Origin of the sequence: Nonomuraea sp. MG754425 (assembly GCF_021699195.1) — a bacterium.
Lineage (GTDB): Bacteria > Actinomycetota > Actinomycetes > Streptosporangiales > Streptosporangiaceae > Nonomuraea.
The window spans coordinates 1-55,703 of record NZ_SSXE01000042.1; the positions used below are offsets into that span (position 1 = coordinate 1).

General features: G+C 72.3%; 54 protein-coding genes. 18 read left to right on the forward strand and 36 right to left on the reverse strand.

The window, feature by feature from the left end; genetic code table 11:
* The 4 genes from FAF44_RS16815 to FAF44_RS16830 form a co-directional block, all read right to left on the reverse strand.
* Nucleotides 1-2,049, reverse strand: a 2,049-nt coding sequence (locus FAF44_RS16815) for an ABC transporter ATP-binding protein (RefSeq protein ID WP_237104106.1), incomplete at its 3' end; no start/stop codon positions are given.
* Between the two features lie 16 nt (nt 2,050-2,065).
* Nucleotides 2,066-2,944, reverse strand: coding sequence for an ABC transporter permease (locus FAF44_RS16820; RefSeq protein WP_237104107.1), 879 nt, complete (start codon nt 2,942-2,944; stop codon nt 2,066-2,068).
* Nucleotides 2,941-3,900: an ABC transporter permease gene (locus FAF44_RS16825; protein ID WP_237104108.1), complete on the reverse strand. Its 960-nt coding sequence runs from the start codon at nt 3,898-3,900 to the stop codon at nt 2,941-2,943. Before FAF44_RS16825 ends, FAF44_RS16820 begins: the two co-directional genes overlap by 4 nt.
* Nucleotides 3,901-3,903: 3 nt before the next feature.
* The gene (locus tag FAF44_RS16830; RefSeq protein WP_237104109.1) at nt 3,904-5,643 is read right to left on the reverse strand and encodes a peptide ABC transporter substrate-binding protein; all 1,740 of its coding nucleotides are present in this window, start codon (nt 5,641-5,643) and stop codon (nt 3,904-3,906) included.
* A 221-nt stretch (nt 5,644-5,864) separates the two neighbouring features.
* Between FAF44_RS16830 and FAF44_RS16835 the strand changes: the two genes are divergently transcribed.
* On the forward strand, nt 5,865-7,022 hold the full coding sequence (locus FAF44_RS16835; RefSeq protein ID WP_237104110.1) for an ROK family transcriptional regulator: 1,158 nt from the start codon (nt 5,865-5,867) through the stop codon (nt 7,020-7,022).
* A 33-nt stretch (nt 7,023-7,055) separates the two neighbouring features.
* Nucleotides 7,056-8,513: a M81 family metallopeptidase gene (locus FAF44_RS16840; RefSeq protein ID WP_237104111.1), complete on the forward strand. Its 1,458-nt coding sequence runs from the start codon at nt 7,056-7,058 to the stop codon at nt 8,511-8,513.
* A gap of 198 nt (nt 8,514-8,711) precedes the next feature.
* Here the strand turns inward: FAF44_RS16840 and FAF44_RS16845 are convergent, their stop codons facing one another.
* On the reverse strand, nt 8,712-9,002 hold the full coding sequence (locus tag FAF44_RS16845; protein ID WP_237104112.1) for a hypothetical protein: 291 nt from the start codon (nt 9,000-9,002) through the stop codon (nt 8,712-8,714).
* A 439-nt stretch (nt 9,003-9,441) separates the two neighbouring features.
* On the opposite strand from FAF44_RS16845, the gene FAF44_RS16850 reads away from it, so the two are divergent.
* Nucleotides 9,442-9,579 (forward strand): hypothetical protein, encoded by a 138-nt coding sequence (locus FAF44_RS16850; RefSeq protein WP_237104113.1) that lies wholly within the window; start codon nt 9,442-9,444, stop codon nt 9,577-9,579.
* 25 nt (nt 9,580-9,604) lie between these two features.
* Here FAF44_RS16850 and FAF44_RS16855 read toward each other — a convergent pair whose 3' ends face one another.
* The 8 genes from FAF44_RS16855 to FAF44_RS16890 form a co-directional block, all read right to left on the reverse strand.
* A complete protein-coding gene (locus FAF44_RS16855; RefSeq protein ID WP_237104114.1) occupies nt 9,605-10,066 on the reverse strand; it encodes a DUF1772 domain-containing protein in 462 nt (153 codons plus the stop codon).
* A gap of 45 nt (nt 10,067-10,111) precedes the next feature.
* Nucleotides 10,112-10,567 (reverse strand): SRPBCC family protein, encoded by a 456-nt coding sequence (locus tag FAF44_RS16860; protein WP_237104115.1) that lies wholly within the window; start codon nt 10,565-10,567, stop codon nt 10,112-10,114.
* A 1-nt stretch (nt 10,568) separates the two neighbouring features.
* Nucleotides 10,569-10,829, reverse strand: coding sequence for an acyl carrier protein (locus tag FAF44_RS16865; protein WP_237104116.1), 261 nt, complete (start codon nt 10,827-10,829; stop codon nt 10,569-10,571).
* Between the two features lie 118 nt (nt 10,830-10,947).
* On the reverse strand, nt 10,948-11,388 hold the full coding sequence (locus tag FAF44_RS16870) for a DUF1772 domain-containing protein (protein WP_237104117.1): 441 nt from the start codon (nt 11,386-11,388) through the stop codon (nt 10,948-10,950).
* A gap of 11 nt (nt 11,389-11,399) precedes the next feature.
* Nucleotides 11,400-12,296: an NAD(P)-dependent oxidoreductase gene (locus FAF44_RS16875; protein ID WP_237104118.1), complete on the reverse strand. Its 897-nt coding sequence runs from the start codon at nt 12,294-12,296 to the stop codon at nt 11,400-11,402.
* Complete coding sequence (locus FAF44_RS16880; protein ID WP_237104119.1) at nt 12,293-12,673, reverse strand: SchA/CurD-like domain-containing protein; 381 nt, start codon at nt 12,671-12,673, stop codon at nt 12,293-12,295. Before FAF44_RS16880 ends, FAF44_RS16875 begins: the two co-directional genes overlap by 4 nt.
* A 29-nt stretch (nt 12,674-12,702) precedes the next feature.
* Nucleotides 12,703-13,560, reverse strand: a complete 858-nt coding sequence (locus FAF44_RS16885; RefSeq protein WP_237104120.1) for an LLM class flavin-dependent oxidoreductase — start codon at nt 13,558-13,560, stop codon at nt 12,703-12,705.
* 26 nt (nt 13,561-13,586) lie between these two features.
* Nucleotides 13,587-14,324, reverse strand: coding sequence for an SDR family NAD(P)-dependent oxidoreductase (locus tag FAF44_RS16890; protein WP_237104121.1), 738 nt, complete (start codon nt 14,322-14,324; stop codon nt 13,587-13,589).
* Nucleotides 14,325-14,551: 227 nt separating this feature from the next.
* Here FAF44_RS16890 and FAF44_RS16895 point away from each other — a divergent pair, with 227 nt between their 5' ends.
* Complete coding sequence (locus FAF44_RS16895; protein WP_237104122.1) at nt 14,552-15,559, forward strand: acetylserotonin O-methyltransferase; 1,008 nt, start codon at nt 14,552-14,554, stop codon at nt 15,557-15,559.
* On the opposite strand, the gene FAF44_RS16900 is transcribed toward FAF44_RS16895, so the two are convergent.
* Complete coding sequence (locus tag FAF44_RS16900) at nt 15,536-15,934, reverse strand: SchA/CurD-like domain-containing protein (RefSeq protein WP_237104123.1); 399 nt, start codon at nt 15,932-15,934, stop codon at nt 15,536-15,538. The genes FAF44_RS16895 and FAF44_RS16900 overlap by 24 nt on opposite strands.
* Before the next feature lie 221 nt (nt 15,935-16,155).
* On the opposite strand from FAF44_RS16900, the gene FAF44_RS16905 reads away from it, so the two are divergent.
* The 3 genes from FAF44_RS16905 to FAF44_RS16915 are packed head-to-tail and all read left to right on the forward strand — an operon-like array spanning nt 16,156 to nt 18,659.
* Nucleotides 16,156-17,220 carry a methyltransferase gene (locus FAF44_RS16905; RefSeq protein ID WP_237104124.1) on the forward strand — a complete coding sequence of 355 codons (1,065 nt, stop codon included), beginning with the start codon at nt 16,156-16,158 and terminating at the stop codon, nt 17,218-17,220.
* Between the two features lie 42 nt (nt 17,221-17,262).
* Nucleotides 17,263-18,459, forward strand: a complete 1,197-nt coding sequence (locus FAF44_RS16910) for a cytochrome P450 (RefSeq protein WP_237104125.1) — start codon at nt 17,263-17,265, stop codon at nt 18,457-18,459.
* Between the two features lie 2 nt (nt 18,460-18,461).
* The gene (locus FAF44_RS16915; RefSeq protein ID WP_237104126.1) at nt 18,462-18,659 is read left to right on the forward strand and encodes a ferredoxin; all 198 of its coding nucleotides are present in this window, start codon (nt 18,462-18,464) and stop codon (nt 18,657-18,659) included.
* A gap of 70 nt (nt 18,660-18,729) precedes the next feature.
* Here FAF44_RS16915 and FAF44_RS16920 read toward each other — a convergent pair whose 3' ends face one another.
* The 5 genes from FAF44_RS16920 to FAF44_RS16940 all read right to left on the reverse strand — a co-directional run bounded on the left by FAF44_RS16920 (nt 18,730) and on the right by FAF44_RS16940 (nt 22,607).
* On the reverse strand, nt 18,730-19,737 hold the full coding sequence (locus tag FAF44_RS16920) for an NAD-dependent epimerase/dehydratase family protein (RefSeq protein ID WP_237104127.1): 1,008 nt from the start codon (nt 19,735-19,737) through the stop codon (nt 18,730-18,732).
* A gap of 32 nt (nt 19,738-19,769) precedes the next feature.
* Nucleotides 19,770-19,985, reverse strand: coding sequence for a ferredoxin (locus FAF44_RS16925; protein ID WP_237104128.1), 216 nt, complete (start codon nt 19,983-19,985; stop codon nt 19,770-19,772).
* Between the two features lie 13 nt (nt 19,986-19,998).
* Entirely contained in the window at nt 19,999-21,186 is a 1,188-nt protein-coding gene (locus tag FAF44_RS16930; protein WP_237104129.1) for a cytochrome P450, read from the reverse strand.
* A gap of 43 nt (nt 21,187-21,229) precedes the next feature.
* Entirely contained in the window at nt 21,230-22,027 is a 798-nt protein-coding gene (locus FAF44_RS16935) for an SDR family NAD(P)-dependent oxidoreductase (protein WP_237104130.1), read from the reverse strand.
* 103 nt (nt 22,028-22,130) lie between these two features.
* Entirely contained in the window at nt 22,131-22,607 is a 477-nt protein-coding gene (locus FAF44_RS16940; protein ID WP_237104131.1) for a hypothetical protein, read from the reverse strand.
* A 172-nt stretch (nt 22,608-22,779) separates the two neighbouring features.
* On the opposite strand from FAF44_RS16940, the gene FAF44_RS16945 reads away from it, so the two are divergent.
* Together FAF44_RS16945 and FAF44_RS16950 are read left to right on the forward strand one after the other, a co-directional pair.
* Nucleotides 22,780-23,808: an LLM class flavin-dependent oxidoreductase gene (locus FAF44_RS16945; protein WP_237104132.1), complete on the forward strand. Its 1,029-nt coding sequence runs from the start codon at nt 22,780-22,782 to the stop codon at nt 23,806-23,808.
* 5 nt (nt 23,809-23,813) lie between these two features.
* On the forward strand, nt 23,814-25,457 hold the full coding sequence (locus tag FAF44_RS16950; protein ID WP_237104133.1) for a DHA2 family efflux MFS transporter permease subunit: 1,644 nt from the start codon (nt 23,814-23,816) through the stop codon (nt 25,455-25,457).
* Here FAF44_RS16950 and FAF44_RS16955 read toward each other — a convergent pair.
* On the reverse strand, nt 25,405-26,412 hold the full coding sequence (locus tag FAF44_RS16955; protein ID WP_237104134.1) for an acetylserotonin O-methyltransferase: 1,008 nt from the start codon (nt 26,410-26,412) through the stop codon (nt 25,405-25,407). The genes FAF44_RS16950 and FAF44_RS16955 overlap by 53 nt on opposite strands.
* Nucleotides 26,413-26,666: 254 nt before the next feature.
* On the opposite strand from FAF44_RS16955, the gene FAF44_RS16960 reads away from it, so the two are divergent.
* Nucleotides 26,667-27,797 carry a cytochrome P450 gene (locus FAF44_RS16960; protein ID WP_237104135.1) on the forward strand — a complete coding sequence of 377 codons (1,131 nt, stop codon included), beginning with the start codon at nt 26,667-26,669 and terminating at the stop codon, nt 27,795-27,797.
* A 14-nt stretch (nt 27,798-27,811) separates the two neighbouring features.
* Nucleotides 27,812-29,815 carry a carbamoyltransferase C-terminal domain-containing protein gene (locus FAF44_RS16965; protein WP_237104136.1) on the forward strand — a complete coding sequence of 668 codons (2,004 nt, stop codon included), beginning with the start codon at nt 27,812-27,814 and terminating at the stop codon, nt 29,813-29,815.
* Between the two features lie 98 nt (nt 29,816-29,913).
* On the opposite strand, the gene FAF44_RS16970 is transcribed toward FAF44_RS16965, so the two are convergent.
* Nucleotides 29,914-31,131 carry a nucleotide disphospho-sugar-binding domain-containing protein gene (locus tag FAF44_RS16970; RefSeq protein ID WP_237104137.1) on the reverse strand — a complete coding sequence of 406 codons (1,218 nt, stop codon included), beginning with the start codon at nt 31,129-31,131 and terminating at the stop codon, nt 29,914-29,916.
* A gap of 185 nt (nt 31,132-31,316) precedes the next feature.
* Here FAF44_RS16970 and FAF44_RS16975 point away from each other — a divergent pair, with 185 nt between their 5' ends.
* The 5 genes from FAF44_RS16975 (at nt 31,317) to FAF44_RS16995 (ending at nt 36,605) form a co-directional block, all read left to right on the forward strand.
* On the forward strand, nt 31,317-32,000 hold the full coding sequence (locus FAF44_RS16975; RefSeq protein ID WP_237104138.1) for an SDR family NAD(P)-dependent oxidoreductase: 684 nt from the start codon (nt 31,317-31,319) through the stop codon (nt 31,998-32,000).
* A gap of 88 nt (nt 32,001-32,088) precedes the next feature.
* Nucleotides 32,089-32,427, forward strand: a complete 339-nt coding sequence (locus FAF44_RS16980) for a TcmI family type II polyketide cyclase (RefSeq protein ID WP_237104139.1) — start codon at nt 32,089-32,091, stop codon at nt 32,425-32,427.
* Nucleotides 32,424-32,888 (forward strand): cupin domain-containing protein, encoded by a 465-nt coding sequence (locus FAF44_RS16985; protein WP_237104140.1) that lies wholly within the window; start codon nt 32,424-32,426, stop codon nt 32,886-32,888. Before FAF44_RS16980 ends, FAF44_RS16985 begins: the two co-directional genes overlap by 4 nt.
* Nucleotides 32,885-34,141 carry a beta-ketoacyl synthase gene (locus tag FAF44_RS16990; RefSeq protein ID WP_237104141.1) on the forward strand — a complete coding sequence of 419 codons (1,257 nt, stop codon included), beginning with the start codon at nt 32,885-32,887 and terminating at the stop codon, nt 34,139-34,141. The genes FAF44_RS16985 and FAF44_RS16990 overlap by 4 nt, the downstream gene beginning before the upstream one ends.
* Before the next feature lie 553 nt (nt 34,142-34,694).
* Nucleotides 34,695-36,605, forward strand: coding sequence for an AfsR/SARP family transcriptional regulator (locus tag FAF44_RS16995; RefSeq protein WP_272894633.1), 1,911 nt, complete (start codon nt 34,695-34,697; stop codon nt 36,603-36,605).
* Nucleotides 36,606-36,684: 79 nt separating this feature from the next.
* Here FAF44_RS16995 and FAF44_RS17000 read toward each other — a convergent pair whose 3' ends face one another.
* The 10 genes from FAF44_RS17000 to FAF44_RS17045 form a co-directional block, all read right to left on the reverse strand.
* The gene (locus tag FAF44_RS17000) at nt 36,685-38,061 is read right to left on the reverse strand and encodes an acetyl/propionyl/methylcrotonyl-CoA carboxylase subunit alpha (RefSeq protein ID WP_237104143.1); all 1,377 of its coding nucleotides are present in this window, start codon (nt 38,059-38,061) and stop codon (nt 36,685-36,687) included.
* A complete protein-coding gene (locus tag FAF44_RS17005) occupies nt 38,058-38,546 on the reverse strand; it encodes a biotin/lipoyl-containing protein (protein ID WP_237104144.1) in 489 nt (162 codons plus the stop codon). The genes FAF44_RS17000 and FAF44_RS17005 overlap by 4 nt, the downstream gene beginning before the upstream one ends.
* Nucleotides 38,543-40,198 carry an acetyl-CoA carboxylase carboxyltransferase subunit alpha/beta gene (accA, locus tag FAF44_RS17010; protein ID WP_237104145.1) on the reverse strand — a complete coding sequence of 552 codons (1,656 nt, stop codon included), beginning with the start codon at nt 40,196-40,198 and terminating at the stop codon, nt 38,543-38,545. Before accA ends, FAF44_RS17005 begins: the two co-directional genes overlap by 4 nt.
* A 50-nt stretch (nt 40,199-40,248) precedes the next feature.
* Nucleotides 40,249-40,554, reverse strand: coding sequence for an antibiotic biosynthesis monooxygenase (locus FAF44_RS17015; protein WP_237104146.1), 306 nt, complete (start codon nt 40,552-40,554; stop codon nt 40,249-40,251).
* Entirely contained in the window at nt 40,551-40,916 is a 366-nt protein-coding gene (locus FAF44_RS17020) for an antibiotic biosynthesis monooxygenase (protein ID WP_237104147.1), read from the reverse strand. The genes FAF44_RS17015 and FAF44_RS17020 overlap by 4 nt, the downstream gene beginning before the upstream one ends.
* A complete protein-coding gene (locus tag FAF44_RS17025; RefSeq protein WP_237104148.1) occupies nt 40,913-41,668 on the reverse strand; it encodes an SDR family NAD(P)-dependent oxidoreductase in 756 nt (251 codons plus the stop codon). Before FAF44_RS17025 ends, FAF44_RS17020 begins: the two co-directional genes overlap by 4 nt.
* Nucleotides 41,669-41,722: 54 nt before the next feature.
* The gene (locus tag FAF44_RS17030; protein ID WP_272894623.1) at nt 41,723-42,949 is read right to left on the reverse strand and encodes a ketosynthase chain-length factor; all 1,227 of its coding nucleotides are present in this window, start codon (nt 42,947-42,949) and stop codon (nt 41,723-41,725) included.
* Nucleotides 42,946-44,457 (reverse strand): peptide MFS transporter, encoded by a 1,512-nt coding sequence (locus FAF44_RS17035; RefSeq protein WP_237104149.1) that lies wholly within the window; start codon nt 44,455-44,457, stop codon nt 42,946-42,948. The genes FAF44_RS17030 and FAF44_RS17035 overlap by 4 nt, the downstream gene beginning before the upstream one ends.
* A 269-nt stretch (nt 44,458-44,726) precedes the next feature.
* Nucleotides 44,727-46,775 carry a SpoIIE family protein phosphatase gene (locus FAF44_RS17040; RefSeq protein ID WP_237104150.1) on the reverse strand — a complete coding sequence of 683 codons (2,049 nt, stop codon included), beginning with the start codon at nt 46,773-46,775 and terminating at the stop codon, nt 44,727-44,729.
* Nucleotides 46,776-46,949: 174 nt separating this feature from the next.
* The gene (locus FAF44_RS17045; protein WP_237104151.1) at nt 46,950-47,948 is read right to left on the reverse strand and encodes a LacI family DNA-binding transcriptional regulator; all 999 of its coding nucleotides are present in this window, start codon (nt 47,946-47,948) and stop codon (nt 46,950-46,952) included.
* An 82-nt stretch (nt 47,949-48,030) separates the two neighbouring features.
* Between FAF44_RS17045 and FAF44_RS17050 the strand changes: the two genes are divergently transcribed.
* Nucleotides 48,031-48,984, forward strand: coding sequence for a nucleoside hydrolase (locus FAF44_RS17050; RefSeq protein WP_237104152.1), 954 nt, complete (start codon nt 48,031-48,033; stop codon nt 48,982-48,984).
* Nucleotides 48,981-49,934 (forward strand): adenosine deaminase, encoded by a 954-nt coding sequence (gene add / locus FAF44_RS17055; RefSeq protein WP_237104153.1) that lies wholly within the window; start codon nt 48,981-48,983, stop codon nt 49,932-49,934. Before FAF44_RS17050 ends, add begins: the two co-directional genes overlap by 4 nt.
* A 198-nt stretch (nt 49,935-50,132) precedes the next feature.
* Here add and FAF44_RS17060 read toward each other — a convergent pair whose 3' ends face one another.
* From FAF44_RS17060 to FAF44_RS17080, 5 genes are all read right to left on the reverse strand, one after another.
* Nucleotides 50,133-51,125, reverse strand: a complete 993-nt coding sequence (locus tag FAF44_RS17060; RefSeq protein ID WP_237104154.1) for a hypothetical protein — start codon at nt 51,123-51,125, stop codon at nt 50,133-50,135.
* Between the two features lie 166 nt (nt 51,126-51,291).
* Nucleotides 51,292-52,206, reverse strand: coding sequence for a hypothetical protein (locus FAF44_RS17065; protein WP_237104155.1), 915 nt, complete (start codon nt 52,204-52,206; stop codon nt 51,292-51,294).
* 232 nt (nt 52,207-52,438) lie between these two features.
* On the reverse strand, nt 52,439-53,482 hold the full coding sequence (locus tag FAF44_RS17070) for a hypothetical protein (RefSeq protein ID WP_237104156.1): 1,044 nt from the start codon (nt 53,480-53,482) through the stop codon (nt 52,439-52,441).
* Between the two features lie 51 nt (nt 53,483-53,533).
* Nucleotides 53,534-53,743 carry a hypothetical protein gene (locus FAF44_RS17075; RefSeq protein WP_237104157.1) on the reverse strand — a complete coding sequence of 70 codons (210 nt, stop codon included), beginning with the start codon at nt 53,741-53,743 and terminating at the stop codon, nt 53,534-53,536.
* A 4-nt stretch (nt 53,744-53,747) separates the two neighbouring features.
* Nucleotides 53,748-55,703 (reverse strand): WD40 repeat domain-containing protein (locus tag FAF44_RS17080; protein WP_368857762.1); only part of this gene is annotated, 1,956 nt, incomplete at its 5' end.

Sequence of the window (55,703 nt, forward strand, 5' to 3'; positions counted from 1 at the left end):
GGTCAGGCCGCCGGGGAGGCCCGGGGCCGGTCTGGCCGCCGGGGTCTCGCCGCGCAGCGGGAAGTGGCAGGCGACCTGGTGCGTCTCGCCCACCAGCGCGGGCTCTTGCGCGCAGGCGTCCACCGCCAGCGGGCAGCGGGTGCGGAAGCGGCAGCCGGTCGGCGGGTTCAGCGCGCTCGGCAGCTCGCCCTTGATGGTGGTGTCCGGGCTGGGCGCGCGGCCGGGGTCGGGCGAGGGCACGGCGTCGAGCAGCGCCCGCGTGTACGGGTGGCGCGGCGCGCGGACCACCTGGTGCGCGGGGCCGATTTCGACCAGCTTGCCCAGGTACATCACGCCGATGCGGTCGGCCATGTAGTCGACCACGGACAGGTCGTGGCTGATGAACACGTACGACAGGCCGAGCTCGCCCTGCAGGTCGCGCATGAGGTTGAGCACCTGCGCCTGCACCGACACGTCCAGCGCGCTGACCGGCTCGTCGGCCACGATCAGCCGGGGCCGCAGCGCCAGCGCCCTGGCCAGCCCGATGCGCTGCAACTGCCCGCCGGAGAACTCGTGCGGGTAACGTTCCAGCGCCCGCCGCGGCAGCCCGACCTGGTCGAGCAGTTCGCCCGCCCGTGCGCGGCGCGCGGCGGCGTCGCCGGCCTGCTGGATCTCCAGCGGCTCGGTGAGGATGGAGTCGACGCGCATGCGCGGGTTCATGGCCGCGTAGCTGTCCTGGAACATGAGCTGCACCTGCCGGTGCATGCGCCGGCGGGCGGGCCGGTCGAGGGTGGCGGCGTCGGCGCCGTCCACGACGATCCGGCCGCCGGTGGGCGCTTCGAGACCGGCGACGAGGCGGCCGACGGTGGACTTGCCGCAGCCGGACTCGCCCACGATGCCGAGCGTCTCGCCCTGGCCGACCTCGAAGGACACCCCGGCCACGGCGCTGACCCGCCCGGCGGCGTCGCGCAGGCCCGCGCCGCCGGCGTCGTACTCCTTGACCAGGTCGTGCACGGCCAGGATCGGCTCGGGGCTCTCGGACGCGGTCCTGGCCCGGCCGGACGAGGCCGCCGCCGCCGGGACAGGCTCGGTGACGGGGTGCAGGCAGGCGTACGCGTGGCCGTCCCCGATGAGCGGGATGTCGCCGGTGCGGCACTCGTCGGTGGCCTGGCCGCAGCGGGGCGCGAAACGGCAGCCGGTCAGCGGGCGCGACAGGTCCGGCGGCAGGCCGGGGATGCTGTAGAGGCGGCCGGCGCCGTCGGGGCCCGGCCGGGCGGACTCGGGCAGGGCACGCATGAGCGCCTCGGTGTAGCGGTGGCGCGGCGCGCGGAACAGCTCGGCGGTGGTGGCGGTCTCCACCACGCGGCCGGCGTACATGACGGCGACCCGGTCGGCGCGGCCGGCGATCACGCCGAGGTCGTGGGTGACCAGGATGACCGCCATCTTGAACTCCTCGCGCAGGTCGTCGATGAGTTCGAGGATCTGGCGCTGGGTGGTGACGTCCAGGGCGGTGGTGGGCTCGTCGGCGATGAGCAGGCGCGGGGAGCGGATGAGCGCCATCGCGATGACGACGCGCTGGCGCATGCCGCCGGAGAGCTGGTGCGGGTAGTCATCGACGATCCTGTCCGGACGGGGCATGCCGACCCGGCGCAGGATCTCCACGGCCCGCTCGCGCGCCTCCTTCCTGCCGACGCCCTGGTGGACGCGCAGGGGCTCGGCGACCTGGGCGCCGATGCGCATGGTGGGGTTGAGCGAGGTGAGCGGGTCCTGGAAGACCATGCCCATCTCGACGCCGCGCACCCTGCGCAGTTCCCGGGGGTCGAGCGTGCGCAGGTCGCGGCCGTCGAAGAGGATCTCCCCGCCGACGACCCGGCCGCCGGCGGGCAGCAGCCCCATGACCGACAGGACGGTCATGGTCTTGCCGCTGCCCGACTCCCCCACGACGCCGAGCGTCTCGCCCTGGTGGACCTCGAGGTTGACCTGGTCGAGCGCGTGCACGGCACCGCGCCGCAGCGCGATGTCGGTGCTGAGGTCACGCAGCCGCAGCAGCGGCCGGTTCGGAGCCTCCATGTGGTGAAACCTCCTGCTAACGCCGCCGGAGGCGGACCTCGAAGACGTCCCTCAGCCCGTCGCCGATGAAGTTGAAGGCGAGGACGATGAGGATGATGGCGATCCCCGGCGGGTACAGCAGCCACCAGTTGCCGCTGAAGGTGTCCGCCAGGCCGTCCGACAGCATGCCGCCCCAGTTGGCGGCGGGCGGCGGCACGCCCAGGCCGAGGAAGGACAGGTAGGCCACGTACAGGATCGCGTCGGCGACCTGGAAGGTGGCGTTGACGATCACCGTGCCGATGGCGTTGGGGATGATGTGCCGGCGCACGGCGCGCCCGCCGGTGCCGCCCATGCCGCGCATCGCCACGACGTACTCGCGGGTGCGCAGGGTGAGCGCCTCGCCGCGGACCAGCCGGGCGGGGCCGAGCCAGGCGAAGGCGCCGATGATGACGATGAGCATCGGCACCGTGGGCGTCACGATCGCGGCCATGAGCATGAACAGGAACAGCGCGGGGATCGACATCATGGCGTCGACCACCCGCATCATGATCGCGTCCACCCAGCTTCCCGCGAACCCGGCGACGGCCCCCCACACGGTGCCCACGACGGTGGCCAGCAGGCCGGCGGCGAGCCCGACCACGATGGAGGTCTGGCCGCCGAGCATCATGCGGCCGAGCTGGTCGTAGCCGACGCCGTCGGTGCCGAGCGGGTGCCCGTCCACGCCGGGGGCGAGGTAGACCTTGGTCAGGTCGGTGTGCACCTGGTCGGTCTGGTAGAACAGCGGGCCGAGGAAGGAGAAGGCCGCGAGCAGCACGAACAGGCCCACGCCGACCAGGGCGAGCCGGTTCTCGCGGAAGACCTCCAGGCCCTGACGCCACATCCCGCGGACGGGCGCGTCCTCGTGCTCGGTGGTCATGAGCGTCCCGCCCTGAGTCGTACGCGCGGATCGACCGCGGCGTACAGCACGTCGGCGACCAGCGCGCCGAGCACGGTCGCCACCGAGATCAGCAGGGTGACGCCGAGCAGGATCGGGTAGTCCCGCTTGAGCGCCGCCTGCCAGAACAGCAGCCCCATGCCCGGGTAGTTGAACAGCCGCTCGACCACGAGGGCGCCGCTGAACAGCGCGGGCAGGTACATGCCGAGCAGGGTGATGACGGGGAACAGGCCGTTGCGCAGCGTGTGCCCGACGATCACCCGGCTCTCCGGCAGGCCCTTGCTGCGGGCCGTGCGCACGTAGTTCTCGTTCAGGTTGTCCACCATGGACGAGCGGACGTAGCGGGAGTAGACCGCGACGGTGAGGATCGTCAGCGTGAGCGTGGGCAGCACCAGCCCGGCGGGGTCGGCCAGCACCTCCGCGAGGGTGAAGCCCTGCGGGGCCTCGGGCGGCAGCACCGGCCACACCTGGGAGAACAGAATGATCATCATGAGGCCCATGAAGAAGATCGGCGTCGCGTAGGCCAGCAGGGTCAGCCCGTTGATGGTGTAGTCGGGCCAGCGGTTGCGCCGCACGGCCTGCACGACGCCGAGCGGGACGGCCACGACGACCGCGAGCAGCGTCGAGGCCAGCGACAGCAGGGCGGTCTTGGGCAGCCGCTGCCCGATGGCCTCGGCCACCGACTGGTTGAGCTGGAAGGAGTAGCCCAGGTCACCCTGGACCAGCCGCCGCAGGTACAGCGCGTACTGTTCCCACAGCGGCCGGTCGTACCCCATCTCGTGGTCGAAGGCGGCGATCTGCTGGAGCGTCGCCTCCTTGCCCAGGATGGCCCGCGCCGCGCCTCCTGGCAGCAGGTGCAGGATCACGAACGTGATCAGTGTCACCAGGATCACGATGACCAGGGCCTGGCCCAGGCGCGTGAGGAGGTACCGGGTCAACGGTCAGCTCTTCCAGGACCAGTCTTGGAAGTACATGAGGTTCATCGGGTCCTGCGGCTCGACGCCTTCCAGGCCCGACTTGTACGCCGAGATCTGGTAGACGGGGTTGGGCATCCAGAGCACCGGCAGGTCCTTGGCCAGGAAGTCGTTGTACTCCTGCAGGGCCCCGGCGTCGGTGGAGAACTGCGCCTTGTCGATCAGCTCGTCCGCCTCGGGGTTGCTGTAGCTGCCGAGGTTGACGGGGGCGTCGGTCTGGAACAGGCGCTCGCCGGAGGCGAAGGCCGGGTAGTACCAGCTTCCCTGGGAGCCGAAGAACGACATGTCCCAGTCACACTTGGACTCCTGCGGCTTGCAGGCCGGGGTGACCGCGACGGAGTCGGGCACCTCCTTGATGGTGAGCTGCACGCCGAGCTTGGCCATCGCCGACTTGATCTCGGCGAACATCTTGGTGGTCGCGGCGAAGCCCGACTGACTGGTGACGGTGAAGCTGAGCGGGGTGTCCTTGGCGATGCCCGTGCCGCACAGCGCGGGGTCGGCGCAGGTGCTCTGCCCGTCGGGCGTCACCTTCCAGCCGTGGCTCTCCAGCAGTTGCCGGGCCTTTTCCGGGTCGAAGGGGTAGGCGCAGCCCTGGCCGCCGGGGGTGCCGGGCTTGGCCGGGACCGGGCCGCAGGTCGGCGAGGCCATGTCGGACCAGATGACCTTGCTGATGGTGGGCTGGTCGATGAGCATCTGCAGCGCCTGGCGCAGGTACGGCTGCTTGAACAGCACGCCGCTCTTCGGGTTGTTGAAGTTGAGCTGGAGGTAGGTGATCGACCAGCCGTACCAGGGGGAGACCCGGTAGTCCTTCGACTCCAGGTAGCTCTTCTGCGACAGGTTGGCCGGCGGGATGTAGCCGTAGTCGATCTGGCCGGCGCGCAGCACGTTGAACTCGGCGTCGTCGCCGGTGAACGGGCGCAGCACGATCTTGTTCAGCTTCGGCTTGTCCGGCCCGGAGTAGGCGTCCTGCTTGGCCAGGACGACCTCGCCGCTGGGCACGTAGCTGTCCAGCTTCCAGGGGCCGCTGGTGGTCTTCCACAGCGGGTTGGTGGCGTAGGACTTGGGGTCCTTGGAGGCGGCGGTCAGCTCGTCGAAGGTCTTCTCGGCGTCGCCGCCCTTGTCCCAGGCGTGCTGGGGCAGCGGCACGATGCGGTTGAGCTGGTTGCCGGTGAACCAGGCGGTGTTGTACGCCTTCTTGGTGGTCAGGGAGAAGGTCTTGTCGTCCTTGACCTCGAAGGCGGAGATGTTGTCGGGGAAGCCGCCGGGCCGGTAGGAGGCCCACTTGTCCTTGTTGGCGGTGACGAGGTCCCACCAGAACCGGACGTCCTTCGTGGTGATCGGCTTGCCGTCGGACCAGGTGTTGTCCTTGAGCGTGATGCTCAGCGTCCTGCCCTCGTCGCTGACGACGGGCGGCTCCGCCAGGGAGCGCTCGGGGTTGATGTTGTCGGTGCTGGTGCCGTCGAGCTGGTAGCTGTACAGCTTGCGGTACAGGGCGGTGCTGAAGATCTCGTTCTCGCCCTGGGTGAAGCCGGGGGCCGAGATCGGCAGGATCCAGTTCGGCGTGCGGAGGGCCACGGTCGCGGTGTCCTTGCCCTGCGCGCCACCGCCGCCGCCCTGCTGTGCGCCGCCGCCGGCGCCCGCGCTGCAGGCGGTCAGTCCGAGCCCGATGGCCACCACGCCGCACACGATGCGGGTTCTCGTCCCCATGTTTCTCCTCGTCGAGACGCGGGTGCGCCCGTTATGGGCCGTTCAGTCCGGAGAATGTATAGAGAAGCAAGTAGTAAGTCAATGCGAAAAATCGACTTTGTTCAGCCCACTTATTTCGCGGTAGAGTCCGCGGCGAAGGCGACTGGTCGGTGATCGTCTTCTTCGCCCATGATGGGCACCAGTCGTGTTCAGCCGGTTCGTGTTCTCACGGAGGGAGAGGCATGTCGGAGCCCGCCAATCTGCGCGAGCAGGCGCTCAGCCTGCTGGCCAGTGGCAAGGCCGTCTCCCGCGCCGACCTGGTGGAGATCCTTCAGGTGGCCCCCTCGACGGTCTCCAGCGTGGTGCGCCGCCTGCTGGAGGAGGGCACGATCCTGGAGGAGGGCGTCGGCGCCTCCACCGGCGGACGCCGCCCGCGGATCCTGCGCCTGCGCGAGGACGGCGGCGTCTACGCCGTCGCCGAACTCGGCGGCGGCCACGCCCGCGTCGGCCTGTGCTCGCCCTCCGGGGCGCTGCTGACGGCCGAGGAGTTCGCCGTCGACATAGGAGCCGGCCCCAAGGCGATCTTCGACGACGTCACCGAGGGCTTCGACCGCGTCCGGGCCGCCCACGCGCCCGGCCGGCGGCTGCTGGCCGTCGGCATGGCCCTGCCCGGCCCCGTGGACTTCCCGCACGGACGCCTCATCGGCCCGGCCCGCATGCCGGGCTGGAGCGGGTACGACGTCCAGAACGACCTGGCCGACCGCTTCGGGGTCACCGCCGTGGTCGACAACGACGCCAAGGCCGCCGCGATCGGCGAGCACGTCACCCGCCGCGAGAGCGGCGACATGATCTACGTCAAGGCCGGCACCGGCATCGGCGGCTGCCTGGTCAGCGGCTCCCAGATCTACCGCGGCGGGCGCGGCCTCAGCGGCGACCTCACCCACGTGCGCGTGGCCGACAGCGGCGAGCGCGAATGCTCCTGCGGCAGCCGCGGCTGCCTGGAGACCGCCGCCAGCGGGGCCGCGCTCGTCCGCGAGCTGGCCGGGCGCGGCCTGCCCGTGGCCAGCACGCGCGACGTCGTGGCCGCCACCGTCAACGCCGACCCGGCCGTGGTGACCCTGGTGCGCCACGCGGGCCGGCTGCTGGGCGTCGCGCTGTCGGGCCTGGTCAACTTCCTCAACCCCGACAGCGTCGTCATCGGCGGCGCCCTGTCCAGCCTCGACGTCTACGTGGCCGCCGTCAAAGGCGTGCTCTACGAGCGCTGCCTGCCGCCGCTGACCCAGTCGCTGATCATCGAGGCGAGTGTCGCCGGGCCCGACGCGGCCCTCGCCGGGCTCGGCCACCTCCTGCGCGAGACGGCCGGCGTCCACCCCGCACAACCCGCCCGTTGCCCCTCGTAACGCTCGTTCGCCGACCCCGGAGAAAGCACCAGCGTGTCCACCACTTCGTCTCTGCGCATCGCCGTCTGCGGCGTGCACATCGAGTCCAGCACCTTCTCGCCGCACCTGAGCGGCGCCGCCGACTTCGCGGTCACCCGCGGCCAGGCCCTGCTCGGCCGCTACGACTGGCTCGGCGAGCCGTGGGCGGCCGGCGTGGAGTGGGTGCCGCTCGTCCACGCCCGCGCGCTGCCCGGCGGAGCGGTCGAACCGGCCGCCTACGACGCCTGGCGGGACGAGATCGTCCGCGGCCTGGCCGACGGGCCGTTCGACGGGGTGCTGCTGGACATCCACGGCGCGATGAGCGTCGTCGGCCGCGAGGACGCCGAAGGCGACCTGGTCACCGCCGTCCGCGCCGCGATCGGCCCGCGGCCGCTGGTGTCGGCCGCGATGGACCTGCACGGCAACGTCTCCCCCACCCTGTTCGCCGGCTGCGACCTGCTGACCTGCTACCGCACCGCGCCCCACGTGGACGTCTGGGAGACGCGCGAGCGCGCCGCCCGCAACCTCGTCGAGGCCCTGCGCCGTGGCGGGCGTCCGCACAAGGCGCTGGTCCACGTGCCGATCCTGCTGCCCGGCGAGATGACCAGCACCCGCGTCGAGCCCGCCCGCGGCCTGTACGCCCGCATCCCCGCCGTCGAGGCCCGGCCGGGCGTGATCGACGCGGCGATCTGGATCGGCTTCGCCTGGGCCGACGAGCCGCGCTGCACCGGCGCGGTGGTGGCCACCGGCACCGACGCCGGCGCGACCGAGCGGGCCGCGCGGGAACTGGCCCAGGCGTTCTGGGACGCGCGCGACGACTTCGCCTTCGTGGCGCCCACCGGCTCCATGGACGAGTGCCTGGACGCGGCGCTCGCGCAGGGCGCGGCCCGGCCGTACTTCATCAGCGACTCCGGCGACAACCCGGGCGCGGGCGGCGCCGACGACGTCACCTACGCGCTGGAACGCATGCTGGCCAGGCCCGGGATCCGCGACGGCTCGGTGCGCGCCGTCTACGCCTCCCTGTTCGACCCGGAGACGGTGGCGCGCATCGGGCACCTGCCGATCGGCACGCCGGTCAGCGTGCGCGCCGGGGGCCGTCTCGACGCGCGTGCGCCGGGGCCGTTGCTGCTGGAGGGGACGCTGGAGGCGCTGGCCGACGACCCGGACGGCGGGCGGGTGGCCAGCGTGCGGATCGGCGGGCTGAGCGTCTTCCTGACCTCGCGCCGGATGCAGTACCGGCTGCTGGAGTCGTACCGGCGGCTGGGGGTGGAGGCCGGCGGGGCCGACGTGGTCACGGTCAAGATCGGGTATCTGGAGCCGGAGCTGTTCGAGGCGGCGGCCGGGTGGATGCTCGCGCTCACGCCGGGGGGCGTGGATCAGGACCTGCACCGGCTGCCGTACCGGAACCTGCGGCGGCCGATCTTCCCCCTGGACCCGGTCGCCGCCCTCGACCTCGCCCCGCGCCGTTCCTGAGCACCTGACCGTTCCTGAGCACCTGACCGTTCCTGAGCACCTGACGGGCACCCCCGCAATCACCAGGGCCGCCCCCGGAGCGCACACCTTCCTACCGGTGCGCGGTCCGCGGGGCGGCCCGTTCTTCGTGTTGCGAGGGGTTAGGTGTGGGGCGACGGGCGGCCTGGCACGCTAACGCGCCCCACCAGGCAGGACGGCTTACTGGTAGGCCAGCGCGTCCAGCCTGTCCGCCTCGAGGGTGTCGCCGAAGTACTCGCCGGCTTCCCGCATGTGGCGGTGTCGGTCAACATCGACCTTGACCTTGATGTCGCACTTGACGTCGACGCGGACGTGGGCTGACCTGTCGACCGGACCGGTGCTGCACACCGTGATCCTGTTGGTCGGCTGGTGGTGGTCATCGGCCAGCGCCGCACCGGAAGCCGTGATAGCTCCGGCCGCGAGCAGGGCGGCCGCGACCGCGCATGCCCCACCCATCTGACGTGCCTTCATGTTGCGCTCCTCTATTTCCCTGAGATCCGATCTGGTTCGATCGGAGTCACAGAGAGTCTTATTCCAGCTACTCTCGGTAGCTATGCAGCCTCATATCCCTGCATATCGGCAAGGTCCCTCCATGGGCTTATTTGATCCACTTCGCCGTTTCCAGCGCAGTTTTCACCGCGCCACGCCGGATGCCGACGCACGATTGTTATCGCTAACAGACAATGCTTGGCGATGCCCGGCTTTCGCCCGCCCAAGAGCAGCTCAGAGTGTCCGGTGATCAAAAACAGCGGGCCGCCACCGACTGTTAGCGTTATCAATTCTCGGGACGCGGACGGTGATTTCGAGGGGAGACCATGAGAGAGCAGGCGCAACCGATTCGCACAACGCAGCAGCGCACGGCGATGGCCGCAGCCGCCGCCGCACCACGGCCCGGCCCGGCCACAAAAGAATGGGCCGCCGCGCCGTCGAATCGCTGCTCGGGCTGATCGACGGCGACGGCGGCACGCTCGACGCCGGCCCGGAGGGCACGTCGCAGGTGGTCCCCGCGCTGGTGCGCCGGGCGGGCACCGCGCCGGCGCCGGACTGATCCCGGCCGGCCGCCGGCGGGGCCGTCACAGCGCGAGCCCGATGAGGCCGCAGTTGATGACCAGGGCCAGGGCCGACAGCGCGGTGCGCACCCGGTTCCAGGCGCCCCAGCGGCGGCGCGGGTCCTGCGCCGCGAAGTCCGCCGGCAGGTTGTCCGGGTCGAGGTCGCGCACCCACTTGTTCACCGGCACGTTCTGCGTCAGCGAGATCGCGATCGTGATCAGGCAGAGGGCGGCGGCCACCAGGTACAGGGCCCGCGCCGCCGCGCTCTGCGTGAGCAGGGCGAGCGCCACGTCACCCAGCGTGGTGATCAGGAAGCACGCGGGCATGAACGGGTCGTAACGGGTGGAGAAGAACGCGTGCGCATGCACGTAGCGGTCCGGCGGCAGGCTGGCCAGCAACGGCCAGCCGCCGAGCTGGGTGCCCAGGAGCACCCCGGCGGACAAGCCGTTGGCCAGTAGGACGAGCGAGACGACGATCTCCAGCACGGGCCCCTCCAGTCAGCCTGCCACGAACGCACGATCCGACACCGCCTAGCCACGGGCCGCGGCGGCCTCCACCTTCTCCTTGATCAACTGCATCTGGACGGGCGTGTTGCGGTTCAGCCGCGCCTGCATCGTCGCGTCGTCGACCGGCGCCGCCGCCTTCATCTCGAAGTCCTGCACCCAGCGCATCCGCACGCCGCCGTCCTCCTGCAGGTACTCCCAGTAGATCCACATGTACTTGAACGGCCCCGTCTCGACCCGCTGGGAGCGGACGGTCTTGGTGGGCTCGTCCGGACGCCGGGCCGAGACCCAGCTCCACACCTGGCCGTTCTCGTCGGGGTGCAGCGCGAGCCGGAACAGGATCGTGCCGTCCCGGTCCGAGATGATCTTGGCTTCCGAGTACTCGCTGAACAGCTCGGTCCACGACTCGATGTCGTTGGTCATGTCCCAGAGAAGCTGCATCGGCGCGGCGATGACGATCTCGTTGTCGGTGTGCCCGGCCATGTCACGCACCCGCCTTCGCCGTCAGCAGCGTGTTGATGTACTCGACCGCCCTGGCGGGCGTCGGCATGTCCACGACCGCGTCGTCGCTGATCTGGATGCCGTAGCGGCGCTCCACCTGGCTGCACAGCTCCAGCACGGCCAGCGAGTCGTAGCCGAGGTCCCCGAACCCCATCTGCGCGATGTCGCCGTTGAGGTCCGCCTCGTCGGTGTCTCCCATGCTGCGCAGGATGTCGCGTAGCTGGTCCAAGTCGAAGGCGCTCATTCCTCGTCTCTCCATTTCCTCGTCCGCGTCCGTCGTCCGGGCCTCGCGGTCCGATCCACCGGGACCGTCCCAGGTTCGCCCATCCGTCTGAAAACCTTCTCGAGCCGCGCTCGACGGCTCACGCGAGCACCACCGCGACGGCGTTGACCGTCACCCCGAGCAGCGCGAGCACGGTGCGCAGCAGATGCCAGCGCCGCCACAGCGGCCGGGGGTCGCGCCAGTCCGGCGGCACCTTGTCCGGGTCGAGGGACTTGACCACCCGGTTGATCGGGACGTTGCAGAAGTGCGAGACCACCGACACCCCGAGCAGCAGCACGGCCGCCGTGGCGAAGAGCAGGGCCGGCTGCGCCCTGGTCAGCACCGCCAGCACGATGTCGAGGGCCATCGACGTGAGCACGATGATCGGCATGGTCGGGTCCCAGCGCCGGCCGACCAGCTTGTGGGTGTAGACGTAGCGGTCGGCCGGCATGGCGAACAACGCGGGCAGCACGCTCAGCGCGACCGCGAACAGCACCCCGGCCACCACCCCGCTGCCCACCAGCGCCGCTATGGACAGCACGTCCGTCAGCATCACGACACGCCCGCCCCGCCCTCACCGCGCAGACGCGACTCGGCCACGATCGCGGCGTCGTCGTCGCCGTGACCGGCCGCCAGCACGGCGGCGTATGCCTCGATGGCGCGGGCGGTCAGGGGCAGGTCGGCCCCGTGCTCCCGCGCCTCCTCCCCGGCCAGACTGAGGTCCTTGTGCATGAGCGTGGCCCGGAAGGCCGCCGGCCGGTACCGCTGCCCCCGCATGAACTGCGCGCGGAAGGACAGCACCGGCGAGCGCCAGCCGCTGTTGTCGAAGACGTCCAGCAGCACCGAGCGGTCGATGCCCATCGCCTCGACGAACCTCACCGCCTCGGCCAGGCCCATGATGTGCACGCCCAGCATCAGGTTGAAGGCCAGCTTCAGCGCGCTGGCGTTGCCCGTCGGGCCGAGGTGGCGGACGTCCTGACCGATGGTGGCCAGCACCTCGCGGACCTCCTCGACCGCCGCCTCCTCGCCGGCGGCGAAGACGCGCAGCGCGCCCGTGGCGGCCATGGCGGGGTTGCCCATCACACACGCCTCGACGCGCCGCACCCCCACCTCGGCCAGCCGCTTGTCGGCGTGCACGGCGAACGTCGGCGTGACCGTCGAGGTGTCCACGACGATCGTGCCCGGCCGCAGCCGCCCGTCGAGCTCGCCGAACAGCACCTGCTCCACGGCGGCCTCGTCGGCCAGGCTGAGCAGCACCACGTCGGCGCCGGCCACGGCCTCCGCCGGCGTGGCGGCGATCGTGGCGCCCGCCTTGCCGACCGACACGGCCTTCTCCGGGCTGCGGTTCCAGGCGGTGACGTTCGCGCCGGCGTCCAGCAGGGCGCAGGCCATCCCGGCGCCCATGCCGCCCAGCCCGAGCACCGCGATCGGCTTCGCTCGCACGGTCACCTGCCCGCGGGGTGGGTCTGCACGGACAACTGGGAGATGCAGCGCATCGTGGCGTCGCGGAAGTAGCGGCCGAAGCCGGCCTCGTCGCCGGTGTCGCGCTGCTCCTGAAGGTAGGGGGCGAGCTGCTCCTCGATCAGGTGCACGCCGCGCTGCGCGGCCATGTGGCGGGCGATCGCGGAGAACTCGCCCTCGTAGTGGATGACGCGCACCATGATGTCGTCCTTGATGAAGACGGCGGTGCCGAGCAGGCGGCCGGCCGCAGCGCCGTCGTCGCCGGTGAACACCGGCGTGTCCACCCGCTGGAAGCCGCCGAAGATCTCGGCGATCTCGTCCTCGTGTCCGGGCTTGACTCGGTAGGTGATGGCCGCGAACGGCATGGCGTCTCCTTCGCTTCGGCCGGGTCCGCTCACCCGAAGGCCACTTTGGCCAGCAGGTCGAGCTGCTCGGCATCGGACGTGCAGGGCATCAGCATGAGCTCGTCGCACCCGGCCTCGGCATAGCCGTCGATCGTCTCGCGCAGCCGGGCGTCGTCGCTGATCACGCTGTCGGCCAGGAATCGTGCCTTCTGGCCGGTGTAGGCGTAGTAGTCGAGCAGGTAGCGGGCGCCGGCCTGCTTGCGGTCGGGGCCGGGGGCGACGTAGGCGAGGGCGCCCAGCCGGGGCGTGTCCGTCCGGCCCGCCGCCGTCCAGGCCCGGCGCACCGACTCGGCCACCTCCGCGTAGCGGTGCAGCGGGGTGCTGCCGGAGATCCAGCCCATCCCGTACGTCGCCGCCCGCCTCAGCGCGGCGTCCGAGTTGCCGCCGATCCACATCGGGATCCGGCCGCGCTCGGGCCTGGGGCCGATGCCGGGGACCGCGCCCTGGCCCGACCAGACGCGGCCCATCTCGTCCAGCAGGTCGTCGAGCCGGCGTCCGCGCTGCCGGTAGGGCACGCCGGTCGCGACGAAGTCGTCCTCCCGCCCGCCGGCGGCGATGCCCACCACCAGGCGGCCGGCGGCCAGCCGGTCCACGCTGGCCAGTTGCTTGGCCAGCAGCGCGGCGCTCGGGTGGTAGCCGGCCAGCAGGATCGTGGGGGCCAGCGTGATGCGCTCGGTCACGGCGGCGGACGCCGCGAGCGTCACCACGGTGTCGTAGCTGTCGTAGACCAGCCGGTCGAGCACGGCCAGCGTGCTGAAGCCGAGCCGGTCGGCCCGGCGGGCGAACTCGGGCAGTTCCCGGCCGTCCGTGCCGGGGACGGTGCTCGGCAGTCCCACTCCGATGTCCATGTGGCCTCCTGTCTGCCGGCGACGGCTCAGATCCCGCCGTCCACGTTGAGCGTCACGCCGCTGATGTACTGGGAGGTGTCACCGGCCAGGAACAGCACCGCGCCGGCCACGTCGTTGGGCCGGCACAGCCGCCCCAGCGCCGTGATGGCGACGATGCGCTCGACGACCTTCGGCGGCAGCCCCGCGCCCGGCTCGGTCTCGGTGAGCCCCGGCGCGACGAGGTTGACCCTGATCCCGCGCGGGCCCAGTTCCTTGCACAGCCCCCGGGTGAACCCGACCAGGGCCGCCTTCGAGGCGGAGTAGTGCACGCCGTTGACCCGGCCGCGCAGCGCCGCGGACGCGCCGATGTTGACCACCGAGGCTCCGTCGGCGAGCACGCCCAGCATCGCCTGCGTGACGAGGTAGGCGGAGGTCACGTTGTAGTCGAGCAGCCGCTGCCACTCCTCGCCCGAGATCTCCGAGAACGGGGCGGAGCCGTCCACCCCGACGTTGTTGACCAGGACGTCGAGCCGGCCGAACTCCTCCTCCACGGTGCCCGCCAGCCGGCGGTTGTCGGCGGAGTCGGTCACGTCCGCCCGTACCACCCGGTTGCGGTCGCCGAGTTCCTTCAGTTCCGTGGCGAGGGTGTCCGAATCCTCCCCCTCGGTGTGATGACAGGCCAGCACGTGTGCGCCGGCCTGCGCGAAGGCGAGGACCGTGGCACGTCCGATGCCCCTGGTCCCACCGGTCACCAGCACGCGCTTGCCGCGTAGCCCCTGATCCACCAGACCATTCCTCTCCTTGCGACGCGCGGCTCGGCTGAGCCGGCCACGGCCCATCGTGCGGGCAGCGGCTGGTCCGCTCCTCGAATCCCGGTCGAGAAGCGCCTTCGGGGGCGCGGCGGGGAGCGCGCCTCCAACCGGCTTCGAGCCCGTCTCCACCTCCCGATGGAAACGTCGCAGCGATCCGGCACGACCGTCGGCATCGCACGGTGCGAGAGAGGGAGTCACGAATGACGGGCATTGCTCCGGACGTCACCACACCGACCGGGCTCATCCGGCTGTGCAACGCCTTCTGCGAATCGAAGGCCCTGCTCACCGCGGTGGAGCTCGACCTGTTCACCGAGCTGCACGACAACCCGGCCACCGAGGAGGAGATCCGGACGCGGCTCGGGCTGCACGGCCGCGGGCTGAACGACTTCCTGCTCCTGCTGACCGCGCTCGGCCTGCTGGAGCGGCAGGGCGACACCTTCCGCAACGCGCCCGGAGCCGAGCAGTACCTGGTGCGGGAGCAGCCGACCTACATCGGCGGGTTCATGCGCCGGGCCAACGACAACCTCTACCCGGCCTACGGCAAGCTGTCGGACGCGCTGCGCACCGGCCTGCCGCAGGCGCAGGGCGACTTCGACGACGTGCTGGCCAACCCGAAGATCCTCGGCCGCTTCATCCAGATGATGGACGCGCTGACGCAGGTCCTCGGGCCGCAGCTCATCGAGGCGTACGACTTCTCGAGCCACGCCACGCTGCTCGACGTCGGCGGCTGCCGCGGCAACCTGGCCGGCCAGATCGTCAAGGCGCACCCGGACCTGACCGGCACCGTGTTCGACCTGCCGCAGATGGAGCCCTTCTTCACCGAGCACATGGCCGGCCTCGGCCTGAGCGAGAAGATGAGCTTCCGGCACGGCGACTTCTGGCAGGACCCGCTGCCGCAGGCCGATGTCGTGGTCATGGGCCACGTGCTGCACGACTACGACATCGACCGGCGCAGGTTCCTGGTGCAGAAGGCCGCCGCCGCCGTGCGGCCCGGCGGCGCGCTGGTGATCTACGACCGGATGCTGGACGAGGGCCCCGCCCAGGTGGAGAACCTGGTGATCAGCCTGGACATGCTGCTGGTCAGCGAGGGCGGTTCGGAGTACCCGGTCGAAGAGCTGCGCGAGCACGCCGCGCTGGCCGGCTTCACCTCGCTGGAGGAGAAGCAGCTCGGCGACTTCGACACCCTACTGATCTGCCGCAGAGGCTGAGGCGCCCGGTTGGCGGGGCACCGCGAACTGGGTGATGCAGCGCAACTGGCTGGCGCGGAAGGTCCGGAGGAATCCGTCGACCGTGCCGGTGTCGCGCGGGTTGTTCAGGTAGGGGGCGAGCTTGCGCTCGACCTCGGACACGCCGGGCTGGGCGGCCATGAAGCGGATCACCGCGTCGAGGTCGCCCTCGTACTCGATGAAGCGTACGAGGGTGCTGTCCCGGATGAAGACCGCGGTCGCGAGGATGCGGCCCGCCTGGGCTCCGTCGGTCCCGGGGACGACGTTCCCCGACGGCCGGCGGAAGTTGTCGAACACCTCCGCGACCTCGTCCTCGCAACCGCCCTTGATGTCATAAGTGATCGCGGTAAATGGCATGGCAACTCCTCGGGATCGCGAACGTCGCCCCAGGATGCGCAGCGGGGCTCGAAGCAACCTCGCGAACCACTCGGTGCCGTGGCCGCCGCCCGGCCGCGGCGTCCGCTCCATACCGACTTGACCCGCCCTTGAGCCGACGGTGGGAGCTTGCCAGAGATGGCAGGACCCCGACCGGTTCAGGGCGGCCGAAGCAAAACCTGTCACCCATAGGAGGATTCGGGATGACCACGACCTCGACCGACCGTGTCCCGGAGCAGGGGCCGCTCGATGACGACGGTGTGCAGCAGGAGCTGCTGCTGATGCTGGCCGGCAAGTGGGTGGCGGGCACGTTGAACGTGCTCGCCCGCGTCGGCGTCGCCGACCTGCTCGCCGACGGCCCCCGCGGCATCGACGACCTGGCGGAGGCGAGCGGCACCCACGCGCCGACGCTGCACCGTTTCATGCGCGCCGCCGCGTCCGTGGGCGTCTTCGCCGAGCGTGCGGACAAGACGTTCGAGCTGACGCCGAAGGCGCAGTACCTGCGCAGCGACGTGCCCGGCTCACTGCGTTACCTCGCCTACTTCTACGGCGAGACCACCGTCTGGAACTGCTGGGGCTCCGCGATCGACACCCTGCGCACGGGCGAGCCGAACGGCCGCAAGCTGCGCGACGGCAAGAACTTCTTCGAGTACCTGGAGCAGGAGGCGCCGGAGTTCGCCGCGGCCTTCCACAAGGCGATGTCGGAGCTGAACGAGAGCCGCGCGCCGAAGATCGCCGCGTCCTTCGACTTCGGGCGCTTCGCCACGATCGCCGACCTCGGCGGCGGCCAGGGCCGGTTCCTGTCGGCGATCCTGCGGCAGTACCCGCAGTCGCGCGGCATCCTGTTCGACATCGAGACCGCGATCGCCTCGGCGCCGCCGGTGCTGGCCGCGCAGGGGGTCGCCGACCGGGTGCGGCTCGTCAGCGGCAGCTTCTTCGACGAGGTGCCGAGCGGCGCGAACGCGTACACGATGAAGGCCATCATGCACGACTGGGCGGACGCCGAGTGCCGCAAGGTGCTCGGGCGGATCCGGCAGGCGATCGGCGACGACGCCGAGGCCCGCGTGCTGATCGTGGACGGCGTGGTCCCCGACGGCAACGACCCCTCCTACATCAAGCTGATGGACATCTCGATGGGGGTCACCAACGGCGGCCGGGAGCGGACCGTCGCCGACTGGACGAGCCTGGTGGAGGAGTCGGGCTTCGAGGTCGTCGCCATCCACCCGACCGAGCAGCCGCACAGCATCGTCGAGTGCCGTCCTGTGTGAGCCGGCCCGGATGAGCCAACAGCAGTGCAGGGAGGCGACTAGATGAGCACCGAACAGCCCATTCCGTACCCGTTCCCCCGCCCGTCGGCCCTGGAGGTGCCGGTCGAGCTGACGTCCTTGCGCGACCGTCCGGTGGTCCCGGTGGTGCTGCCGAGCGGGGACCGGGCGGTGCTGGTGACGCGCTACGAGGACGTGCGGTCCGTGCTGACGGACCCGAGGGTCAGCCGCAACCTCAACCGCCCGGACGCGGCCCGCATGACCTCCAACAACAAGATGTTCCAGGACGACAGGATGGACCCGGACCCGCCGGAGCACACCCGGGTCCGGCGGCTGGTGATGAAGGCGTTCACGGCCACGATGGTGGAGAACCTGCGCCCGAAGGTGCAGGAGATCGTGGACGAGCTGGTGACCAAGATGGAGAACGGGCCGTGCCCGGCGGACGTGTCGGAGTCGCTGGCGTTCCCGCTGTCCATCCGCGTCATCTGCGACCTGCTGGGCGTCCCGACGGAGGACCAGGACCGCTTCCGCGGCTGGACCGACCGGTTCCTGTCCACCGGCAAGTACTCCGGGCCGGAGATCGGCGCGGCGATGGCCGAGATCGGCGGCTACATGGGCCGGCTGATCGAGACCCGGCGGGCGCACCCCCGTGACGACCTGATCAGCGCGCTGACCCAGGTCCACGAGGACGACGACACCCGCCTGAGCGAGTACGAGCTGCACTGGTGGTGCCGGCTGCTCCTGCTGGTCGGCTACGAGACCACGGCCAGCCAGATCGGCTACCTGGTGGCGAAGGTGCTGGCGCATCCCGACCAGCTCGCCCGGCTCAGGGAGGACCCCTCCCTGGTGCCGGCGGCGGTCGAGGAGGTGCTGCGCTGGAAGCTGCTGAACGGCTCGCTGTCGATGCTGCGCTACGTCACCGAGGACATCGAGATCGGCGGCGTGACGGTGCCCAAGGGGACGAGCATCATCCCGGCCGTCGAGTCGGCCAACTGGGACGAGAGCGTCTTCTCCTGCCCGCACGAGTTCGACGTCAAGCGGGCCTACAACTACCACCTGACGTTCAGCGTGGGGCCGCACTTCTGCATCGGCGCCTCGCTGGCCCGGCTGGAGCTGCAGATCGTGCTGGACACCCTGCTGCGCAGGTTCCCCCGGCTGCGGCTGGCCGCTCCCGCGGACGGCATGGGACGCAGCGAGGGCACGCTGATCGGCGGGCTGCTCGAGATCCCGGTGGAGTGGTAGTCATGCGGGTGACGGTCGACCGGGACACCTGCTGCGGCAGCGGCCTGTGCGTCGTCGCGGTGCCGCAGGTGTTCGGCCACGACGACGAGACCGTCGTCGTGGTGAACGTGCCGGAGCCGCCGGCCGCCCTCGCGGACCTCGTCCGCGAGGCGGCCCGGCGCTGCCCCACCGGGACGATCCGGCTGCTCGACGACGAGTGAGCCGGCACCCGACACGAAGAAGCTGCCGGCGGTCCGACCGCCGGCAGCTTCTTCGTGTACGGCCGGCTGGTCAGCCCGCCAGGAGCTTGGCCTCCACGTCCGGGTCCAGGCCGACCAGCCCGTGGCCCGCGTGGTGGCGCGCGTAGGACGACTCCTGCGGGATGTCCTCGCCTTCCACCTCGCACAGCCAGGCCCAGGTGTCGGCCACCGTCTCGGCGACGGGACGGCAGCGCAGCCCGGCGGCCACCGCCTTGGACACGTCGGTCCGGTGCAGCAGCTCGTGCATCTCACCGGGCGGCAGCCAGGCCGGCAGGCCGTTCCAGGGCTTGACGCCCGCCTTCAGGATCGGCTCGGGGTCGATCCAGCGCAGCTCGGCGCCGGCGCCCGTGACCTCGACGCAGGCGTTGAGGAAGTCCTCCATCGTGGCGTGCTCCGGCGGGCACACCATGTTGTAGGCGCCGTGCAGGCGGCTGCGCGCGGCGTCCAGGATCCAGCTCGCCATGTCGCGGACGTCGATGTACTGCAGGGAGCCGGTCCGCGGCCCCGGCGCGAGCTGGGGGCCGCCGCGGGCGGCGCGGCGCAGCCACCACGGCACCCGCCCGGAGTTCTCGCGAGGGCCGAAGATCAGCCCCGGCCGGACGAGCAGCGCCCGGTCGCCGAACCCCTGCCTGGCCGCCACCTCGCCGCCCGCCTTGGCGTCGCGGTAGTCGGTGTCGCCGTCGTCCGGCGAGCCGGAGACCACCGGCCGGTCTTCGGTGAGCGGGGCGGGGACGGGGAAGTCGTAGATCCCGCGGGTGGAGACGTAGGTGTAGTGGCCGATGCGGCCCTCCAGCAGCCGCAGCGTGTCGCGGACCACCCGCGGCGCGCCGGACCACGTGTCCACCGCCACGTCCCACTCGCCCTGCGCGAGGGGCGCCATGCCGTCGGGGAGCGTGCGGTCGCCGTGCAGCGCCCGCACGCCGGGCGGCGGCGCCTGCCGTCCCCGGTGGAACACCGTCACCTCCCAGCCCCTGGCCAAAGCCTCCTCGGTCACGGCGCGGCCCACGAACTCCGTGCCACCGAGCATGAGAATGCGCATCTGATCCCTCATTTCCCGGCAATCGAACTGGTTCACCCGGAGGAGCGGCCGACGCGCACCGCCCCGGACGGGCACAGGCGCTCCGCGCGCAGCGCCTTGTCCCACGCCTCCCCGGAGGGCGCCTCGGTCAGCACCACGACCAGGCCGTCCTCGTTCTGGTCGAAGATGCCGGGCGCGGTCAGCGCGCACACGCCCGCGCCGATGCACACCCGCTGGTCTCCCTCTACGCTGGTCGTGTCCGCAGCCATCTCCCCCACCTCCTCACCAGGTCACCGGCAGCGCGTCGATGCCCTGGATCGCGCCCGGCGGGCGCGGGTTCAGCTCCCCGGCCGGCACCGCCATCCGCAGGTTCGGGATCCGCTGCCACAACGCCGTCAACGCGATCTGCAACTCCAGCCGGGCGAGGTTCTGCCCGAGGCACTGGTGACGGCCGTAGCCGAAGGCGATGTGGCCGCCGGCGTCGCGGTTGGCGTCGAACGTGTCCGGGCTCTCGAAGATCTCCGCGTCCCGGTTGGCGAGCGAGCCCGGGATGAGCAGGCCCTCCCCCGCCTTGATCAGCACCCCGTCGATCTCGATGTCGTCCGTGGCGACGCGCAGGTTGGCGCTGTCGGCGATCGACTGGAAGCGCAGCAGCTCCTCGACGGCGGGCACGATCGCCTCGGGGTTCGCCCGGATCGCGGCGAGCTGGGCCGGGTTCTCCATCAGCGTCACCGCGCCCAGGGAGATCATCGCCGCGGTGGTCTCGTGCCCCGCGATGAGCAGCGACATGGCCGCCAGCGCGAGGTCGTCGTCGGAGATGCGGCCGCTGCCGGACAGCCGTCCGATCAGGCCGGCGCCGTCGGGCGTCTTCTTGAAGTCGGTGACGAGCTGCTCGAAGTAGGTCAGCAGCTCGCGGCCCGCCTGCCGGCCCTCCTCGGTGTCGAAGGTGCGCACGAGGCGGCGGATGGCGTCCTGGAAGAACTCGTGGTCCTCCCACGGCGCGCCGAGCAGACGGCAGATGACCCGGAAGGGCACCGGCAGGGCGAACTCCGTGAACAGGTCGGCGGGCGGGCCGTGGTCGAGGATCTTGTCCAGTTCCTCGTTCACGATGCGCTCGATGTCGGCCCGCCGCTCGCGCACCTTCTTCAGCGTGAAGTCCGGCAGGAACATCCGCCGCTGGATGTCGTGCTCGGGCGGGTCCATCCCGATCAGCGCCTGGCGCTTGCGCTCGGTCAGCAGCGCGACCTGCACCGAGATGACCGGGAAGCCGGGACGCCTGCGGTCGGAGGACAGCCTCGGGTCCTTCAGCAGCGTCCTGGCCACGTGGTAGCGGGTCACCAGCCAGGCCGTCTGCCCGGCGTGGGTCGTCACCCGGCTCAGCGGCGGGCCCTGCCGCAGCTCCTCATAGGCCGGGGGTGGGAGGTGAGGGCAGACGCGGGCCTGGGGGAAGGCGGGCGGTGCTGTGGTCATCGCTTCTCCTGCTCGTGTCCTGTGAGACCGGCCGGCGGGCGCATCAGTGTCCCCCGGCCACGTAGATCACCTGGCCGCTGACGTTCCCGTTGGCCTCCGAGCTCAGGAACAGCACGGTGTTGGCGACGTCCGCGGGGGTCGAGACCTTGCCGACGGGGCGGTCCTGGTTCAGCAGCCGCTTGATCTGCACGTCGTCGAGCCCGGCGAACCTCGCCTGCTTCTCCTCCGGGAAGCGCCGCAGGAAGCCCCTGCTCACCGTGGCGCCGGGGGCCACCACGTTGACGAGGACGCCGTCGGGGGCCAGTTCGGTGGCCAGCGTGCGGCCGAGGCCGTGCAGCGCCATCTTGCTCGACACGAACGCCTCGTCGCCGGTGGCCCCGCGGGTGACGATGTTCGCCGAGATGAGGATGATGCGGCCCCACTGCTGGCTGCGCATCGCGGGCAGGGCGGCCTGCACGGTGTGGAAGGTGCCCTCGACGTCCGCCCGCAGCAGCGGCTGCCACTCCTCGGCGGAGATGTCCTCGAAGGGCACGGGGGTGGTGCGGGTGCCGTCCTGCGCGGAGGCGCTGAGCACGAGGACGTCGAGCCGTCCCCACTCCTCCAGCACGGCGCCCACGGCCGATCGGATGGCCGCCGGGTCCGCGAGGTCGTACTTGACGACCAGCGCCTGCCCGCCCCGCTCGCCGATGACGCGCGCCAGTTCCTCGGCACGTCCGGCGTTGTTGCGGAAGGTCACCGCGACGCGGGCGCCTTCGGCGGCGAACGCCTCGGCCATGGCGGCCCCGATCGATCCGCTGCCTCCTGTGACCAGTACGACCTTGCCGGCGAGTCCGAGTTCCATGGTGGCTCCCTTCGATGTACAGCGTTGCGGTCCTGCGTCGACATCGGCTCGAATCCGACTGAAGCCGGCAGGGCGGGCGAGACGGGCACAGACGGGCACGGCCTCAGAAGCGGGTGCCGGCCGTCGCGCTCTGCACCACCGCGATCTGGTTGCCGGCGGTGTCGTAGGCGGTGCCGGTGCCCGAGGCCGTCCAGGCGGTCGAGGACGTGAACGAGCCCTTCTGCTGCACCCGCACCTCCCCGATCCAGGTCTCGTCGTCGGTGTACATGTAGTGGCGGAAGCTGAACTCGAAACCGCTGGAGGTGATCCGCCACGAGCCGAGGTCGAGGTTGCCCGCGCCGGTCGTCGTCCCGAAGAAGATGCCGTCCGCGGCGAAGGCGAACAGGCCGGCCTCCGGCTCGCGGCCGGGGGCCTCGAAGGTCACCTTCACCGCCCAGGTGCCGAGCAGCGGGATGAGCTTCTTCTCCGTGCTGGTGTCGGCGCTTGCGGCCGTGGCCCCGCCCAGCAGGCCGAGACCCATCAGCGGCGCGAGGGTCCCGCCCCGGCTGAGCAGGCTGCGGCGGTTCAGGTCCGTTCTCATCTGGACTCCTTCCGAGCTTTCGCGGTCCTCCTTTATCCGGTGGTCTGCTCGAGCGGCGGTCCAACCTGGATCGGCCGTTGCCTGCTCGGTCTTCGAGGCGGACCTGTGAGCCTGAGCGTGCAGGCGTATCTCCGCCTCACAGATAGGGACCCACAGAAGGGACGGCCTTGACATGAAGCTCGGTGTCAACCTCTCCTACCTTGACGCGGTGCAGGTCTCACAGGAGGCCGAACGGCTCGGCTTCGACCTCGCGGTGGTGCCGGAGGGCTTCCGCGCGGACGGCGCGACCGTCCTCGGCGCCGTGGCCGCCGCCACCACCCGGATCGGCCTGGCCTCCGGCGTCTTCCAGTTGCCCGGCCGCACGCCGGCGATGACCGCCCTGACCGCCTCCACGCTCGACACCCTGTCCGGCGGCCGGTTCCGGCTCGGGCTCGGGGTGTCGAACCCGGACATCTCGGAGGGCTGGCACGGCGTCCCGTTCCGGCGTCCGCTCGCCCGGACCAGAGAGTACGTGGACATCGTGCGCCGCACGCTGGCCCGCGAGCCGGTCACCCACCAGGGCGAGCACTTCCGGCTGCCGCCCGAGGGGTGCACGGCCTCGCCGCTGCGCCTGTTCAGCGAGCCCGTGGCCGAGCGCCTCCCGATCTACCTGGCGGCCGTCGCGCCCGGCGGGCTGGAGTTGGCGGGCGAGATCGCCGACGGCTGGCTGGGCGCGTTCTCCCCGCCGGACGAGCTGCCGAAGACCATGGAGTCGCTGCGGGCCGGCCGGTTGCGCGCCGGGCTGCCGCTGTCCGGGTTCGAGGTGCTGTGCGGGATCCCCATGGCGCTGGGCTCCGACGTCGAGGCCGCCGCCGCGCCGATCAGGGGGTACCTGTCACACTTCCTCGGCATGGGCAACCGCGGGCGCAACATCTACGTCTCGCTGTTCGAGCGGCTGGGCTACGGCCCGGAGACCGGCGTGATCCACGAGCGGATGGCCGCGGGCGACCCGCACGGCGCGGCGGCCGCGGTGCCGGCCGGGCTGGTGGACCGCATCTCGCTGCTCGGCGACCAGGACCGGGTCGCCGCCCGGATGCGGGCGTACGCGGAGCAGGGCGTCAGCACCCTGGTGATCTCCCCGTTCGGCGGCACCACCGACGAGCGCATCCAGATCCTCCGGGTGGCCGCCGCGGCGCTCGGCCGAGCCGGCCTCGCGGCCTGAGCGCCGTGGACACCGTCACACGAGCGGGGTGGGGGGCGAGGCTGCGCGGCCTGCGCGGCAACCCCTGGGCGGTCATGACGACCACCTGCCTCGGGTACTTCATCACGATCCTCAACTCCACGTCGGTCAGCATCGCCGTCCCCGAGATCCAGACCGGTCTCGGGGCGAACCTCGGCCAGGTGCTGTGGGTCGTCGGCGGTTACACGCTGGCGCTCGCGGTGCTGACCGTCACCGCGGGCCGGCTCGGCGACGTGGCCGGCCCGCGCACCGTCTTCCTGGCGGGCATGGTGGTGTTCTCCATCGCCTCGGCGCTGTGCGGGTTCGCCGAGACGCCGTGGCAGCTCATCGCCTTCCGGCTGCTCCAGGGCGTCGGCGCGGCGCTGATCATCCCGCAGACGCTCACGATGATGACGATCGTCTTCCCGAAGGAGCGGCGGGGGGTGGCCAGCGCGGTGTGGGGCGTGACCGCCGGGCTGGCCGGCGTCGCGGGCCCGACGCTCGGCGGCCTCCTGGTCTCCACGGCCGGCTGGCGCTCGATCTTCGCCGTGAACCTGCCGATCGGCGTGCTGATCATCGTCCTGACCCTGCTGGTGGTGCCCGGCGGGCACGTCCGGCGGGCGCGGCGGCTGGACGTCCTGGGCGCGGCGCTGGCCGGGGCCGCGCTCGGCGCGATCACGTTCGGCCTGCTGGAGGGCCGGCACTACGGCTGGGGCGAGGTCACGCCGTTCCTGACCGTGCCGATGATCATCGGGGCGGGGTTCGTGCTCCTGGCCGTGTTCGCCGCGCACCAGCACCGGACGAGCGAGCCGCTGGTGCCGACCAGGTTGTTCGCCGACCGGACGTTCACGCTGATGACCGTCTCCATGGCGGCCGTGTCGATGTGCGTGATCACGCTCTCCCTGACGATGACGCTGTACCTGCAGTCGGTGCTCGGCATGTCGGCCGCGCAGGCCGGGCTCACGCTGGCCCCGTGGGCGCTGGGCATGACGTTCGGTTTCCCGATCACCGGGCGGCTGATCGACCGGTTCGGCGGCGAGCGGGTGCTGCTCGGCGGGCTGACGGTCTACGCCGCCGCGCTCGTCGCCGTCGCCCTGCTCAGCCGGCCGGACGTGAACGGGCACCTGCTCATGCTGCCGCTGGCGGTGGCCGGGCTGTCGCAGTCGGCGGCCTTCGGCCCGATCACCTCGCTGGCGATGCGGGACGTCAGCACCGACCTGGCGGGGGCGGCCTCCGGGGTCTTCAACACGATCCGCCAGACCGGCACGCTGGTCGGCATCTCCGTGCTGGGCGCGGTGCTCCAGGCCCGGCTCGACACCGGCATCGGGGCGGCGGCGCGCACGGTCGCGGGCGGGCTGCCGGAGAACTATCGCGGCCCGTTCACCGAGGCGGTGGCCGGGGCGAGCGCGCGCGGCGACGGGGCGGCCATCGCCGTGCCGCCCGGGACGCCGGCCGAGACGGCGGAGCGGATGCGGACGCTCGCCGAGGCCGCGTACGGGTCCGCGTTCGGCTCCGCGGTCACGTTCACACTGCTGCTGTGCGCCGCGAGCGTGGTGCTCGCGGCGCTCGGCAGCTACCTGAACGGGCGGACGCGCAGGGTCAGCCCGGAACCCGCGCCACGGCCAGATGCAAGTCGGTCCCCGTCGGCGTGATCCCGTCGAACTTCAGGCCGGAGCGCTCGAACAGGTCGGCGTAGTCCTGCTCGGTGCGCTCCTTGCCGCCCATGACCAGCAGCATGTGCAGATCCATCGACGGCACGAACTTGCTCTGCGGCGGGTCCTGGAGCAGCGGGTCGGCGATGATGATGCGCGCGCCCGGCCGCGCGGAGGCGGCCACGTTGCGCAGGATCCGCTCGGCGTCGTCGTCCTCGTACATGTGCAGGGTCAGCTTGAAGACGTACAGGTCGGCGGCGAAGGGCACCTCGTTGAAGTAGTCGCCGGTGACGAAGGCGCAGCGGTCGCCCACCGGGCCGGACAGCAGTTCGTCGTCCACGACGGCCAGGGTGGCCTCCGTGTCGAACCAGACGCCCGACAGGTGCGGGCCCTGCTCGAGGATCGCCCGCAGCAGCGTCCCCTCGCCGCCGCCCATGTCGGCGACCGTGCGGGCGTCCTCCAGGGGCAGCGCCTGCACGAGCTTGGGGTTCATGGCGTCCGACCACGAGGTCATCCCGCGGAACATCCTGGCCTGCGCCTCGGGATGCTCCTTCAGGTAGCCGAAGAAGTCGGTGCCGAAGTTGTCGGGGAACAGGGTCTTGCCGGCGCGTACGGCGTCGGCCAGCTTGGACCAGATCACCCACCCCCAGTCGGCCGGGGTGAGCAGGGTGTGGATCAGGCCGCCAGGCGCGTCCGAGCGCATGGTGCGGGACATGTCCGAATGCCGGTAGGAGTCCGGGGTCACCTGCTCGAAGATGTCGTACGCGACGAGCGCGCGCATCAGGCGGGCCAGCGTCTTCGGCTCGGCCCCGACCTGCTTGGCGATCTCGGCCACGGGCGTGGGCTCCTCGCCGACCGCGTCGGCCAGGCCCAGCTCGGCCGCCGCCCGCACGATGGCGGCGTCGTGCACCGAGTTGGACAGGCGACGCACCCTGGCCGCGGGAGACGGTTCCATATTGCTGCTCATTTCCGCTTCCTCTCACCACCCGGTGTGGATCTGCCGCCTCATGCTGTGCTCGCGCGCTCGAACACCGAGCGAAACCCGCACGAGAGTCAAGCGGCGCTTGCGGACGCCTTGAGCCGCGCGGCCCATCGTCATCCGTGACGACAGTCCAGTTCGCGTCCGTGACGACCGTCCCGATCGTCGGTGCGTGACGGCGATCCGGGCTCGTCGCGCCTGACGACATCTCGGAGAGCAGGAGAGCACCGATGACGCTGAACTTCCCGTTCGACTGGCCCCCCGGAATACAGCAGCCGGAGGAGCTCGCCAAACTCCGGGAGGAGCCGGTGGTGCGGGCGGTCATGCCGAGCGGCGACCCGGTCTGGCTGGTGACGCGCTACGCGGACGTCCGGGCGGTGCTGTCGGACCGGCGGCTGAGCCGCAACCGGGAGCGCCCGGGTGCGCCGCGCATGACGGCGGCGCCGCGGACCAAGATGTTCCAGAACCCGAAGATCGACCGAGACCCGCCCGAGCACACCCGCATGCGGCGGCTGATGACCAAGGCGTTCACCCCCACCCGGATCGAGCGGCTGGGCCCGTACGTGGACGAGGTGGTCGCGGAGCTGCTGGACCGCTGGCGCAAGCCGCCGGTGGACCTGGTCACCGAGTTCGCCCTGCCGCTGACGTTGCGGGTCATCTGCAAGCTGCTGGACGTGCCGGTGGCCGACCAGGGGCGCTTCCGCAACGGGGTCGGCCAGGCGTGGGAGTACATCGGCGAGCTGATCGAGCTCAAGCGGGCCGACCCGGGCGACGACCTGATCAGCGAGCTGATCGGGGTGCACGACGACCAGGACGGGCGGCTGAGCACGCACGAGCTGCACGTGTGGTGCACGGTGCTGCTGATGGCCGGGCACGAGACGACCGCGGCGCAGATCGGCAGCGGCGCGGTGCTGCTCATGCAGCACCCCGACCAGCTCGCCCTGCTGCGCGCCGAGCCGGAGCGGATCCCCGACGCCGTCGAGGAGATGCTGCGCTGCCAGGTGGCCGGCCACTCGCTGTCGATGCTGCGCTACGTCACCGAGGACATCGACGTCGGCGGGGTCACCATCCCCGCCGGGTCCGGCGTGGTGCCGGTGCTGGAGTCGGCCAACTTCGACGAGTCGGTCTTCCCCGACCCGCTGCGGTTCGACATCACCAGGGACGCCAGGGACCAGATCGCCTTCAGCGCCGGCCCGCACTTCTGCCTGGGCGCGGCGCTGGCCAGGCTCGAACTGCGGATCGCGTTCGCGGCGCTGATCGAGCGCTTCCCCGGCCTGCGGCTCGCGGTCGATGTCACCGAGCTCAGGCACCACGACAACCCACTCGAACTCGGCTTCGTCGAGGTACCCGTCACCTGGTGACCAGTGGAGGAAAAATGCGAGACGGCTACTACCTTTCGAGCTACCTGACCATCCCGGGGCTGCACCGGCTGGCCATGGTGTCCTACCGGCACGACAACAACGTATCGCTGTGGCGCAAGGAGGGGCCGCAGGTCCAGCTCCTCGGCCACTGGGAGTTCGAGCGGATGACCGGGCTGAAGCACCACCGGACGCCGTTCCTGAGCATGGACGAGCTGCGCGGGTTCGTGAACGGCCTCATCGGCGCCTTCGGGGTGTCGCTCGACGACATGGAGGAGGTGTGGGGCACCCCCGGCCTGGCCACCACGAACGACTACCACTTCGTCGAGGAGTTCCCCGACCTGTCCTTCCACAGCATCGCCCACCTCTACAGCGCGATGCTGCTGGACAGCGAGGCGTTCTTTGACGGCGACATCCTGTCGCTGGCCGTGGACGGCGGCCCGGACCGCCTGCTCGACCAGCGCTACAAGCGCTACTGGTTCACCGGCGCGGTCAGCCGCCGCGGCGTCGTGGAGACCTTCCCCGTCGCCTCGCCCGGCCTGCTGTACAGCACCGCCAAGGACCGGTTCAAGATGCGTGAGGGCACGCTGATGGCGCTGGCGACGGCCACCACGGCCACCGGCCGGTGCGACCGCGAGAGCATCCTCGACAAGTTCGACTTCACCGGCCTGGCCGCGCTGGAGGGCGCGCCGCTGGCGTTCGAGAAGATCGCCGCCGAGGTGCGCGCGACGGCCGGCACCGACCCGGACTTCACCGAGGAGGAGAGCTTCGTCAGCGCCGTCATGAAGGAGATCCAGGCGATCTCCGTGATGGCCATGGAGCGCAACATCGAGACGGCGCTGGAGCGCTTCGACCTCGACCCGGCGCAGACGCACCTCGCGCTGGCCGGCGGCTACGCCCTGAACTGCCCGACCAACAGCCACCTCATGGAGAAGTACGGCTTCCGCGGCTTCCTCGCGCCTCCGTGCGTGGACGACGGCGGTCAGGCCGTCGGCATCGGCCTGGCCGCCTTCCACAAGAAGACCGGCGGCGAGCGGTTCACCTTCCACTTCCCCGGCGCCTACCTCGGGCGCGCGGACGACGACCTCGACGGCGCGCTGGCCGAGTTCGCCGACTACGTGGCCGACGTGTCCGACCTCGACCACGACGTCGCGGTGCGGGACATCCTCGCCGAGCCCATCGCCTGGTTCCACGGCCGCTCGGAGATCGGGCCGCGGGCGCTGGGCAACCGCAGCCTGATCGGCGACCCGACGTCACGGGCCGCCAAGGACGCGCTCAACGGGTTCAAGCTGCGCGAGTGGTGGCGGCCGGTCGCGCCGGTGGTGCTGGAGGACCAGCTCGCGGACTGGTTCGAGGACAGCAGGCCCTCGCCGTTCATGCTGGAGACGTTCACGATCCGCGAGGAGCGCCGCGCCCAGATCCAGGCGGTCGCGCACCTCGACTACTCCGCGCGGGTCCAGTCGCTGAACGCCGAGCAGAACCCGGCGCTGCACGCGCTGCTGTCGGCCTTCCACCGGCAGACCGGCGTGCCGATGCTCTGCAACACCTCGCTGAACGACAAGGGCGAGCCGATCATCGACACCATCCGCGAGACGATCAACTTCTGCCTGCGCAGGAGGATCAGCGTGGCCTACTTCAACGGCCGCCGGGTCGCCTTCCGCAACTTCGACGCCTACCCGGCGCAGGGGCCGTACCCGCGTACGCGGGAGCTGTTCACCGACATCTCGCAGAGCCGGGCCCAGGCCGTGCACGCCGAGCTGAACCCGCACGGCCTGCCCGAGCTGTACCTGCACGTGCTCTTCCTCGACCTCGCGCTGAGCGGGAAGTACGACCTGCGCACGGAGGAGGGCGCGGCGGCGGCGTACGAGGCGGTGGACAGCCGGCTGCGGGCCGATCCCTCGCTGCGGCAGGCGGCCGAGCGCAGCATGCGGCGCGCCGAGCACCGCTTCACCACGTTCGGCCCGGACGCCCTGCTGAACCTGGAGCTGGGGGCCGTCCGCCAGATCACCGCACCGGAGTGATCCGGTGCCGATGATCCGGCGGGCCGGGCACGGCGCGCGCCACTGATCAGCCGCGCTGATCAGCAGGGCCGATCAGACGGGCCGATCAGACGCGCCGATCAGACGAGGGAGGGGCGCAGCTCGGCCAGCGCGCCGGCCACCTCGGCTGGCGTGGCCCGGCCGCGCATCTCCTCCCGCAGCTCACCGGCGGCCTTGCGGGGCTCGGGCTCGGCCAGCAGCCTGGCCACCTGGTCCCGCACGGCCTCCCCCGTCAGCTCGGCCAGGCTGAGCACCATCGCCGCGCCGCCGGCCGCGGCCCGGCCGGTGTGCCCGGCGTGGTCGGGCAACTGCGGCAGCAGCAGCATGGGCAGGCCGTGGGCGAGCGCGGTGAGGATGCCGCCCGCGCCGCCGTGCCCGATGAAGGCGTCGCAGTCGCGCAGCACGTCGCGCAGCGGGGTGTCGACCACGACGCTGACGTTGCCCGGCAGGTCGCCGGGGAGCGTGCGCGGCAGGTCGCAGGGCAGCGCCGCGTGGTCGCCGGGCCGGTCACGCCGCCCGGTGATCAGGTCCCGTTGCGCGGCGGAGACCGCCAGGACCACGTCCACGTCCGCGCCGGCGAGGGCGGCGGCGATCCGGTCGGCGACGAACCGCGACGGGTCCACCTTGGCGATGGTGTGGCCCCAGCTCACGCAGACGCGCGGACGCCGGCGCGGGGCGGGGGGCCGCCACGGCGTGTGCTCCGGGCCGTTGTAGGGCAGGTAGCGCATCGGCAGCACCCGGTGCCCGCCGGTGATCTGCACGCTGGCCGGCACGGGGTCCACACTCGCCGCGCCGTACGGGTCCACGCTCTCCGCGCCGAACCGCTCGGCCAGCGGCGCCATGGCGTCCGGCAGCACGCCGCGGGCACGTTGCAGCAGGTCGAAGCCGTAGAGCTGGCGCACGGCCGGGACGCCCGTCGCCGCGGCGGCCAGCGGGCCGGCCAGCGTCACCTGGTCGTAGACCACGAGGTCGGCCTGCCAGTCCCGGATCACGCCGATCAGGCCGGGTGTCATCGACTCGGCGTGCGCGAACAACATCCGCAGCACCCGGGGGCCCTTGCCGTCCCGCTGGGGCGCGGGCGCGCCGGGCACGGGGATCAGGTACTCCTGGACCATGCCGGCCGTGTCGACGTCCGTGCCCACCACCGCGGCCGGCAGGTCCGCCCGCAGGATGTCCCGGGTGAGGCCGGGCTCGCTGGCGAACAGCACCTCGTGCCCGGCGGCGCGGCAGGCCCGCGCCAGGGGGACCATGGAGTACAGATGTGAGGGCCAGGCCCAGGTCGTGAACAGCACACGCATGGGAGCGTCTCCTCCTCAGCTCGTCGGCACGCCCCCGTGACCCGTCGGGCGGGCTCACCGGGCGGCTCGCGGGGCCGCTCGCCTGCGTGCCTTCCTGGGCCGACGATGGCATCGCGTTCTGGAGGATCGCTGGAGCGCGACACCGTCTCCATCGCGCGTCGAGCGGGAGCGGCCATGGTGGCGGGGTGATCGAACCACGCACCGCCCTGATCACCGGGGCCAATCGAGGACTGGGGCACGCGACCGCCGCCGAGCTGCGCCGCAGGGGTCTGCGTGTCGTCGTGACCGCGCGCGACGGGGACGAGGCCGCCGACGCGGCGGCGCGGATCGGCCCGGACGTGCGCTCCCATCCGCTGGACACCACCGATCCCGGCAGCGTCGAACGGGCGGCGGCCCGGCTCGGGCCGGTGGACGTGCTCGTGTGCAACGCGGGTGTGCTGCTGGACGCCGGCGACGACCCGCTGTCGGTGCCGCTCGACCGGGTGGAGCAGACGCTGCGGGTCAACCTGCTCGGCGGGTGGCGGGTGGCGCAGGCGTTCGTCCCGGGGATGGTGTCGCGGGGGTGGGGCCGGGTGGTCTTCGTCTCCAGCGGAACCGGGTCGTTCAGCGTCGGGCTGTGGACCGGGGCGCCGGCGTACTCGGTGTCCAAGACCGCCGTCAACGGGCTGACCACCATGCTCGCCACCTGCACCAAGGGGAGCGGGGTCCTGGTCAACGCGGTCAACCCCGGCCAGACCAGGACCAGGATGATGCCCCACGCCAGCCGGGCGCCGGAGGAGGCCGCCGCCGACATCGCCGACGCCGCCACGCTGCCCGACGACGGGCCGTCGGGGGTGTTCCTGCGCGGCGACCGGCAGGTGGGCTGGTAGTGGCGCTGGAGCTGACTTCGAGCAGCCTTCCACTGCCCGCGGCAACCATCGGAAAGAGCCTTTCGACCCGTTCATAGGAGGCCAGAACGTGCACCGGACTCTGATCGTCGCCAAGCTGAGGAGCGCCGACAACACCGTGCCGATCGCCGACACGTTCGGCGAGTCCGACGCGACCGACCTGCCCCACATGGTGGGGGTGAGCCGGCGGACCCTGTTCCACTTCCACGACCTCTACTTCCACCTTGTCGAGGCGGACCAGGACATCTCGCCCAACCTGTACAAGGCGCGCAGCCACCCGCTGTACGAGGACATCAACGAGCGGCTGGCCAAGCTCGTCGCGCCGTACGACCCGAACTGGAAAGAGCCGAAGGACGCCATGGCCACGCCGTTCTACGTGTGGACCTCTGAGGAGGGAAGGGTTCAGTGACCGCGGAGACGACCGGCGCGAAGGCGCCCGCTGACAAGACCGTGAAGCCCGCCGTGGTCAAGGCCGCGGAGGTGGCGCCCAACCGCCGCCGCGGCGGTGACATCCGGGTCACGCTCAGCCCGAAGACGGCCGCCTGCACCTCGGGGTTCGGCGGCGTGCTGTACCTCAAGGCCGGCGAGCACGTCGCCGAGCACTACCACCCGTACTCCGAGGAGTTCCTGCACGTGGTCGTCGGCGAGCTGGAGATGGCTCTGGACGGCGAGAAGGTGCGGATCGGCCCCGGCGACTCGCTGCTGGTGCCGATCGGCGTGCGCCACCGCCTGGTGAACGTCGGGGACGTCGAGGCGCACATCGTCTTCCATCTCTCGCCGCTGGCTCCCCGCCCGGACCTCGGGCACGTGGACACCGAGCAGTTGCCGGCGCCGCACGAGCCCGGCCCGCAGGTCGGGGGACCGCGTTGAGCCGTGAGGCGGTGATCACCGGTATCGGCGTGGTCGCGCCCGGCGGCATCGGGCGCGAGGCGTTCTGGCAGTTGCTCACCGACGGGCGCACCGCCACCCGGCGGATCACGCTGTTCGATCCGACGGGGTTCCGCTCCCAGATCGCGGCCGAGGTGGACTTCGACCCGAAGGCGGCGGGGCTGTCGGCGCAGCAGATCCGGCGGATGGACCGGGCGGCGCAGTTCGCCGCGGTCTGCACGCGGGAGGCGATCTCCGACAGCGGCGTCGATCTGTCGGGCGTCGAGCCCGACCGGGTCGGCGTCGCGCTCGGCAGCGCCGTCGGCTGCACGATGGGCCTGGAGGAGGAGTACACCGTCCTGGCCGACGAGGGCCGCCGCTGGCTGGTGGACCACACCTACGGTGTGCCGCACCTGTACGGCTACATGGTGCCGAGCACGCTGGCCGTCGAAGTGGCCTGGGAGGCGGGCGCCGAGGGCCCGGCGGCGCTGATCTCGACGGGCTGCACGTCGGGGCTCGACGCGGTCGGCCACGGCGCGGTGCTCATCGAGGAGAACGCGGCCGACGTGGTGATCGCGGGGGCGACGGACGCGCCCCTGTCCCCCATCACCTCGGCGTGCTTCGACGCGATCCGGGCGACCTCGCCGAACAACGACGACCCCGGGCACGCCTCGCGGCCGTTCGACGCCAGGCGGGACGGTTTCGTGCTGGGCGAGGGCTCGGCCGTGATGGTGCTGGAGGAGGCGGAGGCCGCGCGGCGGCGCGGGGCGCGCATCTACGCCCGTGTCGCCGGTTTCGCCAGCCGCAGCAACGCCTTCCACATGACCGGCCTCAAGCCCGACGGGCGCGAGATGGCGGAGGCCATCAGGGTGGCGATGGACCAGGCGCGGCTCGACCCCGCCGACATCGACTACATCAACGCGCACGGCTCGGGCACCCGGCAGAACGACCGGCACGAGACGGCGGCGTTCAAGCGCAGTCTCGGTCAGCGCGCCTACGAGATCCCGGCCAGCTCGATCAAGTCGATGGTCGGCCACTCGCTCGGCGCGATCGGCTCGCTGGAGGTCGCGGCGTGCGCTCTGGCGCTGGAGCGGCAGGTCGTCCCGCCGACGGCGAATCTGCATCATCGCGACCCGGAATGCGACCTCGACTATGTGCCGCTCACGGCCCGGGATCACGCGATGGACGCGGTGCTGAGCGTCGGCAGCGGTTTCGGCGGGTTCCAGAGCGCGATGGTACTCGCCCGCCCTTCCTAGTGGAATATAGAATCCTGATTCACCACTCAGGATTTTGCGACGCTAAATATTCCACTTTCCGGATCCTGTCAAGATCACCAAGGGGAAGAACTGTGAAACCAGGGAGACCCCGCCCCCGCCCCGAGCCTCCCCGGCCCGGACGGGTGCGGGGTCTCCGCAGGTCATGGCGGCCCCGATGGGAATCGGTCACCACCTCGTCAAATATTTGACGACCAGCCACGCCAAAGTGTTTAGGGGAATGATTCAGGGTTATCCCGGAGGATCTTTGCGCATTGTGAAGTAGCATTGTCAGTCAAGACCCTGTCATAGCATCGTAGCTCAGCGATCTTCGAGTGATTTTCAAGATCACATTACATGCGTCTGCTAAGTTCTTTAAGAGAAGAGATCGTCCATTGTGGCCGCAGGCGACGCCGGGGTGACATCTCGTCGCCGCACATGGCCAAAAATCGCGGGCAAGCGGACGCATGGCGTGACCACGCCATGGTCAACGTGGACGAACGTGAGCTATGGACAGGGGACGGTGCGTGTGGTGGAAATCAACCTGCTCGGTCCGATGGAAGTGCTCAAGCATGGCGTCATACTGACGCCATCGGCCCCCAAACTGCGCACCGTGCTCAGTTTACTGGCGGTCCAGGCGAGCATTGTCGTTCGCACCGACAAGATCATCGAGGAGCTCTGGGAGGACAACCCGCCGGCGAGCGTCACCACCACGCTGCAGACCTACATCTACCAGTTACGCAAGCTGTTGCGTCTCGGCACGCCGCCGCACATGGGGACCGCCGGTGACACACCCGCCGACGCCTCCCTGCGAACCTCCCCCTACGGTTACGCGCTGCTCCTCGACACGGACATGCTCGACACCATGCGCTTCGAGCGGCTGTCCGACCAGGGCAGGCGGGAGCTGGAGGCGGGCGACATCAACGCCGCCGCCGAGACCCTCTCCCACGCCCTGCGGCTCTGGCGCGGACCGGCGCTGGTCGACGTGGGCCACGGGCCCGTGCTGCGCGCGGAGAGCCTGCGGCTGGAAGAGATGTACAAGAACGCCCTGGAGCGACGAATAGAGGCCGATCTGCATCTGGGCCGACATCATGAGCTGCTTGGCGAGCTCACCCGACTGGCCGCCGAGCAGCCCACTCACGAAGGTTTCCAGGCCAAGCTCATGCTGGCGCTGCACCGCGCCGGCCGCCGCTCAGAGGCGCTCAAGATCTACCAGCGCACCCGCAGCGCCCTGGCCACCGAGCTCGGCCTCGACCCGTCCAACGATCTGGAACAACTGCACCGCGCCGTGCTGGCCGCCGACGAGAGCCTCACGCTGCCGCGGCCCAGGACCCCGATGCGGCTCAGCCTCAGCCGCCCGCCGCGCCAGCTCCCTCCCGAGGGCACCGCGCTCGTGGGCCGGCAGCCGCAGGTCGGCACCCTGCTCGCGGCCCTGTCGGCGCGGCATCACCACGCGCCGCCGGTCGTCATCATCACCGGCCCGCCCGGCTCCGGGAAGTCGGCCCTGTGCGCGCAGGTCGGGCACCGGTCCAACGGCCCCTTTCCCGACGGGCAGCTCTACGCGCGCCTGATGGACACCCACGGCTGCCCGGCCGATCCGCGCGACGTCCTGGCCGAGTTCCTGCGCGCGCTCGACGTGCCTGAGGACCGCATCCCCGCCACGCTGAGCGAGCGTTCCCGGCTCTTCCGCACCTGGACGGCCGACCGGCACGTGCTGGTGACGCTCGACGACGTGGTCCACACCGACCAGTTGCTCCCCCTCGTGCCCGCCAGCCCCGACTGCGGCGTCCTGGTGACCGCCCGCAGGCAGCTCTCGGCGCCCGAGGTGACGGCGATCGTCGAGGTGGGCCCGCTCAGCGCCGAGGAGGGGCTGCGCCTGCTGACCAACGTGCTCGGCAAGGCCCGCATCGCCCAGGACGAGGCCGCCGCCCGCGAGCTCGTCCGGCTGTGCGACGGGCTGCCCGCGGCGCTCCAGGCGGCGGCGGCGCGGTTGCAACTGCGCCCGCACTGGCCGCTCAGCAAGCTGGTCAGGGGCATCAGCGGGGAGAGCGCCGCGCCGGGCACGCCCGGCCACCACGAGCTCACCCTGTACTCCAGCGTGGAGTTGAGCTACCGGCTCTGCTCGCCGGCCGTCCAGTCCGCCTTCCGCGTGCTCACCCGGCTCGACGCCGCGACGTTCACGCCGCGCCTGGCCGCGCGCCTGCTACGGCTGCCGGAACCCCAGGCCGAGGCGATGCTGGACGAGCTCGTCGAGCTCCAGCTCATGACGGCCGAGCCGGGCAGGGAGCCGGATCTGCTGCAGTACCGCTTCCTGCCCAGCGTGCGGACCGCCGGCCGCCGGTTGCCCCCCGATGAGGGGGACGCCCTGCTGAACTCGGTCTACCAGGCCGTTCCCGCGCCGTGCGGCGCCATGGACGACGACCCCCTCAGCGAGCTGGGGGCCGGACGGGCACCGGTGTCCTACTGAGAGAGCCGCCGGCTCTCTCCGGTCGATCGCGGCAGTCGGGGTGCCGCCGGCAGCGTGGCGCGGCCGCGCGGCACCCCGTTCAGCGAGAGATACCGGTGGAAAGCAGGGACGTGGTGTGCGTGCCCTCGCGGAAGACCGGATCGGCCAGCACGTCCCTGAGCAGTTCCTTGGTCGTGCGGATGCCGCGGCCCTCGATGCGGAACTCGGCCAGCGCCCGCTCCATCCTGGCGATCGCCTGCTCGCGGTCCGGCCCCCAGGCGATCACCTTGGCCAGCAGCGAGTCGTAGTCCGGCGGCACCCGGTAGCCCGTGTAGGCGTGGGTGTCCACCCGCAGGAACGGGCCACCGGGCGGCGTGAACTCCGTCAGCTCCCCCGCGCAGGGCGCGAAGTCGCGGCTGGGGTCCTCGGCGTTGATCCGGCACTCCACCGCCACGCCGCGCGGGCTCACGTCCTCCTGGCCGAAGGACAGCGGCCAGCCCGCGGCGACGCAGAGCTGCTCGCGTACGAGGTCGATCCCGGTCACCGCCTCGGTCACCGGATGCTCCACCTGGATGCGCGAGTTCACCTCGATGAAGGCGAACTCCTCGCCGCTGACCAGGAACTCGAACGTCCCCGCGCCGGTGAAGCCGGCCGCCTTCGCCCCGGCGACCGCCGCCTCGGCGAGCCGGTCGGCCAGCGCCGCCGACACGCCGGGTGCGGGGGTCTCCTCGATCAGCTTCTGGTGGCGCCGCTGCACCGAACAGTCACGGTTGCCCAGGGCCACGACCCTGCCGTGCTCGTCGGCGAGCACCTGGACCTCGACGTGCTTGGCCCGCTCCCAGTACCGCTCCAGGTAGACCCGGCCGTCGCCGAACACCGCGCGCGCGGCCAGGCTGGTCGAGCGGAAGGTGGCGGCCAGGTCCTCCATGCGGCGCACCACGGACATGCCGCGCCCGCCGCCGCCGGCCGAAGCCTTGATGATCAGCGGGAAGCCGATCCGCTCGCCGGCCGCGAGCACGTCGGCCGCGTTGCTCACCGGCTCGGGCGTGCCCGGCAGCACCGGCAGGCCGGCGTCCGCCATCATGCTCCTGGCCAGCGCCTTGTCGCCCAGGCTGGCCATGACCTCGGGCCGGGCGCCGACGAAGACGAGGCCGTTGGACGCGCAGATCTCCGCGAAGTCGGGGTCCTCGGACAGGAACCCGTACCCCGGGTGCACCGCCTGCGCGCCGGTGCGCAGGGCGGCCTCGATGATCGCCGGTGGGTAGAGGTAGCTGCGTTTGGCCGGGCCGGGGCCGATCTGCGTCGCGACGTCCGCGGCCCGTACGGCGGCCGAGTCGCCGTCCACCGAAGAGTGGACGACGACTGTCCTGATCCCCATCTCCCGGCAGGTGCGCACGATCCGCAGCGCGATCTCGCCGCGGTTGGCGACCAGCACGGTGTCGAACGGCCGGGACGGCCGGGGCGTTTTCCTGGTCATTCGTCCGCTCTCGGGTCGATGACGATCAGCGGCTGGTCGTACTCGACGCCCTCCGCGTCACTGACGAGGATCTTCTCCACCCGGCCGCCGACGTCGGCGACGACCGGGTTCATGAGCTTCATCGCCTCGACGATGGCGACCTGCTGGTTCGCCTCGACGAAGTCGCCGACCTCCACGAACGGCTTGGCGCCCGGCTCGGCCTGCCGGTAGAACGTGCCCACCAGCTCGGCCCGCACCAGGTGACCCACCTCCTCGGGGGCCGGCTCCTCGGCGATGAGCACCTGCACCGTCTCGCCCGCCACCGGCGGCGGCGGCCATTCGACCTCGATGCTCGCACTGCCCAGCCGCACGCAGGCCCGGCTCGGCGGCCTCGGCGAGGCGTGGACGGCGTCGGCCAGGCCCCGGCACAGGATCGCCACCGCGTCCCGCACGCCGAGTTCGGCCAGCGCTCCGTCCCACGCGCTCGACTGCTGCGCGTCCGTCATATCGCGACCTCTTCCCTGTAGGTGCCGAACCAGCGCAGCCGCCGGCGGCGGGCCTCACGCAGCGCGGCGCCGTCCTGCTCGCGCAGTTCGCGCAGCGCGCTCACCACGGCGTCGCGCACCAGTTCGCTGGCCACGGCCGGGTCCCGGTGGGCGCCGCCCGCCGGCTCCGGCACCACCCCGTCCACGATGCCGTTCGACAGCAGCGTGCCCGCGTCCACTCCCAGCGCGGCGGCCGCCGCGGGAGCGGCCTCCCCGGTGCGCCACAGGATCGCCGCGCAGCCCTCGGGGCTGATCACGGAGAAGATGGCGTTCTCGCACAACAGCAGGCGGTCGGCCACGGCCAGGGCCAGCGCCCCGCCGCTGCCGCCCTCGCCGGTGATCACGCTGACCACGGGGACGTCGAGGGAGCCCATCACGCGCAGGCACTCGGCGATCGCGTGCGACTGGCCGCGCTGCTCGGCCTCCAGGCCGGGGTGGGCGCCCGGAGTGTCGATGAGCGTGACCACCGGCACCCGCAGCTTCGCGGCCAGCCGCATCAGCCGCACCGCCTTGCGGTAACCGGCGGGCGACGGCATGCCGAAGTCGCGCCGTACCAGCTCGGAGGTGGTGTGGCCCTTCTGGTGGCCGATCAGCATGACCGGCAGCCCCTCCAGGTCCGCCAGCCCGCCGACGACGGCCGGGCAGTCGGCGCCGGCCCGGTCGCCGCGCAGCTCGACGAAGTCCGAGCCCCAGGCGGCGACGTGGTCCAGCGCGGTCGGCCGGCCCAGGTCGCGGGCGAGGCCGACCACCTGCTCGGCCGGCCGCTCGGGCAGCAGCTCCGGGAAGCGGATCACCGGGTCCGTCACGGCCGGGTTCCAGTCCGGCTCCGGCGGCGAGCCCAGCGCGAGCAGCGACTCCAGCACCTGCGACAGCTCCCCGCGCGGCACGACCCCGTCGAGCAGGCCGTGGTCGAGCAGGAACTCCGAGGTCTGGAAACCCTCCGGCAACTGCTGCCGGATGGTCTGCTGGATGACCCGCGGCCCCGCGAAGCCCATCCGGGCGCCGGGCTCGGCGAGGATCACGTCGGAGAGCGTCGAGAAGGACGCGGCCACCCCGCCGTAGGTGGGGTCGGTCACCAGCGTGATGGTCAGCAGGCCCGCCTCGTCGAGGGCCGCCATCGCGTTGCTCGTCCTGGCCATCTGCAGCAGGGAGAAGGCGCCCTCCTGCATGCGGGCCCCGCCCGACGCGGTGACGACCAGCAGCGGCAGCCGGTGCTTGAGCGCCTCCTCGGCCGCGGTCACGATCGCCTCGCCCTCGGCGGCGCCCATGCTGCCGCCGAGGAAGCGGAAGTCCATGGCCGCCACCACCACGCCACGGCCCCTGATGGTGCCGCGCGCCACGCGGACCGCGCAGTCCATGCCGGTCCGCGAGCGCGCCGTGTCCAGCCGGCCCGCGTACGGGATGAGGTCCTCGAACTGGAGCGGGTCGTGCACCGACGCCGCGGGCTCGACCGTCACGCCGGAACTCGCGTCGAGCAGCCGCTCCAGCCGCTGCTCGGCGGTGAGCTGCGCGTGCCGGCCGCAGTCGGGGCACACCATCGACAGGCGATCGAACCGCTTGCGGTAGATCAGCATCCCGCAACCCGAGCAGGACAGCCAATCTGTCAGATCCATCGTGCTCTTCATGGTTCCCTTCGGAACGGATATCACGGCCGATCTCCCGGCTAGTAGGACGCTGTTACCTGGTAGACGGCGAACGGCCGGCCCCTGCTGCCGTCACGGAACGGGCGCAGGGGCTCCGTCTGCCACTTGTGCTCGGTCCCCTGCTCCCATTTCTGGAAGTCGTCCATGCTGCGCCACACGCTCACCACCACGAAGTCGTCGTGGTCGGTGACCGATCGCAGGAGCTCGTTGGCCAGCAGGCCGGGCACGCCGGCCAGCCGGTTGCTCGCCTCGTGGTAGGCCGCCTCGATGGCGGCGGCGTCGGGCGTGGCGTGGTAAAGCAGGACCCGCACGCCGGCGTCCGTCATCGTGCGGCCTCCCACGCCTGGTGGGTGACGGTCTCGGCGGACGCGAGACCGGCCCCTTCCAGGTGGGCGACGATGTGCATCGTGCTCATGGTGCCGCCGGAGCGGTAGGGGTGGAGCTTCTGCCGGTGCTCCAGGTGCCGGTCGCTGGTCTCGAACTCGCGGAAGCGGGGCTCGTCCACCCAGTCGCTCATGATGAAGTAGATCCCCTCCTCCTCGCCGTCGCGGGCCAGCCACTGGCCGAGGTTGGCGGGGTGGGTGGTGACGGAGTCGCCGACCTCCAGCCACACCCGCTCGAACTCGCGCTCCATGCCCGGCTTGATCTGCATGCGGAGCATGACGCGGAACACGGTGGTCGCGCTCATGAGATCCCCCCGTCCACCCCGATGACGGAGCCGGTCACGTACCGCGACAGGTCGGAGGCCAGCCACATCACGGCGCCGGCGACCTCCTCGGGGGTGCCCAGGCGGCCCAGGCAGGTCTTGCCGGAGTAGCGCTCGATCATCAGCGCGCGCTGCTCCTCGGGCATGGCGTCCAGCGCCTCGGTGCTGATCACGCCGAGGGACAGCACGTTGAACCGGATGCCCTTGGAGCCGAACTCCCTGGCCAGGGTGCGCAGCAGGCCGTGCAGCGCGGCCTTGGTGGCGGTGTAGTGCGCGCGCGTCGGGATGCCGACCTCGATCGACTTCGAGCTGACGCCGATGACCGACGAGCCCTCGCCGAGCAGCGGCAGCGCGTTCTGGATGACCAGGTGCACGGCGGTGAGGTTGGTGTCGATGATGCGCTGCCACTCGGCCAGCTCGAGCTTCGGGTACGGCACGTGGCTGATCGCGGCGGCGTTGTTGACCACCAGGTCCAGCCGGCCGTCGAACCGGTCGCCGCACTGTTCGAGCAGGCCGGAGATCTGCTGCGGGTCGGTCAGGTCGGCGCGCAGCACCGCGTGCCGGCCGCCGATCTGCTTCAGCTCGTGCTCCAGGGAGACGACGTTCTCGCCCTCCTGCCGGTAGTTGGTGATCACGTCCACGCCCGCCTTCGCGAGTTCGAGGACGATGCCGCGGCCCACGCCGCGGGTGCCGCCGGTGACGAGCGCCCGCTTGCCTGTCAAGCCGAGATCCATGATGTTCCTTTCTTCACTTCACGGGAGCACAGAGTTCGGTTGCCGAAGTGGGGGTCACTTCTTCAGGACGAGCGCGGCGGTGAACCCGCCGTGCCCGCGGGCCAGCACCAGCGCGGTCCGCAGGGCGGCGTCGCGGGGCTGGCCGAGGACCAGGTCGATGTCGCAGCCCGGGGCGAGCCGGGCGGTGCCGACGGTCGCCGGGACGACGCCCTCGCGCAGCGCCAGCAGTGCCGTCGCGACGTCGAGCGCGGCGCCGCCGCCGTAGAGCCGGCCGGTCAGCGTCTTGGGCGCGGTGACCGGCACGCCGCCGGGCCCGAACACGGCGGTGATGGCCTGCGCCTCGGCGAGGTCCTCGTGCGGGATGCCGGAGGCGTCCGCGAAGACGACGTCCACCTCGGACGGGGCCGTGCCGGCGTCGGCCAGCGCGCGCTCGATCGTGCGGCGCAGCGCCGGCGGCCGGTCCGAGCCCGGAGCCGGGTCGAAGCCCGCCGCGTAGCCCGCGATCCGGCCGTAGACGGGGGCCCCGCGCTCGCGGGCGCTGTGCTCGCTCTCCACGATGAGCATGGAGCCGCCCTCACCGGGCAGGTAGCCGGCCGCCGCCTCGTCGAACGGCAGGTACGCCCGCTCGGGGTCGTCGACGGTCGACATCTTGCCGTTGGACAGTTGCGCGACCAGCCCGTACGGGCACAGCGAGGCGTCGGTGCCGCCGCTGACCACGACGCGGGAGCCGCGCCGGACGAGCCTGCGCGCCTGGCCGAGGGCGTCGAGGCCGCCGGCCTGCTCGCAGCAGATCACGCCGCACGGGCCGCGCATGCCGTGCCTGATCGACACCTGGCCGGTGGTGGCGGCGTAGAACCAGGCGATCGACTGGTAGGCGCCCACCCAGGACGAGCCGTTGAGGTAGAGGCGTTCCATCTCGTGCTGGCCGAACTCGGTGCCGCCCGACGAACTGGCGGTCACCACGGCCATCTCGAACTCGGGCAGTTCGGCGGGGACCACGCCGGCGTCCGCCAGCGCGGCCTCGGCCGCGACCAGGCCCATGTGCGTCCAGTGGTCGGTCTGCGGGATCAGCCGGGAGGGGAGTTTCTCCCCCGCGACGAAGCCGGGCACCTGCCCGGCCAACTGGACCGGGTATCCGGACGCGTCGAACCTGGTGATCCGGCCGATGCCCGACTTGCCGGCCAGCGTGGCCTGCCAGTGCGTCTCGACTCCGATCCCGGTCGGCGCGACGATTCCCAGGCCCGTCACCACCGGCATGCCCGTCATCTCGGCTCCGCTCATCGACTGCCCTCCCTGACGACGGTTTCACCGGCGGTCTGCGGAGCGGGAGCGTCGAGACCGGCCGTCAATCCGTTGACCAACGCTCTGCGGCCGAGCGCGAAGGCGAGCCCGCAGGCCGCCGCCACACTGCCGAGACCGAGGTAGTACAGCGGCTCCGGAACCACTTCCGCGAGCCGGACCACGCCGCTGCCCAGCCCGCCGCCGAGCCCGGCGAACAGCCACATCAGGCCGAGCGTGCGCCCCATGAAGCCGGGCGGGAGCACGTCCGCCGCCGCCGAGATGATCACCGCGGCGACGATGACCTCGCCGCACGCGTGGGTGAGGTAGACGACGACCAGCCACAGCGGCGACACCTTCTCACCCGAGGCGGCGAACACCGTGGTGAGTGACATGAGCAGGAAGCCGCCGCCGACGAGGATGAGCCCGATGGCGAGCTTCACCGGGACGTGGTGCCGCCCGGCCAGCGCCGGCAGCCCGACCGCGATCAGCGGTGCGAGCGCCAGGATGAACAGCGGCGTCGCGGCCTGCAGCCAGCTCGCCGGGATCTCCATGCCGAACACGACGCGGTCCACGTGGTCGCGGGCGAACAGGTTCAGCAACGACGCGGCGTGCGCGATGATCATCCAGAAGAGCGTGGAGCCCAGGAAGACGGCGAGGAACGAGCGCAGCCGCCGCCGGTCGTCCGGGCCGAGGCCCGGGTTGCGGTAGACCACGGTGTAGCACACGATCGGCACGATCACGCTGAACACGCCGACCAGCACGATCGCCAGGCTCACGCTGAGCAGGCCGGCCAGTCCCAGCGCGATCAGCGCCACGACGACCAGCGCGCCACCCAGCCCGCCGCGCCGGGCGACGGCCGTGCGCTCGCCGGACGTCAGCGGCCGCACCGGCCGGTTGCCCACGTCGCCGAACTGCCCGGCGCTCACCGCGATCTGCACCGCGGTGGCCATCATGACCAGCGCGGCCACCCCGAAGGCCAGGCTCCAGCTCACGCGCTCGCCCAGGTAGCCGACCAGCAGCGGGGCCGCCAGCGCGGAGACCTGCGTCGCGACGTACATGAGGGAGATGCCCGCCTCGCGGCCGCGGCTGCCGCCGAACATCAGGTTGATCATGGCCTGGTGGTTCGGCTTGTACACCGCGCCGCCGATCGCCACCAGCGGCAGGCCGATCACGGCGCCCCAGCCCGCGGGGACGGCCAGGAACAGGTAGCCCGCCATGCCCGTCACGCAGCCGGCCAGCAGCGCCCGCCGGTTGCCGAGCACCCGGTCGCCGAGCCAGCCGCCCGCGATCGACAGCATGAACATGAAGCCGATCCAGGCGCCGAACAACGTCGCGGCGTCGGTGATGGGCAGGCCGAGGCCGCCGCGCGCGGCGGGGGCCGCGGCGTACAGCACCAGGATGGCCTGCAGGCCGTAGAAGCCGAAACGCTCGAGAGCGTCGCTGGTGAACAAGGTCAGGTACCAGCGAGGCATCGCGCGCAGGGAGATGGCTCTGTCGGCGGTGCTCATCGCGCTCCGCCGTCCGGGGGTGCGTGGCCCGCCATCGCGTCGGCGAGCGCCGGTACTCTCACGTCGTTCATGCACGCCCTTCTTTCGGGTCGACCGAGCAACACACCCTCTTGCGTACGGGAGGCGACTCGAATCTCCCTTGCGTTGCGGGCAGCGAGCCCTTCAGCGGCGGCTCACCGTCCGCTGTGCGGGACGTGATGGCTCTCACGGGGACGCCTCGTCGGAAGCGTGACCGGGGGTGCTCGGCCGGCGGTGGCGGCGGGCTCGGGTCAGGCTCGAGGCGGCAGCCGCAGGGCGATCACGGCGATGTCGTCCAGCCCGGTCGTGGGCAGCCCGCTGAGCAGGTTGTCGCAGAAGGTGTCGATCGGCTCGCCCGCCAGCGTGCCCGCCAGCCGGCGCAGCCGTTCCAGCCCGAGGTCCAGGTGCTCACCCGGACGCTCGACGAGACCGTCGGTGTACAGCAGGAACGTGCTGCGCGGCGGCAGCGGGACGGTCTCCGACGGGCAGGTGCGGTCGTGGCGGAAGCCGAGCAGCGGGCTGGCCGCGCCGTCCAGGAAGAGGCTGACGCCGTCGGCGGTGACCAGCAGCGGCGGCGGGTGCCCGGCCACGGCGTAGTGCAGCAGGTGCCCGCCGTCGAGGCGTTCCAGCCGGGCGAGCGCGCAGGTGGCCGTCACCTCGCCGGACAGCGACTCCATCGCCAGGTTGAGCCGGGTGAGGATCTCGCCCGGGGGTTCGCAGCGGTCCATGGCGAGGGCGCGCAGCATGTTGCGGAGCTGGCTCATGGTGACCGCGGCGGCCAGGTCGTGCCCGGCCACGTCGCCGATGGCCACCACGGTCCCGCCGTCGGGCAGGACGAAGGAGTCGTACCAGTCGCCGCCCACCTCGGCCGCCGACGGGCTGGCCCGGTAGCGGGCCCTGATCTGCGCGTCCGGCAGCTCCGGGGGCTCGGCCAGCAGGCTGTGCTGGAGGGCCAGGGCCACCTGCTGGGCCCGCTGGAAGCGGATGGCGTTGCTCAGCGCGTCGTGCGCGTGGTCGAAGATCTCGTCGAGCAGCTCGATGTCGTCCCAGCCGATCGGCGGGCGGTCCCCGCAGGTCACCGCGCCGACGACGGCGGGCACCGCCCCGTCCACCACGACGGGCAGGGTCAGCAGGCTGTTGGCGTCGTTCGCCACCAGCCACGCCTGGAAGTCGCCGGAGGCGAGGTCGGCGGGCGGGCGGCCGGGCGGGAACCGGCGCAGTTGCGGGCGTCTCCGGCGCACGGCCTCGACCAGGGTGCTGTCGGCGGGCAGGCGTTCCTCGCCGTACGCGGGCAGCCGCCGCAGGCCGGGACGCACGGCGGTGGCCAGCCGCTCGACCACGAACGGGACGCCGCCCGGCCGGACGGTGGCCAGATCGGTGACGAGCTGGACGCCGCAGCCGTCGGCGAGCTCGGGCACGATCACGCCGGCCAGCGCGCCGAGCATCTCCCGCAGGCTCGTGAGGTCGGCCGTGGCCGCGCCGGCGCGGTCGAGCACCCTGCGGCGGCGCTGCTCCTGCCAGCGCCGCTCGACGTCGGTGCAGGTGCCCACCCACTCCACCACCAGGCCGTTCTCGCGGATCGGCACGGCGCGGGCCTGGAAGTGCCGGTACGAGCCGTCGGCGGTGCGCAGCCGGTAGATCTGCTCCCACTTGTCCGCCCCGCCGCGGACCGCCCGCCACCACGCCGCCATCGTGGCCTCGCGGTCGCCGGGATGGACCATGCGCTGCCAGCCCTGGCCGCGGAACTCCTCCCAGGGCTGGCCGGTGACCCGCTCCCAGCTCGGGCTGGGCTCGATGACCTCGCCCTCGGGGCCGGCCACCCAGAAGATCTCCACGCTGACCCGCATGAGGCTCTCGTAGCGGCGCAGGATGCGGCTGCGCTGGTCGGCGATCGCGCGGAACTCGCGGGTGGCGTTGATCTCCTCGGTGACCTCCATCGACACGATCAGCACCCCGTGGTCGCCGGGCCCGAAGGACACCCGTGACAGGCTGGAGGTAAAGAATCGCTCATCATCGGGGCGATCGCCGCCGGCCATGCGCGCCGGGGCCGCGGTCAGGACGATCGGCTCGCCCGTCCGGTAGACCTGGTCGAACAGCCGGCCGTAGGTGCGCCGTACGACGTCGGTGAACGCCTGCTTCAGCGGGATCCCCGCCGGTCGCTCGCCGAACTGGGCCCGGTACATGGCGTTGGTGTAGAGCACGCGGTGATCGGGGCCGCTGGTGACGGCCACCCCCACCGGCGCCGGATCGAGCACCTCGAACGCCAGGTCGCTGTGTGCGCCGTGCCCGGTTCTGCCCATGGTGACCTCCCCCCGATGGCCACGTCACGCCTGTGCTACCCCGTCGGCGGGCGCGAGAACGCGGCGGGGATCTTGGACGTGCCGGTTGACCGGCCGTTGCCCCGTTGTCTACCCGGGAGGTGCGCCGCCCGCGTGCTCGGGGTTCGAGAGGCGCTCGAGCCGGGCGGGATCCGCTCAGCTCTCCGCGCAGCCGCAACTCCGCCTCGTGACGAGGGTCGCGGGCGGGAGGGGCGCGGGCGCGGCGCGGCCGAGGAGCAGGTCCACCGCCTGCCGCGCCATCGCCTCGAGCGGCTGGCCGGTGACGGTGAGCGACGGGGCGGTGTGGGCGCTGTCGGGGGTGCCGTCCAGGCCGATGACGGCGATCCGGCCGGGCACGGGGATCCCGGCGGCGCACGCGCCGGACAGGACGCCGATGGCCTGCTCGTCGGTGGCGGCGATCAGCGCGCGCGGCACCGCGTCGCGGGCGGCCAGGCGGCGGATCAGGGCGTCCGCCTCGGCGCGCGAGTACGCGCAGCGCAGCGGGGCCGCGCCGGGCCCGGCCGCCGACTCCCAGACCTCCCTTCGCCGGCCCACGGGACCGGTGTCGCGCGGCCCGGCCAGGAACGCGATGTCGCGGTGGCCGTGGGCCCGCAGGTGGGCGAGCGCCGCCCGCACCGCGTGCTCGTTGTCGGCGGTGACCAGGGGGGTGTCGCCGGTGGCCGGCCCGTTGTGCAGGTAGACGGCGGGGACGCCGGGCGTCCGGGCGAGAGCGGCCACGTCGGCCGCGCCGTCCGCGTCGGCGGAGGCGATCACCAGGCCGTCCACCTGGGCGGCCAGGAAACGTTCGACGAGGTGGCGCTGGCGCTCGGCGGAGTAGCCGGCGTTGCCGATGAGCATGAGGCGGCCGTATCCCGCGAGCGACTGCTCGACATGCCTGGCCAGCGCGCCGAAGTACGGGTTGAGCGCGTCGGCCAGCACCAGGCCCACCACGCCGGTGGTGCGCGAGCGCAGCGCGCGGGCGATGCGGTTGGGGCGGTAGCCGAGTTCCTCGGCCGCGGCCAGCACCCGCGCGCGGGTCGCGGCGGCCACCGGGCGGGGGCCGTCGTTGATGACGTAGCTGACGACCGCCGTGGAGGTGCCGGCCCGGCGGGCCACGTCCGCCAGCGTGGCCGGCTTGCCTGCGGGTTCGCTCATGACGGTTTACATTCTCGCATCTAAACGATTAGATAATGCATCCGTTCATCTAAACGATTAGACCGATGAGACGAGGTTCGTGTTGCCGGGACTCCCCCTGCTCATCGACACCGACACCGGCTCCGACGACGCCGTGGCCCTGCTGCTCGCGGTCGCGGACGGCGACGTGCGTGCCGTGACCACCGTCGCGGGCAACGTGCCGCTCGCCACGGCCACCCGGAACGCGCTGATCACGCTGCAGCTCGCCGGGCACGCCCACGTCCCGGTGCACGAGGGCCGCGCCGAGCCGCTCACCCGGCCGCCGGCCACCGCCCAGCACGTGCACGGCCTCGACGGGATGGGCGACACCGCACTGCCCGACCCGGCACGGGGCCCGGCCGACGGCCACGCGGTGGACGTCCTGCTCGCCCTGCCCCGCCGCCACCCCGGCGAGCTGACGCTCGTCACCCTCGGCCCGCTCACCAACCTCGCCGCCGCGCTGCTGCGCGACCCCGGCCTGCTGGGCCGCTTCCGCCACGTCTACTGCATGGCGGGCGCCGCCGACCTGCGCGGCAACGTCTCGCCGACCGCCGAGTACAACGTGTGGGCCGACCCCGAGGCCGCCCGCGTGGTGCTGCGGGCGGCCACCCCCGGCCAGGTCACCTGGATCGGCTGGGACGTCTCGCGCCGGTACGCCGTGATGACCCCCGGCGACCAGCGCCGGCTGGCCGAGCTCGGCACCGAGCGGGCCGACTTCGCCCACCGGATCAACCGCTCCGTCGCCGACTGGGCGCGCGACGTCACCGGGCTGGCCGGCTACGACCTGCCCGACCCCGCCGCCATGGCGGTGGCCCTGCGACCCGGCCTGGTCCTCGACAGCGAACGCGCCCACGTGGACGTGGCCCTCGGCGACGAGACCCGCGGCCAGCTCATCATCGACCGCCGCCGCACCGCGCCCCCGCCCAACCTGACCCTGATCCGCCGCATCGACGAGCCGGGCTTCAAGCGGCTGCTCCTCGACGCCCTGGCCCGAACCCCCACGGAAGGACGCCCATGACCGCCGCCCGCTACGACCTGCACTGCCACCTCGACGGCTCCGTACGCCCCGGGACGGTCGCCGACCTGGCCCGCGAGCAGGGCGTCGTCGTGGACCGTCCCGTGACGGAGCTGGTCACCGCGCCACCCGACTGCGGCAGCCTGACCCGCTACCTCACCTACATCGACCTGCCGCTCCAGGTGCTGCAGACGCCCGACGCGCTGCGCCGGGCGGCGCGCGAGCTGGTCGAGGACTGGCACGCCGACGGCGTCGTCCACGGTGAGGCGCGGTTCGCGCCGCAGTTGCACGGACGCCAGGGCATGACGCTGGACGAGGCGGTGTCGGCGGTCGCCGCCGGGCTGGCGGACGGGCGGGCCGCGACGGGCGTGCGCACCGCCCTGCTGCTGTGCTGCCTGCGCCACCAGACGCCCGAGGAGAGCCTCGACGTCGCCGAGACCGCCGTGCGCCGCCGCGACGTGGTGAGCGGGCTCGACCTGGCGGGCGACGAGCGGCTCTTTCCCGGCGCGCCGCACCGTCCCGCCTTCGACGCCGCGCACGCGGCGGGGCTGCCGTGCACCGTCCACGCGGGCGAGGCCGCCGGGGCCGCCAGCGTCTGGGAGGCGCTCGACGTGCTCGGCGCCCGCCGCATCGGCCACGGCGTGCGCTGCGCCGAGGACGAGGCGCTGCTCGACCGGCTGCGCCGCGACCGGATCACGCTGGAGATGTGCCCGATCAGCAACGTGCAGACCGGCGCCGCCTCCGGCCTGGCCGCCCATCCCGCGCCCCGGCTGCTCGCGGACGGGCTCGCCGTCACCATCGGCACGGACGCGCGCACCACGTCCGCCACCACGCTGGAGCGGGAGTTCGCCGCGCTCCGCGAGACGGCGGGCTGGGGCGGCGAGCAGGAGCGGCTGGTGGCCGAGCACGCCGCCGCGGGCGCGTTCGGCCCGCTCGAGACCGCCCGGCCCTGACCGCAGCCAGGTACGAGCCCGCCGCAGCCCTCCCGGCTCGCCCCCACCGGGCGATCCCGGCCGGGTCACGGAGGGAGTGGGCCGAGCCGCGGGGTCACGGGCAGACGAACCGGGCGCGAACCGAAGAGCGGCACGGCACGGCGCGAGCCGAAGCACGGCGCGGCGCGAGCCGGAGGGTGGCGCGAGCCGGAGGGTGGGTCACGGGCAGGTGAGGCGGGTCGGGCCGGCTGCCATGGCCTGGTCGCCTGTGGTGTTGCCGCGGCCGGTGTCGGTGATCTCCACGACGACCAGGCCGCCGGCGACGGCCAGGGGCGCCGGGGCCGGCACCCACTGGCCCTGGCGCATGCGCTGGTCGAGGGTGAACTCGCCCACCGTACGCGCCTCCTCGCCGAAGCCGTCCCTGACCGTGTACCAGACGCGCTGCCCGGCCAGCCTGGACCTCGGCACGTAGACCATCAGCGTGCACTGGCGGGGGCCGCGCAGCCCCGTGGTGAACAGCCACTGGAAGGAGTTGCGGGCGGGCGGGTCCGCGCGCGGGCCGCCGGTCAGCTCCGAGAACAGGAAGCCGTCGCCGCAGCCCGCGCCGGTCCAGCCGGAGGCGGTGGCGTCCTTCCAGCCGTCGCGGCCGGGCAGGCCCTCGATGCGGACGCTGCGCGCGGTGTCGCGCGGGCAACTCGGCCCCGCCACCGCGGTGAAGGCGGGACCGCCGTGCTCCCCCTGCTTGCGCGGGCCGTCGTCCGTGGTCGCGACCGCCCGCAGCGGCAGGACGTCGTGGAACGCGCCCGCCATGACCAGCCCGGCCGCCCCGAGCGCGAGCAGGACCGCCGACAACCTGACGAGCCGCCGGTTCGGCCGCACCAGGGACGGGCGGCGCGCGGGCGGCCCGTCGTCGTGGTTCCGGCCGGCGTCGAGGTGCTCCCGCAGCGTGTTCCACCTCCCGGCCCACGCGTCCTGGTCACCGCCGCACGCCCCCACGTACGCCTTCGTGACCGCCAGGCTCGGCAGCCTGTCCCCTGACGCGGCGGCGGACAGCGCCGATGACGAGTAGCCCGCCTTGCGCTCCATCGCCCGGTAGCTCGGATTGCCCGCCGCCGTCCGCAGGTCGCGCAGTCCCTGGGCGAACTCCTGGAGCGGGCCGGGCGGGACCGGCCGTTCCCGCCGGCCTCGGGTGGTGGTGTCCTGGTGGATCATCGTGCCCCCTGACGATATGAACGTTCCTGCCCCTATTCGTGCTGACGGGGGCCGGTGGACTGATCCTTCGGGTTCCGGAACGGGCCATGACCAGACGTCCGGGGTCCCGCGAACGCGGCGGCGGGCGGCCCCCGGTTGGGAGCCGCCCGCCCGTGGCGATCCGGGGCTATCGCCTTCTGATCTTGCCGAGCACGTCCACGACCGGCTCGTCGCAGGTGTTGACGTACCGGACGACCACCGTGTACTTGACCCCCCTCTTCAGGAAGTCGGTGGAGTACCTGACGCGGTCCTCCAGGACCGTGTTCCTGGCGACGCGGGGCTGCGGGCGGAGCACCTCGGCGCCGTTCTTCGACAGGAACACGAAGTTGACCGTGCTGTTCCGCTTGAGCTTGTCGCCGGACGGGGCCAGGAACGAGTTCCGTCCCACGACGAGCGTCTTGCCCAGGTTGTCGCCGCCGATGAAGGTCCGGGGCGTGAAGCGGCCCCGGCCGACGGTCGTGCCGAACAGCCTGACGTAGCCGGGGATGCGGCAGAACTGCCGCTGCAGCTCCGGACGGAAGTACCTGTCCGACTCCCCGTACGTGCCGTACCCCCTGCGGTTCTGTCCCGGCTGCCGCTTGACCAGCCAGTCGACGAAGCTGATCCCGGCCCCACGCAGGACCTGCTCGACCGTGGCCGAGATGCGCCCGCCCATGGTCCGGTCGCCGGACTGCGTGGTGGCGTCCCCGGTGGCGGTCTGCGGCGTGTTCGTGCCGGTCCGGTCGCGGCCGAGCAGGCCGTCGATGGCGCGGTCGCCCACCTCCTTGCCGAGTTCTTTGCCCAGGTCCTTGCCCAGGTCCTTCAGGAGGTCGCCGAAGCCGCCGTCGGAGCCGCCGCTCCCCTGGGTCGTCGGCAGCGGCGCGGTGAGCCCGGAGCCGAAGTCGAACGAGCCGCCCGACAAGCTGCCCGGCGAGCCGCCGAAGAAGTCGAACGGGTCGTCGGCCTGCGCGTGCGCGGTCCCGGCGGCCAGGCCGCTGCCGGCCAGCACGCCGCCGGCCGCCAGCCCGGCCACCACCAGACGCAGTTTCGAAGGTGCTCTCACGCTGTTTCTCCTCTCAGAGTGACGCGGCCGACGGGCGGCCCGCTCCTTCGGGAGCCGCCCGGGGCGCGTCGCGGATGTTCCGGCCACTCCTGAGTACGGGGCCCGTCGATGACCATCCAGGTGCGGACGTTGTCCAGCCGCCGCGAACGGTCGAGCGCCGGGGCGTGGACACGGACGTGCCCGGGTTCCGGCGGGAACCCGGGCACGTCACGAACCGGTCAGGCGAAGGCGCTCAGCACTTGTTGCGCAACATCGCGGCGTCCTCGTCGAACCTGATCTTGTTGCCGCCCTGCCCCCGCTTGGCGGCGATCTTGCCGAACGTCTCCAGCCGCTTGGCGGCCGGCTCGAGGTCCGCGCCGCTCAGCGGCTGCTTCTTGGCCAGGGCCGCCTGGGTCGCCAGGTTGACCTCGTCGGCGATGTCGTTGATGTTGCCCGGCCGCAGGTAGGCGACGTCGATCAGCGCCGCCTGCACGGCGCGGGGCAGCTTGTCGAAGTTCTCGATGCCCCGCCGGGTGACCAGGTCCTTCGCCTCCTCGTAGGAGACCTCGAACAACATCGACACCTGCTCGTCCGTCAGCGCGGTGAGCCCGGCCTTGAGGTCGTCGAACGCCTTGCCCGACTTGATGGCGGCCTGCGCCGACTGCGGGCTGGTCTCGCTCAGGATGCGGTTGACGATGGTGCGCGCGTCGCCGCGGCTCAGGTTGAAGCCGATCCCGATGGTGACGATGTTGCGGCTCTTACCCGCCCTGGTCTTCTCGCCCGCGTCGTACGCCTTCGTCCGCGCGCCGCCCTCGCGCTTGGTCAGCATCTGCTTGACGCTGCCCCGGTAGATCGTGGTGAACGGGCAGCGGGTCTCCTCGCCGGTGGCGGCGGTGGCGGCCGGCTCCTCCTCGTCGATGGCCCCGTCGGCGGACTCGTCGGCGGACTCGTCGGTGGCTTCCTCGACCTCGTCCGCGCTGACCTCGGCGGGGCTGTCGGCGGGGCTGTCGGCGGTCTCCTCCGAGACGTCGGAGTCGGTGTCTGTGGTGTCCGGCGGGTCAGCGGACGCGTCGGGGTCGTCGGCCTCGTCCGCGACGCTGATCTCCTCCGACTCCTCGGAGGCGGCGGACAGGGGCGGGTCGCCCTGCCCCTGCGCCGCCTTCTCGACCATGGTCAGGTCCGGGTCGTCGGTGTCGAGCTGCGCCGTCGCGGCTCCTATGGTGAGCCCCGTGCCGCCGAGCGCCAGCGTGCCGGCCAGGGCGGCGTACATGATCCGTCGCCGTGAGCGCATGTGCATGAGTGCCTCCGTGAGGGACGCGGGTCCGATGGACCCTCCTGGAGGACCTGCTTATTGCTCCGCGTATTGACCAGCTAGAGAGTTTTGTCCGATATCGTCCAGTGGCCGCCCGGCGGGCACGCCCTCGACGCCCGCGGCGCGGTAGCCCTTCATGGTGCGGACCTCGTTGCCGTTGGCGCGGCTCTGCGCGTGGTCGTCCTGGGCGGCGCGCATGCCCCGGCCGCCGGCCTGGACGATCTGCTCGGGCACCTCGGAGATCAACGTGTCACCGGTGGCGGGTGAAGGCGAACAGCCCGGCGTCGCCGGCCGCGTACAGCACCGAACCGTCGGGGTGCCAGGCGCAGCCGTGCAGCTCGCCGTCCAGGACGATCCCGCACTCGGTGGTCCGCGTCTCGACGTCCCAGACGCGCAGGCAGCCGTGCTTGGCCGCGGTCGCCAGCCGGGTGCCGTCGGGGGAGAAGGCGACACCGGTGAGCCAGTCATCCTGGCCGAACCTGGCCGTCCGCGCGCCCGCCAGGTCGAACAGCTCGACGCAGCCCTCGATGGTGGCCGCCGCCAGCCGGCCGCCGCAGGGGGCGACGGCGAGCGCCTCGACCAGGCTCTCCGCCTCCGCCGGCGGGCCCAGCGGGCGGCCGTCGGGGGTCCAGCGCCGCACCTCGTCGCCGGACGCGGCGGCCAGCCAGGTGCCGTCGGGCGCGATGACCAGCGCCGTCACCTCCTCGTCGGACGGCCCCAGCGTCGTGGTGACCGCGCCGTCGCGGGTCAGGACGCGCACGGTGCGATCCATCGCGACGGCCATCCAGGTGCCGTCCGGGGCGATCGCCGTGGCCGCCTCCGCCACGGGCCCGATGGACGGAGGCCACTCCGTCCTGCGCACGGTGCCGTCCGGGGCGTGCGTCCGGATGCGGCCCTGGGAGTCGACGCTGAGGGCGTACGCGCCGTCGGCGGCCACCGCCACGCTGCCCGTCCACTGCCTGGGGCCCCGGCCGCGCACGGTCCCGTCGGGGTTCCAGACGGTCAGGCCGGACAGCCCCGCCGTGACCAGGTACGAGCCGTCGCCCGCCACCGCGATCCCGCGCACGTCATGCCGGGCGGGCGGGTCGGCGGCGCCGGCGCGGACGGCGAGGTCCACGTCCCAGACGCGCACCGTGCGATCGCCGCTCGCGGAGGCCAGCAGGCGGCCGTCCGGTGAAATCGCCAGGCCGGTGATCGTGTCGGTGTGGCCGTTCAGCCGGGCACGGGGGGTGCCGTCGCGGTCGAGGATGGCGATGTTGCCGTCGAAGTCGGAGACGGCGAGCCAGCGGTCGCCGGGGGCGATGGCCAGGCCGGTGCCGTGGCAGAAGACGGTGTCGAGTTCGGCGCGCGGGGCGCCGTCGGGGCTCAGCAGGCGGATGGTGCCGTGCTCGCTGAGCACCGCCAGCCACTCGCCGGAGGGCGCGATGGCCACCGCCTCCGCGCCGCCGCGCGGGGGCGCGTCCGTCCCGCCGCTCTCCTCGTCGTGGCGGCGCAGGACGGTGACGGCCGGGCCGCGGGTGCCGTCGGCGTTCCACAGCTCGGTGACGTACGGGCCCACCGCCGCCAGCCAGCCGCCGCCCGGGGCGATGGCGACGGCCTCGTACTCCTCGTACGCGTCGTCGGCCTCGGGGGCGGTGCGCGGGGTGCCGTCGGCGTTCCAGAAGCGCAGGAAACCGTCCCCGCACGCGACGCCCCACGTGCCGTCCGGCGCGATCGCCAGCGCCTCGGCGGTCCCGGGCAGGTCGTCGAGGACGGCGCGCGGGTAGCCGTCGTGCTCCCACAGCCGGACGGTCCCGTCCCAGCTCCCGCTGGCCAGCCACGCGCCGCCTGGGGCGGCGGCCACGGACGTGACCTCGCCCTCGTGGCCGAGCAGGGTGCGGGCCGGGGTGCCGTCCACGCTCCAGCGCAGCACCCGTCCCTGGTCCCCCGCGGCGGCGAGCCAGGCTCCGTCGGAGGACATGGCGAGGTCGGTCATGCGCTCGGAGCGGCTGTGGTGGGTGCGCAGGAGCGCCTCGTGCGGCAGGTCCGGCGGCGTCCAGCGGTGTTCGAGCCAGGGACGGCCCCGTTCGGCCAGCCAGCGGCCGGCCTCCTCGCGCATGCCGGGGGTGGCGTGCAGGCGGGCGGCCAGCGTGGGCACCACGCCGACGCCCAGCTCGCGCGCCCGTTCGAGGAGGTGGGCCGAGCCCGCCAGCACCCGCCCGAGCAC

What these genes read in the sequence shown, in the direction of transcription:
- FAF44_RS17035 (WP_237104149.1), bottom strand. Translation starts at nt 44,457, where the DNA reads ATGAGCACCGCCGACAGAGCCATCTCCCTGCGCGCGATGCCTCGCTGG.
- FAF44_RS16915 (WP_237104126.1), top strand. Translation starts at nt 18,462, where the DNA reads ATGCGGGTGACGGTCGACCGGGACACCTGCTGCGGCAGCGGCCTGTGC.
- FAF44_RS16835 (WP_237104110.1), top strand. Translation starts at nt 5,865, where the DNA reads ATGTCGGAGCCCGCCAATCTGCGCGAGCAGGCGCTCAGCCTGCTGGCC.
- FAF44_RS16940 (WP_237104131.1), bottom strand. Translation starts at nt 22,607, where the DNA reads ATGAGAACGGACCTGAACCGCCGCAGCCTGCTCAGCCGGGGCGGGACC.
- FAF44_RS16880 (WP_237104119.1), bottom strand. Translation starts at nt 12,673, where the DNA reads ATGCCGTTCGCGGCCATCACCTACCGAGTCAAGCCCGGACACGAGGAC.
- FAF44_RS16930 (WP_237104129.1), bottom strand. Translation starts at nt 21,186, where the DNA reads ATGACCACAGCACCGCCCGCCTTCCCCCAGGCCCGCGTCTGCCCTCAC.
- FAF44_RS16895 (WP_237104122.1), top strand. Translation starts at nt 14,552, where the DNA reads ATGACGGGCATTGCTCCGGACGTCACCACACCGACCGGGCTCATCCGG.
- FAF44_RS16910 (WP_237104125.1), top strand. Translation starts at nt 17,263, where the DNA reads ATGAGCACCGAACAGCCCATTCCGTACCCGTTCCCCCGCCCGTCGGCC.
- FAF44_RS16850 (WP_237104113.1), top strand. Translation starts at nt 9,442, where the DNA reads ATGGGCCGCCGCGCCGTCGAATCGCTGCTCGGGCTGATCGACGGCGAC.
- FAF44_RS16925 (WP_237104128.1), bottom strand. Translation starts at nt 19,985, where the DNA reads ATGGCTGCGGACACGACCAGCGTAGAGGGAGACCAGCGGGTGTGCATC.
- FAF44_RS17045 (WP_237104151.1), bottom strand. Translation starts at nt 47,948, where the DNA reads ATGAGCGAACCCGCAGGCAAGCCGGCCACGCTGGCGGACGTGGCCCGC.
- FAF44_RS16900 (WP_237104123.1), bottom strand. Translation starts at nt 15,934, where the DNA reads ATGCCATTTACCGCGATCACTTATGACATCAAGGGCGGTTGCGAGGAC.
- FAF44_RS17005 (WP_237104144.1), bottom strand. Translation starts at nt 38,546, where the DNA reads ATGACGGACGCGCAGCAGTCGAGCGCGTGGGACGGAGCGCTGGCCGAA.
- accA (WP_237104145.1), bottom strand. Translation starts at nt 40,198, where the DNA reads ATGGATCTGACAGATTGGCTGTCCTGCTCGGGTTGCGGGATGCTGATC.
- FAF44_RS17015 (WP_237104146.1), bottom strand. Translation starts at nt 40,554, where the DNA reads ATGACGGACGCCGGCGTGCGGGTCCTGCTTTACCACGCCACGCCCGAC.
- FAF44_RS16935 (WP_237104130.1), bottom strand. Translation starts at nt 22,027, where the DNA reads ATGGAACTCGGACTCGCCGGCAAGGTCGTACTGGTCACAGGAGGCAGC.
- FAF44_RS16830 (WP_237104109.1), bottom strand. Translation starts at nt 5,643, where the DNA reads ATGGGGACGAGAACCCGCATCGTGTGCGGCGTGGTGGCCATCGGGCTC.
- FAF44_RS16965 (WP_237104136.1), top strand. Translation starts at nt 27,812, where the DNA reads ATGCGAGACGGCTACTACCTTTCGAGCTACCTGACCATCCCGGGGCTG.
- FAF44_RS16865 (WP_237104116.1), bottom strand. Translation starts at nt 10,829, where the DNA reads ATGAGCGCCTTCGACTTGGACCAGCTACGCGACATCCTGCGCAGCATG.
- FAF44_RS17025 (WP_237104148.1), bottom strand. Translation starts at nt 41,668, where the DNA reads ATGGATCTCGGCTTGACAGGCAAGCGGGCGCTCGTCACCGGCGGCACC.
- FAF44_RS17000 (WP_237104143.1), bottom strand. Translation starts at nt 38,061, where the DNA reads ATGACCAGGAAAACGCCCCGGCCGTCCCGGCCGTTCGACACCGTGCTG.
- FAF44_RS16905 (WP_237104124.1), top strand. Translation starts at nt 16,156, where the DNA reads ATGACCACGACCTCGACCGACCGTGTCCCGGAGCAGGGGCCGCTCGAT.
- FAF44_RS16885 (WP_237104120.1), bottom strand. Translation starts at nt 13,560, where the DNA reads ATGGACATCGGAGTGGGACTGCCGAGCACCGTCCCCGGCACGGACGGC.
- FAF44_RS17040 (WP_237104150.1), bottom strand. Translation starts at nt 46,775, where the DNA reads ATGGGCAGAACCGGGCACGGCGCACACAGCGACCTGGCGTTCGAGGTG.
- FAF44_RS16995 (WP_272894633.1), top strand. Translation starts at nt 34,695, where the DNA reads ATGGAAGTGCTCAAGCATGGCGTCATACTGACGCCATCGGCCCCCAAA.
- FAF44_RS16955 (WP_237104134.1), bottom strand. Translation starts at nt 26,412, where the DNA reads ATGGAACCGTCTCCCGCGGCCAGGGTGCGTCGCCTGTCCAACTCGGTG.
- FAF44_RS16920 (WP_237104127.1), bottom strand. Translation starts at nt 19,737, where the DNA reads ATGCGCATTCTCATGCTCGGTGGCACGGAGTTCGTGGGCCGCGCCGTG.
- FAF44_RS16970 (WP_237104137.1), bottom strand. Translation starts at nt 31,131, where the DNA reads ATGCGTGTGCTGTTCACGACCTGGGCCTGGCCCTCACATCTGTACTCC.
- FAF44_RS17030 (WP_272894623.1), bottom strand. Translation starts at nt 42,949, where the DNA reads ATGAGCGGAGCCGAGATGACGGGCATGCCGGTGGTGACGGGCCTGGGA.
- add (WP_237104153.1), top strand. Translation starts at nt 48,981, where the DNA reads ATGACCGCCGCCCGCTACGACCTGCACTGCCACCTCGACGGCTCCGTA.
- FAF44_RS16845 (WP_237104112.1), bottom strand. Translation starts at nt 9,002, where the DNA reads ATGAAGGCACGTCAGATGGGTGGGGCATGCGCGGTCGCGGCCGCCCTG.
- FAF44_RS16860 (WP_237104115.1), bottom strand. Translation starts at nt 10,567, where the DNA reads ATGGCCGGGCACACCGACAACGAGATCGTCATCGCCGCGCCGATGCAG.
- FAF44_RS16960 (WP_237104135.1), top strand. Translation starts at nt 26,667, where the DNA reads ATGACGCTGAACTTCCCGTTCGACTGGCCCCCCGGAATACAGCAGCCG.
- FAF44_RS16945 (WP_237104132.1), top strand. Translation starts at nt 22,780, where the DNA reads ATGAAGCTCGGTGTCAACCTCTCCTACCTTGACGCGGTGCAGGTCTCA.
- FAF44_RS17070 (WP_237104156.1), bottom strand. Translation starts at nt 53,482, where the DNA reads ATGCACATGCGCTCACGGCGACGGATCATGTACGCCGCCCTGGCCGGC.
- FAF44_RS17060 (WP_237104154.1), bottom strand. Translation starts at nt 51,125, where the DNA reads ATGATCCACCAGGACACCACCACCCGAGGCCGGCGGGAACGGCCGGTC.
- FAF44_RS17020 (WP_237104147.1), bottom strand. Translation starts at nt 40,916, where the DNA reads ATGAGCGCGACCACCGTGTTCCGCGTCATGCTCCGCATGCAGATCAAG.
- FAF44_RS16820 (WP_237104107.1), bottom strand. Translation starts at nt 2,944, where the DNA reads ATGACCACCGAGCACGAGGACGCGCCCGTCCGCGGGATGTGGCGTCAG.